Origin of the sequence: Pontiella sulfatireligans (assembly GCF_900890705.1) — a bacterium.
In the GTDB taxonomy this organism is placed as follows: domain Bacteria; phylum Verrucomicrobiota; class Kiritimatiellia; order Kiritimatiellales; family Pontiellaceae; genus Pontiella; species Pontiella sulfatireligans.
In genome coordinates this window covers 1,095,757-1,153,427 of sequence record NZ_CAAHFH010000001.1, presented here as the reverse complement: position 1 = coordinate 1,153,427, position 57,671 = coordinate 1,095,757, and the positions used below count along the sequence as shown (strand labels likewise).

General features: G+C 53.7%; 36 protein-coding genes and 2 pseudogenes (2 of these 38 only partly in view). 31 read left to right on the top strand and 7 right to left on the bottom strand.

Going from position 1 to position 57,671, the window contains the following annotated elements:
* A protein-coding gene (locus SCARR_RS03970; protein WP_136060220.1) for a right-handed parallel beta-helix repeat-containing protein crosses the window boundary here: on the bottom strand, positions 1-4,228 show its 5' portion. The gene continues 1,682 nt to the left of window position 1, outside the view; only the first 4,228 of its 5,910 coding nucleotides appear in the window; the start codon lies at positions 4,226-4,228; its stop codon lies off the left edge, out of view.
* Positions 4,229-4,405: 177 nt separating this feature from the next.
* Between SCARR_RS03970 and SCARR_RS03965 the strand changes: the two genes are divergently transcribed.
* Positions 4,406-5,113: an SDR family oxidoreductase gene (locus SCARR_RS03965; RefSeq protein ID WP_136060219.1), complete on the top strand. Its 708-nt coding sequence runs from the start codon at positions 4,406-4,408 to the stop codon at positions 5,111-5,113.
* Between the two features lie 54 nt (positions 5,114-5,167).
* Positions 5,168-5,521: a dihydroneopterin aldolase gene (gene folB / locus SCARR_RS03960; protein WP_136060218.1), complete on the top strand. Its 354-nt coding sequence runs from the start codon at positions 5,168-5,170 to the stop codon at positions 5,519-5,521.
* A 78-nt stretch (positions 5,522-5,599) separates the two neighbouring features.
* Here folB and SCARR_RS03955 read toward each other — a convergent pair whose 3' ends face one another.
* Entirely contained in the window at positions 5,600-6,568 is a 969-nt protein-coding gene (locus SCARR_RS03955; protein ID WP_136060217.1) for an acetyl-CoA carboxylase carboxyltransferase subunit alpha, read from the bottom strand.
* A 25-nt stretch (positions 6,569-6,593) separates the two neighbouring features.
* Positions 6,594-7,541 (bottom strand): L,D-transpeptidase family protein, encoded by a 948-nt coding sequence (locus SCARR_RS03950; RefSeq protein ID WP_136060216.1) that lies wholly within the window; start codon positions 7,539-7,541, stop codon positions 6,594-6,596.
* Between the two features lie 127 nt (positions 7,542-7,668).
* Between SCARR_RS03950 and SCARR_RS03945 the strand changes: the two genes are divergently transcribed.
* From SCARR_RS03945 to recN, 3 genes are all read left to right on the top strand, one after another.
* Positions 7,669-9,438 (top strand): B12-binding domain-containing radical SAM protein, encoded by a 1,770-nt coding sequence (locus SCARR_RS03945; protein WP_136060215.1) that lies wholly within the window; start codon positions 7,669-7,671, stop codon positions 9,436-9,438.
* Between the two features lie 108 nt (positions 9,439-9,546).
* A complete protein-coding gene (locus tag SCARR_RS03940) occupies positions 9,547-9,948 on the top strand; it encodes a hypothetical protein (RefSeq protein ID WP_136060214.1) in 402 nt (133 codons plus the stop codon).
* A gap of 63 nt (positions 9,949-10,011) precedes the next feature.
* Positions 10,012-11,670, top strand: coding sequence for a DNA repair protein RecN (gene recN / locus SCARR_RS03935; protein ID WP_136060213.1), 1,659 nt, complete (start codon positions 10,012-10,014; stop codon positions 11,668-11,670).
* Between the two features lie 84 nt (positions 11,671-11,754).
* On the opposite strand, the pseudogene SCARR_RS29230 reads toward recN, so the two are convergent.
* A pseudogene (locus SCARR_RS29230) lies at positions 11,755-11,922 on the bottom strand (toxin-antitoxin system HicB family antitoxin); the annotation flags it as partial.
* A 583-nt stretch (positions 11,923-12,505) separates the two neighbouring features.
* Positions 12,506-13,987, bottom strand: a complete 1,482-nt coding sequence (tnpC, locus tag SCARR_RS03920) for an IS66 family transposase (protein WP_136060210.1) — start codon at positions 13,985-13,987, stop codon at positions 12,506-12,508.
* A gap of 266 nt (positions 13,988-14,253) precedes the next feature.
* Between tnpC and SCARR_RS03915 the strand changes: the two genes are divergently transcribed.
* The 6 genes and pseudogenes from SCARR_RS03915 to SCARR_RS03890 all read left to right on the top strand — a co-directional run bounded on the left by SCARR_RS03915 (position 14,254) and on the right by SCARR_RS03890 (position 22,123).
* Complete coding sequence (locus SCARR_RS03915; protein WP_136060209.1) at positions 14,254-14,631, top strand: pyridoxamine 5'-phosphate oxidase family protein; 378 nt, start codon at positions 14,254-14,256, stop codon at positions 14,629-14,631.
* Positions 14,632-14,721: 90 nt separating this feature from the next.
* The gene (locus SCARR_RS03910) at positions 14,722-14,973 is read left to right on the top strand and encodes a hypothetical protein (RefSeq protein ID WP_136060208.1); all 252 of its coding nucleotides are present in this window, start codon (positions 14,722-14,724) and stop codon (positions 14,971-14,973) included.
* A 282-nt stretch (positions 14,974-15,255) separates the two neighbouring features.
* Positions 15,256-16,608: pseudogene (locus SCARR_RS03905) on the top strand (transposase); the annotation flags it as partial.
* A gap of 908 nt (positions 16,609-17,516) precedes the next feature.
* Positions 17,517-18,992, top strand: coding sequence for a sulfatase family protein (locus SCARR_RS03900; protein WP_136060207.1), 1,476 nt, complete (start codon positions 17,517-17,519; stop codon positions 18,990-18,992).
* Between the two features lie 16 nt (positions 18,993-19,008).
* Positions 19,009-20,619 carry a glycoside hydrolase family 27 protein gene (locus SCARR_RS03895; protein ID WP_168432981.1) on the top strand — a complete coding sequence of 537 codons (1,611 nt, stop codon included), beginning with the start codon at positions 19,009-19,011 and terminating at the stop codon, positions 20,617-20,619.
* A gap of 28 nt (positions 20,620-20,647) precedes the next feature.
* The gene (locus tag SCARR_RS03890; protein WP_136060205.1) at positions 20,648-22,123 is read left to right on the top strand and encodes a sulfatase family protein; all 1,476 of its coding nucleotides are present in this window, start codon (positions 20,648-20,650) and stop codon (positions 22,121-22,123) included.
* A gap of 529 nt (positions 22,124-22,652) precedes the next feature.
* Here the strand turns inward: SCARR_RS03890 and SCARR_RS03885 are convergent.
* Entirely contained in the window at positions 22,653-23,240 is a 588-nt protein-coding gene (locus SCARR_RS03885) for a nucleotidyl transferase AbiEii/AbiGii toxin family protein (protein ID WP_136060204.1), read from the bottom strand.
* A 19-nt stretch (positions 23,241-23,259) separates the two neighbouring features.
* On the bottom strand, positions 23,260-23,853 hold the full coding sequence (locus SCARR_RS03880) for a type IV toxin-antitoxin system AbiEi family antitoxin domain-containing protein (protein WP_136060203.1): 594 nt from the start codon (positions 23,851-23,853) through the stop codon (positions 23,260-23,262).
* 346 nt (positions 23,854-24,199) lie between these two features.
* Between SCARR_RS03880 and SCARR_RS03875 the strand changes: the two genes are divergently transcribed.
* The 20 genes from SCARR_RS03875 to SCARR_RS03780 form a co-directional block, all read left to right on the top strand.
* A complete protein-coding gene (locus tag SCARR_RS03875; protein WP_168432980.1) occupies positions 24,200-26,332 on the top strand; it encodes a beta-L-arabinofuranosidase domain-containing protein in 2,133 nt (710 codons plus the stop codon).
* Positions 26,333-26,389: 57 nt separating this feature from the next.
* Complete coding sequence (locus tag SCARR_RS03870; protein WP_136060201.1) at positions 26,390-29,095, top strand: GH116 family glycosyl-hydrolase; 2,706 nt, start codon at positions 26,390-26,392, stop codon at positions 29,093-29,095.
* A 5-nt stretch (positions 29,096-29,100) separates the two neighbouring features.
* Complete coding sequence (locus tag SCARR_RS03865; protein WP_136060200.1) at positions 29,101-29,640, top strand: hypothetical protein; 540 nt, start codon at positions 29,101-29,103, stop codon at positions 29,638-29,640.
* A 2-nt stretch (positions 29,641-29,642) separates the two neighbouring features.
* The gene (locus SCARR_RS03860; protein WP_136060199.1) at positions 29,643-32,000 is read left to right on the top strand and encodes an HzsA-related protein; all 2,358 of its coding nucleotides are present in this window, start codon (positions 29,643-29,645) and stop codon (positions 31,998-32,000) included.
* Between the two features lie 14 nt (positions 32,001-32,014).
* On the top strand, positions 32,015-33,451 hold the full coding sequence (locus SCARR_RS03855) for a sulfatase (protein ID WP_168432979.1): 1,437 nt from the start codon (positions 32,015-32,017) through the stop codon (positions 33,449-33,451).
* 268 nt (positions 33,452-33,719) lie between these two features.
* Complete coding sequence (locus SCARR_RS03850) at positions 33,720-34,598, top strand: beta-propeller domain-containing protein (protein WP_136060197.1); 879 nt, start codon at positions 33,720-33,722, stop codon at positions 34,596-34,598.
* Entirely contained in the window at positions 34,595-36,073 is a 1,479-nt protein-coding gene (locus tag SCARR_RS03845; protein WP_136060196.1) for a sulfatase, read from the top strand. Before SCARR_RS03850 ends, SCARR_RS03845 begins: the two co-directional genes overlap by 4 nt.
* Positions 36,074-36,186: 113 nt before the next feature.
* Positions 36,187-37,560 (top strand): sulfatase, encoded by a 1,374-nt coding sequence (locus SCARR_RS03840; RefSeq protein ID WP_168432978.1) that lies wholly within the window; start codon positions 36,187-36,189, stop codon positions 37,558-37,560.
* Entirely contained in the window at positions 37,560-37,868 is a 309-nt protein-coding gene (locus tag SCARR_RS03835) for a sulfatase-like hydrolase/transferase (RefSeq protein WP_136060194.1), read from the top strand. Before SCARR_RS03840 ends, SCARR_RS03835 begins: the two co-directional genes overlap by 1 nt.
* Positions 37,869-38,076: 208 nt before the next feature.
* Positions 38,077-39,549, top strand: a complete 1,473-nt coding sequence (locus tag SCARR_RS03830; protein ID WP_136060193.1) for a sulfatase family protein — start codon at positions 38,077-38,079, stop codon at positions 39,547-39,549.
* Between the two features lie 29 nt (positions 39,550-39,578).
* Positions 39,579-42,110, top strand: coding sequence for a GH116 family glycosyl-hydrolase (locus tag SCARR_RS03825; RefSeq protein ID WP_136060192.1), 2,532 nt, complete (start codon positions 39,579-39,581; stop codon positions 42,108-42,110).
* A gap of 49 nt (positions 42,111-42,159) precedes the next feature.
* Positions 42,160-43,176 (top strand): family 43 glycosylhydrolase, encoded by a 1,017-nt coding sequence (locus SCARR_RS03820; RefSeq protein WP_136060191.1) that lies wholly within the window; start codon positions 42,160-42,162, stop codon positions 43,174-43,176.
* 35 nt (positions 43,177-43,211) lie between these two features.
* The gene (locus SCARR_RS03815; protein WP_136060190.1) at positions 43,212-44,663 is read left to right on the top strand and encodes a sulfatase family protein; all 1,452 of its coding nucleotides are present in this window, start codon (positions 43,212-43,214) and stop codon (positions 44,661-44,663) included.
* Entirely contained in the window at positions 44,660-46,261 is a 1,602-nt protein-coding gene (locus tag SCARR_RS03810; RefSeq protein WP_136060189.1) for an alpha-L-fucosidase, read from the top strand. The genes SCARR_RS03815 and SCARR_RS03810 overlap by 4 nt, the downstream gene beginning before the upstream one ends.
* Before the next feature lie 21 nt (positions 46,262-46,282).
* Entirely contained in the window at positions 46,283-49,345 is a 3,063-nt protein-coding gene (locus SCARR_RS03805; protein WP_136060188.1) for a glycoside hydrolase family 2 TIM barrel-domain containing protein, read from the top strand.
* A 144-nt stretch (positions 49,346-49,489) separates the two neighbouring features.
* Positions 49,490-51,292 carry an alpha-1,3-galactosidase-related protein gene (locus tag SCARR_RS03800; protein ID WP_136060187.1) on the top strand — a complete coding sequence of 601 codons (1,803 nt, stop codon included), beginning with the start codon at positions 49,490-49,492 and terminating at the stop codon, positions 51,290-51,292.
* Complete coding sequence (locus SCARR_RS03795) at positions 51,289-52,746, top strand: sulfatase (RefSeq protein ID WP_136060186.1); 1,458 nt, start codon at positions 51,289-51,291, stop codon at positions 52,744-52,746. The genes SCARR_RS03800 and SCARR_RS03795 overlap by 4 nt, the downstream gene beginning before the upstream one ends.
* 2 nt (positions 52,747-52,748) lie before the next feature.
* Entirely contained in the window at positions 52,749-55,082 is a 2,334-nt protein-coding gene (locus SCARR_RS03790; RefSeq protein WP_136060185.1) for a glycoside hydrolase family 95 protein, read from the top strand.
* Positions 55,083-55,085: 3 nt separating this feature from the next.
* Complete coding sequence (locus tag SCARR_RS03785) at positions 55,086-57,467, top strand: glycoside hydrolase family 95 protein (RefSeq protein ID WP_136060184.1); 2,382 nt, start codon at positions 55,086-55,088, stop codon at positions 57,465-57,467.
* Positions 57,464-57,671: the 5' end (the start) of an arylsulfatase gene (locus tag SCARR_RS03780; protein ID WP_136060183.1), read on the top strand. 1,211 nt of this gene lie beyond the right edge of the window; 208 of the gene's 1,419 nt are visible here — the first part of the coding sequence; it begins with the start codon at positions 57,464-57,466; the stop codon falls past the right edge of the window. Before SCARR_RS03785 ends, SCARR_RS03780 begins: the two co-directional genes overlap by 4 nt.

The following is a 57,671-nucleotide window of genomic DNA, read 5'->3' as shown; positions in this document are numbered from 1 at the left end:
CGCCGACTGCGTTTGTTATGCGGGTGCCGTCGCCAAAGTCGACGATGGTCCTGGAGACCTGTCCGTTAAACAGGGCGGCATAGTTTCCTTCGACATAGACAGCAATCGGCGAGGGGCCGAAGAGCGCCATTTCGATCGGGCCGGAGAGGGTCTCGCCGATTTCATCGCAGCCCATGGCGGGTGGCGTGTTCCAGACTTCGCCGTCGAGGTCGGTTCCTGTTGCGTCGGCCGCATCGCCTTTGCCGATGCAGGGGGAGTTTGCCGCAATATGCGAGCTGGAGATCAGCAAAGGATTGTTGGTGATGCACCCATCCGTTCCGTGCGGGGCATCGGGCGAGCAGGTGTTGACGATATAGTTGAGGTAGATGTTTTCGTCGTTGATATCGTTCTTTCCGGTGATGGCCGTGTTGCCCCAGACAATGCAGTTTTTGGTCTGCCCGAGCACGCCTCCGGTTTCGCTGGCGGAGTTGCCGGTTACGGTGCAGTTATAGAGTTTGGTGGAATGGGTGCCGCCACCGATATCGTCGGCGATATTGCCGTTGATCGCGCAGGCATAGGCGGTGCCACCATGCATGCCACCCCCGAGAGTAGCGCGGTTTCCGCTGATGGTGCAGCGGGTGGCGGTTCCATTATGAATGGCCCCACCGGAGGTTGCCGCTGAATTTTCGAAGAAAGAACACCGATTGGCCACGCTGTTGCGCATGCCGCCGCCATGGACGGCTACGTTCTCGATGAACAGGCAATCGTTGGCGGTGCCTTCATTTATGCCGCCTCCGTAGCCGTCGGAATCGTTTCGGGTGAAGGTGCAGTTGTTGGCGATGCCGTGGCTCATGCCGGCGCCATTGCCGTATGAAATGGTGTTGTAGGTGCGGTTTTCGACGAAGGTGCAGCGGTCGGCCGTTCCGGCATACATGCCGCCGCCGCTGCCGCTGGCGGTGTTTGCAATAAACTCGCATCGGGTGGCGTGGCCTAAATAGAGTCCTGCACCCGTTGTAGCGGTGTTGTTGGAGAAGGTGCAGTCGATGACAGTGCCATAACACATGCCGCCTGCGGTGCCTGCATGGTTGTCTGCAATAATACAATTGGAAAGGATAGGGGAGAACGTGTAGTCGCAAAAGACCGCTCCGCCCGTCCATATGAAGTTTGCATTGCGGAGGGTGAATCCGTCGACCGTGCTATGGTTGTCGCCGATTTCCATGATGCGGGAGTGCTGATAATTGAGACTGTATAGATCAACGCCATCAATGATGGTTGATTCTGCGCCGTTCGCACTGAGCAGTTGAATCTCTTTATCGATGCTGATGGTTTCTGTCAGCGTGTAGACGCCGTTGCTGACCACGACGCGTCCACCGTGCAGCTCCTGTTCATCGATGGCGGCCTGGATGGTCTGCTTGGCGTCGGACCAGCTGAGGCCACTCTTGCTGTCGTCTCCAGAGGGGCTGACATGAATCGTCTTGTAGTCCGCAACATAAACGGTGATCTGATTCGTGACGGAATAGGTATCCTGATAGTTGTTGTTCCAGACGGTGGAAATCATGTTGTACGTGCCCGGCGTATCCCACGTATGGCCGAAAGGAATAATGCCGGAACCGGTGGCGGTATAGCCGTCGCCAAAGTCGATTTGATCCTGCTCGAAGGCCCCTTGAAAATCGATGGTATAAAATGCGTTGAAACCGGCGGGGATTTGGGCCGGGCCGACGATGCTGATTGCAACGTCTCCGGTTGGCGGATCAGCGGGTTCGTCGCACCCGATGGCAGGTACCGAGCGCCAGTGTTCGCCGTCGATGTCTAGCGTCGTCAGCCAACGGCTTCCCGAACCCGCGCAGGGCGAGCTCAACTTAATGTGTGAAGCTGAAACGAGCTGGGGCATGTTAGTAATATTGCCGTCTGTGCCGTGTTCCAGATCGGGGGAGCAGGAGCTGCTGATTATTCCGTAGGCTGTGTTGTCGAATGCTTCAAGCGCTTCGTTGAACCAGACAATGCTGTGGTCGAGCGTGGTGTTGTAGGTGCCGCCGCCGGTGCTCGCCCGGTTGGCGGTGAAGGTGCAATGTGTGGCGCTCCCGCTCGACATCCCGCCGCCTAGCCTGTTGGCTTTGTTCCCGTTAAAAACGCAGTTTTCGGCATCGGTGTTGTATGCGCCACCCCCGCTGTTGTCGGAGCTGTTTTCGATAAACTGGCAGTCGTAGGCCTGGCCTCCATACATGGCGCCGCCCGCATTGACATTGGTGTTGTTTTTGAAGATGCAGCGCGTTGCCGCGCCGCCGCCCATGGCACCGCCGCCGGCACCGCCGCCAGTGCCTTTATTATTTTCAAATCGGCAGTCGATCGCAATACCGTCCTGCATGGCGCCGGGGCCGTTTCCACTGGTATCATTAAAGGAGAAGACGCAGTTCGTTGCCGTGCCGCGCCACATGGCGCCTCCGCCATCGGAGGTGTTGCTCGTAATCAGGCAATCCTCGACGACCGGATCGTTTGAGGTGCAGTAGATGGTTCCTCCCTGGGTGCCGCCGGAGGGATCAGAGCTTCGGCCATTGCGAATGGTGAATCCGTTAACCCGACAGTGCTGATTCCCCAGATGGAAAATTCGATTCTGCGCATTGCCTTCAATGGTTGTCTGCTCGGAACCATACAGGCTTTCGAGGCGGATATCTTTATCAATGACGATCTGGTCGCTGACCGAATAGGTGCCGTTGGAAACCAGCACGAGCCCGCCGGCAAAGTCCTGCGCATCGATACCGGACTGGATGGTCTTCTTGGCGGTTGCCCAGCTGTCGCCATCGTTCGTGTCGAGGCCGTCGGCAGTGGATACATAAATCGTTGAGGTTGAGTCCCGGCGGACATTAATGGTGTTGGTAATGGATCGGCCGTCGGGATAGCTGTCGTTATAGCCTGTCAGGGTTACGTGATAATTACTGCCGAAGGCCCAGCTGTGAGAATGAACGGCGTCCGTTGAATTAGTAATGGCTGTGCCGTCTCCAAAATCGAGAATGGTCTGCGTGACAGGACCGTCAACATAGGCTGTAAATAAAATCTCCTGCTCTCCGGAAACAAGCAGGTAAAGATCATTGTAGGGTTGAATCCATCCAACGGTGCTTCCTGTCTCAACTTCGTCGCAGCCGATGGCGGGCAGTGTTTGCCATGCGTCGCCGTCGATATCGGTTGCCGTGGCGTAGGCGGGGTCTCCTGCACCCATACAGGGCGACGTGGAGGTGAGGTGTGAGAAAGAGATCAGCTGAGGGTTGTTGGTGATGCTGCCGTTGTCCGTATTGTCCGGCAGGCAACAGGAGTAGATGTCTGTGTCGTCAATCGATGCGCTGTGATCAGTAACGGAATTGTTCCAGAGGATCGAATTATAGGCTTGGCCATCGCCCATCCCTCCGCCGATACGGGCCGTGTTTTCGGTGATGGTGCAGTGGGTTGCAGTGGACTGATAAAGACCCCCACCGTGGCTGAATGCGCTGTTGCCGCTGATTGCACAGCCAACCGCCGTCGACGCACGCAACCCGCCGCCACTTCCGCCGGTGGAGTTGCCTACAAACAGGCTGTTGGTGGCCGTGCCGTCGTATAGTCCGCCGCCGTCCGTGCTGGCGGCATTATTTTGGAAGGAGCATCCCGTCGCCGTCACCCCGTAACCGCCACCTCCCTTTGTGGCCTGATTGTTTATAAAACTGCAGTCGATGGCGATGGTGCCGTATGCGCCGCCGCCATTGCTTGCGCCTGTGTTGTTCCTGAAAATCGTGCGCTCAGCCTGCCCCAGGACCATGCCGGTGCCTGCCGTGTCTTCAATAATGCAATCCGAAATCAAGGGGGAGGAACCCGTGCATCGAATGCCCGCCGTTTTTGCGTTGCGGATCGTGAAGCCGGTAAGAACGGTGTCGGTATCGCCCAGGTTAAAGCAGGTGTAGAGACCCTCTCCGTCGAAAATAACAAGTTCGGGTTCCGAGCCATTTTCGTTGCGAATATCAAGATTTTTAGTAATCACGGTCGTCGATGTCTGCGGATAGGTGGCGGGTCTCACGATAATGGTGTCGCCGTCCTGCGCGTAGGGCAATACCACTTCAATGACGCGGGCGGCCCCGCTCACGGAGTTGGTGTAGGGGCGGAGCGGAGACATATTGTTCCAGTCTACATAATACGTTACGGCTCGCACCTGACTGACCGCGCCAAATATGGCTCCCAATGCGATAAGTGTTCCAACGGCTAGGGCCATCAATCTTCTTTTTTTCATGCGCGGTTCCTCTTTTCTGGCATTAGTGCAACTTGGCGGAAAAAGAATTTCAAAATCATAAACAGAGAATCAAAAAGGATGTATGCAGGCAAATGAAATGCGTGCAAAAACTGTACGTGATTGAAGGGTGGGTAGAATAAGGGTATCGAAAACTTCCAATGTCTGGAAAATGTGCGTATGTATAGCGCCATGATTTTGGAAGGAAAACGGGCATTGGTGACGGGCGGTGCAGTGCGCATTGGCAAAGCAATAACCGAGGCGCTGCAGGCTGCGGGCGCCGAAGTGGTGGTGCACTACTGCGCTTCGGCCGATGAGGCGCGGGCGCTTTCGCCGCATACGGTTCAGGCCAATCTCCAATCATTGGAAGAGTGCTCGGAGTTGATTGATCGGGCCGGGCCGCTGGATATTCTCATCAACAATGCATCGCTTTTCACGAAGGACCGTCTGGCAGGCAGCACCCCCGAGCGGGTGCAGCGCGAGTTCAGCGTGAACCTGTTTGCTCCTATGGAGCTGACCCGCCAGTTTGCCGCGCAGGCGGAGCAGGGGGCCGTTATCAATCTGCTCGACCGGCGCATCCGCGCCAACGACGCAAGCTGTCTTCCGTATTCCATTTCGAAGAAGGGGCTCGAAGAGCTGACCAAGCTGTCGGCGCTGGAGCTGGCGCCCAAGATCCGCGTAAATGCGGTTGCGCCGGGGCCGATTCTCCCGCCGCCAGGAAACTCCGGCGAAGACTTTCGCGAACTGGCCGGAAACATACCGCTCGACCGTCTCCCAACCCCAGCAAATATTGCGGAGGCCGTCCTGTTCCTTTTGCAGGCCGATTCCATCACTGGACAAATCATCTATGTCGATGGCGGGCAGCATCTTTTAGGAAATGGTGTGTAGAAACAATTTGGAGTGCGGTGGGAAGCGAAGCACCTCACCGCTTTGGGAGGAACCATGGACAAGATTTTTATTCGCGAGTTGGCCCTGCGCTGCATCATCGGCATCTATCCCGAAGAGCGGCGCGAGAAGCAGGACATTGTCATCAATGTCGAAATGCATGTCGACCTCCGCAAGGCCGGGCGCTCGGACGATCTCAACGACACGGTCGATTACAAATCGATCAAGAAGGCGATCCTGAAATTGGTTGAAAACAGCGGGTTTCAGCTGATCGAATCGCTGGCGGAAAAGATTGCCGACATTGCGCTGGCGAATGAAAAGGTGCAACAGGTGGTTGTAACCATCGACAAGCCCGGCGCGCTGCGCTTTGCCAAAGCCTCTGCAGTGGAAATCACGCGAAAGCGTTCGTGAGAAAGTATGTAGTTCCGCCTTTAGGCGGTTCTGTGGAACAGCCGCCTAAAGGCGGAACTACGTACCTTTTCTCTCTTTCTACTCAACCGATCCGGAGAACTCGCCCATGGCGCGGAATTTATCGTAGCGGTCTTGCATGATTTCTTCGGCGGACATCGCCGAGAGTTCGGCCAGATGTTTAAGCACCGCTTCTTTGAGGTTGGCTGAGGCGGCGGCGTGATTGACATGCGCGCCGCCCTTCGGCTCGGGAATGACTTCGTCGGCGAGATTAAGTTTGATCAGATCAGAGCCGGTAATCTTGAGCGCCTCGGCGGCTTTGTCGGAAAAGGCGCGGTCCTTCCAAAGAATGGCCGCGCAGCCTTCCGGAGAGATAACGGAATAGTAGGCGTGCTCGAGAATCAGGATGCGGTTCCCGATGCCAATGCCGAGTGCACCGCCGCTGCCGCCTTCGCCAATGATGACGCAGATGATCGGCACCTTGATGTTGAAGCTTTCGCGCAGGTTGACGGCAATGGCTTCGGCAATGTGGCGTTCCTCGGACTCGAGGCCGGCATAGGCGCCCTTGGTGTCGATGAGCGTAATGATCGGCACGCCGAACTTATCGGCCAGCTTCATGAGGCGAAGCGCCTTGCGGTAGCCTTCGGGATGCGCGCAACCGAAGTTGCACTCGACGTTGGATTTGGTGTCGCGCCCTTTCTGGGAGCCAATGATCATGACTTTCTGCCCGTCGATCTTGGCGAAGCCGCCCACGATGGCGCGGTCGTCGCGATGGATGCGGTCGCCGTGGATTTCGACGAAGTCGGTCGTCATGGCATTGATGTAGTCCATGGTGTAGGGGCGGTCGGGATGGCGGGCCACCTGCACTTTTTGCCATGCGGTAAGGTTGGTGTAGATATGGATGCGGGTCTCTTCAATTTTTTCCTGCATCCGTTTGATCTCGTGGGAGACGTCGATGTCCTGCTCTTGGCTGAACGCCTCAAGTTCTTTGAGTTTGGTTTCAAGTTCAGCAACAGGTTCTTCAAAGGGGAGTGTGATTTGTGCGCTCATAGGGTTGCTCCTTTGTCCGTAAAAATTATTCGGTGATTATAACGGTTGTTTTGCGGGGAACCAGATCAAACAGCTCCTCCACATCTTCGTTCAGCATGCGGATGCAACCCGCGCTGGACTGCTGGCCAATGCTGTCGCGCTGCCAGGTTCCGTGGATGCCGAAGCCGGTTATTTCAGGATGGTCCGTCGATACGATTTTCATCCAGCGCGTTCCGAGTACGTTTTCCGGGTCGCCGTATTCAACCTGCTTGTTGTCGGATGGGCGGGTCCACGGGGGCTCGATGATCTTATCCACGATGTTGAATTCCACAGCAGGCGTCTTTCCAAACTTTCCGGTGCCGACCGAGTAGCGTTTGAACAGTTTCCCGCCCGATATGAGGTCGAGTTCGTTGCGGGTCTTGGACACCCGAATTGTGATGTCGCCATTAAACGCCAGCAGGCGGGCGCCCGCTTGAATGGTATCTGTCTTTAGGCCGTTCATTTCCTTCAGCAGGGAGACGGTGGTACGGTATTTTTTGGCGATCTTCTGAAGGTAGTCCCCTGGCTGGATCACGTAGTATTCTTTTCCCGGGATCATGATCGGCGACTTCAGCAGCTGCATGTTGATGTCGCCAAGCAGTTCGATTGCTTCGGGGGTTGGATTAGCGGCCGCCGCCCGGTCGAGCATGTTTTTTGCGTCAACGAGCTGTCCGGCATCCATGGCGGAGCGTGCGTCGGAAATCAGCGCCCGGGTTTCGGGGGACGGCATTGGACGGGCGGGGGCCAGCGGAGCCAATCCCGCCGGAGCGGCCGGAGCAGGAGCGCCGGGTTGCGTCGCATCGGTTGCTTCGGTGTTTTTTTGCTTATCCGCGTTGGAGAAAAAGAGGTAAACGCCCAAACCAGCGAGGTGCAAGAGGACGATAAATATAAAAACGGCCTTCCAACGCCCGCGTCCGCGGTTTTGGTAGGTCCCAGCATAAATTGGTTTAGACATAGTTCGTGAAGCCTTTGTTTGTAACAGGAGCGCTATTTATGACGAATCGGCCTCGGAGGTGCAATAATAATACGTTTGCAGATGGGAAACCGGCTTTTTTGCGTATAGATTCCTGTGCATTGAACCTATGAAGATACTATTGATTACACCGCCGTTGCTGCAGCCGAACACGCCTTACGCCGCCACGCCGCTGCTGGCGGGATGGCTTAAGCAGGCAGGGCATGATGCCGTGCAGGCCGATCTGTCGCTAGGGCTGTTGCTGCGGCTCTTCTCCCAAGAGGGAATGGCCGATCTCGCGTACGAGCTTGAAATTCCGGACGACGGCATTGCTCCTTACATGGAGACGGTCGGCGATGTCATCGCTTTTCTGCAAGGCCGGCGGCCTGACCTTGCAGAACCGATGGCGCAGCGGGGCTGGCTGCCCGAGGGACCGAACCTGGAGCGGGCCTATGAACAGGAGGAGTTGCTGGGCTGGAACTTCCGGGGCCTTGACCTGCCGGACCGAGCCAAGCATTTAGCAAGCCTCTACCTCGACGACATCGCTGAGGCGGCCTCTCAACTTGACCCGCATTTTGGGTTTTCCCGCTACGCTGAAAAGCTGGCGTCGAGCCTGCCGGCGTTTGAACCGCTGCGCGCCGAACTGGAGAGCTCCGATTCAATCTTTTTCGAATGGTTGGAAGAACTGACAGACGCCCAAATGGAAAAACACCAGCCGGAGATGGTGGTTCTTACCGTTCCGTTTCCTGGTTGCCTGCTCGGCGCGCTGGCCATTGCCCGGCAGATCCGTCACACCTGCGCAGGTGTGACGATCGCCTTGGGCGGCGGCTATGTGAACACCGAACTGCGCGAGCTCAAGGAGCCAGGCATCTTCGACTATGTCGATAGTATCTCGCTGGATAGCGGTTTTCTGCCGCTGCAACGGCTCGCAGAGGGGGGAGGGCTGGTGCGCACGTTTGTCCGCGAAGACGGCGCCGTTCGGTTCTACGACGCCGATGCCGTAGAAATTCCGCACAACGAGCTGCCGCCTCCGGATTTTTCCGGTTTGGCACTCGATTGCTATCTCGACATGTTCGAGCAACTCAACCCCGTTACGCGCCTCTGGTCGGACGGTCGCTGGAACAAGCTGGTCTTGGCGCACGGGTGCTGCTGGAGCCGGTGCGCCTTTTGCGACACCTCCATCGACTATATTTGCCGCTATGATCCTGCAACGCCGGAAACGATCTGTAATTGGATTGAAAGCGTAATGGCGCAAACCGGCTTCAACGGCTTTCATTTTGTAGATGAAGCGCTTCCTCCAGACCTGCTCGACGGCCTGTGCGATGAAATCGTACGGCGAGACCTGCAAATCGAATGGTGGGGGAACATCCGATTCGAAAAGCGCTTTTCGACCAGTCTAATCCGAAAAATGGCGCAAGCGGGCTGCATCGCGGTGACGGGCGGGCTGGAAACGGGCGTAGACCGCACGCTTAAACTGATGCGCAAGGGCATCACCGTTGAACACGCCGCACGGGTGCTTGCCGATCTCGCCGATGCGGAAATCATGACCCACGCCTATTTAATGTATGGCTTCCCAACCCAGACGCTGGATGAAACCTTCCAGGCACTGGAAACGGTTCGCGATCTTTTCGATGCCGGCGCACTGCATTCGGCCTACTGGCACCGCTTTGCCCTCACGGCCCATAGCCCCATTTCCTTAAACCCGGCCACCTATGGAATTGAACTTGTTGCACATCCTCAGCCGGCCTTTGCTCTCAATGAAATCCCGTTCACTGGACATTTTGACTACGACTTGGAAGTGGTTGGGCAAGCGCTCAAAACCGCGACCTATAACTACCAGCATGGAGTCGGACTTGATTTGCTGGCGATCCAATGGCTGAAAACGGAAAAACCGAAATAAATGATGTTTTTTACAGTTCTCATTTGAGCGTGTTTTGTTAGGATGCTTTTTAAGGGAGATTTGAGATTCGGGTTTTGTGTTGTGAGTGCCCGAAATTACTATTTAATTATGAAAAGGCTTATATTTGCTTTTCTTTTTTTGTTTTCAGCGATTGCGGGGTATGCACAGGACGCCGCTATCAAGCCGATGCTGGACGTCGAGGAGGTCGAGCCGCCGGTCAGCAAAGAAACCCGCGTGACGGCGGTCTACGGCATTTCGGCCGACGACTATCTGCCGATGAAGAACATTGAACGTGCGCGTCAGCATCTACGGCCTAAAGTCCGCGGACGCGCTTCAAGGCCGGCATTCAACTTGCCGGATGCCTTCTACTTTATCGGCGGCCCAATCTTTCTTTTGCTCTTCCTGCGGGTGCTGGTGATTTTCCTCAACGGATTCGAGGAAAAGCGTCGCGAAGAACAGCGCGCCGCCGCCAGCGAAAAGACCGTTGAGGAACTGCCCCTCGCTGAATAATGCGCATTGTCTGCATTTGCAGGCTTGCCCAACTCCCGCGTTCTTTGGATACTCCACGCCCATATGCTCAGAACGTTAAAAATCAAGAATCTTGCGCTGGTCGACGATGTCCAAGTCGGCTTTAACGAAGGCCTCAATGTCATCACCGGCGAAACCGGCGCTGGAAAATCCCTTCTAATTGGGGCCCTTCGCCTGCTGCTTGGCGAGCGGGCCGACAAGTCGATGATCCGCACCGGCGAAGCATTGTGCTCGGTCTACGCCGAATTTGGTCTTTCCAATGCGGCGCAGGTGGACGCAGTCTTGACCGATGTCGGCATGGAGCCTTGCGACGGCGGCCTTTTGATCATCCGGCGCATAATCACCGAATCCTCCAACAAAACGTTGGTGAACGACGAACCGGTCACGCTCAATGTTTTGAAAAGGCTGGGGGAAGTGCTGGTCGACATGCACGGCCCATACGACCATCAATCGCTGCTCGACCAAGCCGTACAACTCGAAATCCTCGATGCATTCGGCCAGCTTGACGCCGCCAAGAAAGCCTATGCGTGCGAATACTCAAACTACCGCAAAATCCAAAAATGCATCGATGCGCTCAACTCCGACAACGAGGAAGATCTAGAACGGCAAATCGAGTTTCTTGATTACCGCGTCAACGAAATTGAAGTCGCCAAACTCACCGTTGAGGAAGAGGCCGAAGTCGAAGAGGAGCACAGCGTTATTGCCAATTCCCAGCAGTTGATTGAGCTGTCAAACGGGGCGGTAAACGCGCTCACTGAAGGCGAAGGCTGCGCATTCGATGGGCTGGCCTCAGCTCAACAGGTTTTAAATCAGCTCATCAAACTCGTTCCGGAAGCTCAGGAATGGCACGACGAAATCGAAAGCGCCGTCACCTCCGTACAGGAAGTGGTCCGTTCAATCGAAAATTCAGCGGCCGGCATCGACTCCAGCCCCGAACGGATGCAGTGGCTCGACGACCGGCTGACGACCTATCAAACCTTGAAGCGCAAATATGGGTCGACCGTCGAGGAAGTGCAGCAAAACGGCAAAACGTGGGAGCAGCAGCTCTCCGACCTCCGCGGACGGGATAAAAAACGCCTTGAGCTGCAAGGTGAATTGGATCTGGTTTTCCAAACCTTGGAAAAAGCCGGCCTAAAACTTCGCCAGATGCGGGAAAACGTGGCCGACAACCTTTCCGAATGCATCACGAAGGAGCTGATCGACATCGGTTTCGAGCACGGATTTTTTGACGTGCAGATCAATGCCTGCGCTCCCGGACCGTCCGGCATGGACGAAATTGAGTTCGGTTTTGCACCGAACGCCGGCGAGGATATGCGCCCGTTGCGCATGATTGCCTCCAGCGGAGAAATTTCGCGCGTCATGCTGGCCACCAAGGCCGTTCTCGCCAGGCAGGATCAGATTCCTGTTTTGGTCTTCGATGAAATCGATGCCAATGTCGGCGGCGAAATAGGCGGGGCCGTTGGGCGCAAGCTGGCCCAGGTGGCCGAATGCCACCAGCTCATCTGCATCACGCATCTCCCGCAGGTCGCCGCCTGCGGAACCACGCATTTGGCGGTTTCGAAAAAAGTCGAAGACGGTCGCACCTACACCGAAGTCGAGCTGCTTGATCCTGAATCGCGCCCCGACGAAATCGCCCGCATGCTCGGCGGCAAAGACAGCACGACCTCCACCCTCCAGCACGCCCGCGAAATGCTTGGAATGTAGAAAAATCTTGGAGTACGGGTAAATGATTGCTGGCGGGCAAGGGCTTTCGCTTAGCCTTAACTCGACAAGATGCCTCGTCTACGTTCAGGCATGGGCAGGTTTGGCGTTTACCAGCCGGTTTAGGCTGATACGCTTTTCGGCGGCTTCCGTCGCGAGATGGCGGTGTACTTCTGGCGGGACGCGAGCCATGAACTTTCCGCTGAATTTACGGGATGCCAGCGGTTCAGGAACCGCCTCTCCAGTTTCCAGCATAGGCGTTGACTAGTTTGCCGATCAAGGCGAATTGCTAATTGATGAATCACAGGACATCGTGGACTCGTCTTGTTGTTTTCGAAAACCCGGACTCTCGCCTAAGCCTGAGCGACATCGGCACGGGGATCGGGATGAGCCGGCTATGGTTGATTTCCCTCCATCAGACATCCTTCACAGCCGCCGATCGTTGCCTGGGCCGACTATCCGGAACGATTGTGTGGCTCTTTTGTGTGACAAGAATTGCCTCTTGCCAAATTCCGTACACCGAGTAAGTTATTTGACGTAAAGCAATGTGTAGATGGTGCATGTCGTTAAGGGCGAGGAATCCAACGAAGCGATAAGCAAGTTCTGGCCGAAGTTCCATCCGCTTCAGCCATAAGGTAAGGACGCATACAGATAAGAATATGAAATTTCCTTCATGCAGCAATTGTGTCTTTCGAACTCGATATGACAAGAACCCGAAATCCTTCATAGGGAAAGCATGGCGATGGCATATTGGTTTTTGCCCCGGTTGGAGTCTTTATTTCAAGAACCTTCCTGACGACAAGAAAAGTGAACTATCTCATCGATACAACTTGGGTAACTACTCAGGTGCTGCCGACATAGCCGGGTGAGCTTGGAATAAGCCGGAAAGCGCCTCGAAAGCACCGGTCGTATTCTTGCGCGCCGTGCAGATGTAGCTGCGGATCCGGCAGAAGTCTTCGGAATGTCCTGTGTCGCGGAAGCAACCGGAGATCTTTTGCTTCACCTTGTTCATGCGCAGGTCGCGTTCGGCGAGGTTGTTGTCGAAAGGGATATCGAAGTCATGCATGAAGGCGAGGACTTCGCGCCGGCGGTGGTCGAAGCGTTCGACGAGGTTGCGGGCCTTTCCTTTCGCGGGAGGCCCTCGCTTTTTCTTCTTGGGCGGAGGCGGGTCGGGGTTGGCGGCGTAGCCCTGGTCGAGGACTTGCTGCCAGCGTTGTTCGAAATCTCGGAGCGTGTCGGGCGCAAGGGCGGCGGATCCCGCCGCCTTGGCCGCCTCGACGCCTTCCTTGATCGACAGCAGGGTTCCGATGGCTTCTTCCGCCCATGGCTGTTCCATTTGCTCGTGGATGTAGGTTAGATCACGCAGGTGGTGGGCGTTGCAAAGCGCGTGGGAACATTTGTAGTGGTAGTAGGATTTCCAGTAGTCGTGAACGGCGGTGCCCGCGAATCCGGGCAGGACGCCGGCGGCGTCCATCGCCTCCATTCCCCGTCTGTTGTGGAGCGTGAAGAGGCTCATCGTCGGCGTGCTTGCGCAGTGCATCCAGTTGGTTTTCCCGTTCCGCCGCATGCCGGTTTCGTCGAAATGAACCACCGCCGCCGCACCGAGGGCATCGCGGATCCCGTCGACGCTGCCCTGCGCGAGCCGCCCGGCCTGGCGAACCATGTTCGCGAGCGTTCCCTCGGAGAGGGGGGTGTTGAAAAGGTCGCGCAGGGTCTCGCACAGACGGGCGTACGGGAGGAGCTGGTATCCGTTGAGGTAGATGGCCGTTGCCTTGATGCGCGGGCCGTATTGCACCGGTGCGACAACCCCCTCAGGAAAAGCGGCCGTGGTGGTGTGGCCGCAGGCGCATTGCTTCACCTCGGCCTGGTGCTCGGTGACGAGGAGTTCGACGGGCGGGATATCAAACACCTGCCGTTGTTCCATTCCTTGCGCCTTTTCGTTGCGCAGATCGCAACCGCACTTTTCGCAGCGGTTTACGCGGTGGGCTTCCACCACGTCCGGATTCTTGCGGCGTTCAAGCGTGCCGCCCGGGTGCCCCTGCTGCCCGCCCGGCTTGCGCCCGGATTTCTTCCGGAGGCTCTTGGGCGCGGGCTTCGCGAGGCCGTCGGAAGAAGGCGGCTTCGAACTGTTGCGCGAGTTCTTCGCCATCATGCCCTCAAGCTTGGCAATGCGCGCGTCCTGCGCGCGGATCCGCTCATCCATCCCGAGAAGCACGTCGGCGACGGCATCCGGGCCGAGCCGGAAAACCGCCAGCGCGTCTTCGCGCGTCATGGCGGGGGGCTCCGGCTGGCTGGCTGTTGCGTGCGCAGGCTTCTTCATGCCGCATTCATAGAGTATTCGGGGCTTCTAGGCTGCCCTAAAATGCATTTTTCTGGAGGAGGCTGGAAATGAAGACTCAAACTACCTGAGTAGTTACCAACTTGGACTAATTAGTTCAAGGATCGAGCAGATGAAAAATAAAAAATGCCCAATCCCCACCAAGCTCCGCTAGGTAAAGGGGAGTAACCTAACCAAGCAATAAAACAAGTAGGCCGAAGCGCTACCCGTTTCGGCGTAAGGTCTATGCCATAAAGAAGGAGAAAGATATGTCAGTATTACCAGAAGACGTCAGCAAAGCATGGGATAATCGGAAAGATCCTGCCATATTCAGCACTGTGGATAAGAACGGGGTTCCCAACACCATCTATGTTACTTGTGTGAGTAAATTCGGTGAAGACACAATAGTGGTTGCGGATAACTATTTCGATAAAACACGAAACAATATTCTCGCAGGGAGCAAAGGCTCCATTCTGTTTATGACTAACGAGGACAAGGCGTTCCAGGTTAAGGGGAGCATTGAATGCTACAAGGAAGGTGATGTCTTCGAAAATATGAAAAAATGGAATCCAGAACAGCATCCGGGTCATGCAGCAGTAGCATTGAAAATAGAAGAGGTCTATTCGGGTGCCGAGAAACTTTTATAGGAGTAACAACTGGGTGCTCAGTACCCGAAGGGGCGATTCGCTTCCCTCCGGTCCTGAGACCTCAACGTTGGGATCAGAAGAATAAGAAAAATGGAAACTGGAGAAATAGCCCACGTTATATATGAAACATCAGTTGGTGTTTTTGCGATCGCCCTATCGTTTTTAAGAAAGAATGATAGAAGTAATGGCAGTAGCTTTATCCGAAAATACAACAAGCAGTTGCTCCTCCTTTTCGGCATAGCCATGCTCATTCACGGAACCCATGCGTTCATCAAATACAACAAAACAACCGAAAAAAATCCCAACCAGCCATCTGAGGTTGTCCGTCAAGTAAGAAACTGACTTTCGATAGGCCCGTTCAGCCTAATGGGTAGAGCCTACTTGGACAACGCCCGTCGAGTAAGGCAACGTACAAGGCACAGACACGGCTTACCCATTACAACAGATTTTTTGCATTTTTCAGATGGCTTTACGCAAGCCGTTTTAGGGCAGTGCAAGTACAGCACTTCAGAACATGAACTAGATGGAGCAACCTCTAGCAGTCTGTCGGACTTAGCTTGCGAATAATATTTCAATATTTATGAGACTGTGCCAGTCTATGCCTGTCTTAACCAAAAGGAAGTGATGGCCACACGACTCAAGAACCTCGACCGCGACACCCCGATGCTGCTTCCGCCAGACCTGCGCGACTGGATTCCTCAGAAGCACATTGTGCATTTCCTGATCGATGCGGTGGACCGGCTTCCCGCTGGAGACTTCCGCTTCAACCTTCGGGGAACCGGCGACGAGCAGTATCCGCCGCGCATGATGCTGACTCTGCTGATCTATTGCTACGCCACGGGCCGCTTCTCCTCGCGCGGGATCGAGGATGCGACCTGGTCGGACGTCATCGTTCGCTACATCTGCGGCGGCAGCCTGCATCCCGATCATGACACGATCTGTGCCTTTCGCCGCACGAACCGCGAGCTGTTCGAAAAGGCTTTTGTACGGGTGCTGCTCATGGCGCAGGAAACCGCCGGTCTCAAAAAGGTCGGCACCGTGAGCGTCGATGGCACCAAGATCAAAGCCAGTGCCAGCAAGCATTCCGCTGTCAGCTACAAGCATGCCGGCGAGCAGGTCGAACTGCTGCGCAAGGAAGTCGAACAACTCGCCGCCAAAGCCGAGCAGGTCGATAACGTCCCGCTTGATGACGGGCTGAGCATCCCGGACGAAATCGTCCGGCGCGAAGACCGCATCAAGAGCCTGGAGCACGCCCGGGCAGTGATCAAGGCGCGCTACGAAGAGGAGCGCAAGCAAAAGCAGGCCGAGTACGAAGAGAAGAAAACGGCCTTCGAGGAAAAGCGTAAAAACAAGAAACCGCGGGGAAAAGAACCTAAACCTCCATCCGCAGAGCCGCCGGATAAGAAGCAATACAATTTTACCGACCCCGAAAGCCGCATCATGAAGGCCGGCAACGGCAGCCACTTCGAACAGGCCTACAACGCGCAGGCCGCCGTAGACACCGAAACCTATCTCATCGTTGGTCAGCTCGTCACCGATGCGCCCAATGACAAAGAGCAGCTCAATCCTGTTCTCGCAAGCATTCCTGAGGAAGCGGCCACTCCGGAAAGCGTATTGACCGATACCGGCTACTACAGTGAGAAGGCCGTCAAAGACGCCGAAACCGGTGGCGGGCCGACGGTGTACAGCGCCATGGCCAAAGGCTCGCACCACGTCAGCGTTGCCGACCTCGAGAAGCAACCGCTGCCGACCCCTCCGCCACCTGGCGCACCCATCAAGGAACAGATGGCCTACCGTCTCAAGACCCCCGAAGGGAAGGCGCTCTACAAGCAGCGCAAGCAAACCGTCGAACCCGTTTTCGGGGTTATCAAGGAAGTGCTCGGCTTCCGCCGCTTCTCGATGAGGGGGAAGGAGAAAGCCGAAACCGAATGGAGCCTCGTCTGCCTCAGCTACAATCTAAAGAAAATATTCAAGCTCATGGTGGCGCGTGCCCCGAAACACCCGGCGGCAACCGCAAAACAGCACGCCAATGCACTGTCGGCACATTTTCGGGCGTATTTTCAGACATTTTCTTGCTTCGCCCGGCCTTTGCCTCTTTTACTTGATAAGTTCATGCCGGGATGTCGCCAGTGCGGGGTTCTAACTCCGACAGACTGCTAGCTCTTGGAATGACGCTGGAGTCGAGAAGCGGGAGGCCTAGCTTGAAGCGACCCATGGAAGTCGTGAGCCTATGAATCTCATCACCGTAAAATAACCAAAATACAACTGAACAATGACTGCCCGCTCTGGCTTCGGCTGGGGAGGGCTTTTTTTGTGTCTATTGCGTCAATGAGTTGGGCTTGGGGAAGGTCTTGGAGTTCATCGGCGTGGAGTAGCACAGGAAGGGAGACTGCACGGGGGCTTGATGAAGTTTTCGTGAAGTGAGGCGGGAGGAGGACTCTGGGCTCTCCTCCTTGTTATGTCCTCAAATAAACCTCGGAATTGAAGGCAAGTATCGTCAAGCACCCCGATTTTGTGCGTTAAACGACCTAAGCTTCAGCCAGTCACGATATTCCGGGGTTATCAGCCGTTCATCATTCATCCTAAGGTTCCTCCACCTGAATCGCAGTTAGGTAAACGCTTCTGTCTCAGAATTTATCATAGGCCAACAAAAAGCCAAGGGCTTTGGCTTGGCGTTCATTTAAACCGTGTTTCTGTAGCTGTTTTTGCAGAAGGTCTGCCAATACCAGGTCGCCGCGTGATCCTATGGGGCGATCACACGATGTGTTATTTTTTACTATTTAGACGGGCAATTTTGCAGGGAAGATGGAGTAACTCATTGAACCCGTAATTTACAGTTCTTGCAGGATAGTAAGAATGGCCGTTTTAAGCTGAAAGGGAATGAAATGAATCTTAGGTTGATCTTTACCGCCTGTGTGGTTGTGCAAACCGTGATGACAACGGCTTTCGCTGCGGTGGAAGCGAGACCCAATATTCTGTTTTGCATTGCGGACGATGCCTCGATGGTCTCCTTTGGAGCCTACGGCGGAACCGTTGTCGAAACACCGGCGTTTGACCGGTTGGCGGAAGAGGGCGCGCTTTTCCGCAATGCCTACAACTGCAATCCGAAATGTTCTCCGGCGCGGGCCTGTCTGGTAACGGGGCGTTACACCTGGCAGCTGGAAGAGGCCTGTAATCATAATTCGGCCTTTCCTGACAAGTTTAAATGGTATCCGCACTTGCTGAAGGATGCCGGTTTTTATGTGGGGTTTACCGGTAAGGGCTGGGCGCCCGGCGAATACAGCGGTGAAGATAACCCGGCCGGAAAAGCTTATAACGACAACCTGTTGACGCCGCCGCATAAAGGCATTAGCGATAAAGACTATGCGGCCAATTTTGAAGTCTTCCTCGATCAGAAGCCGGCCGATACCCCGTTCTGTTTCTGGCTGGGCACGCATGAACCGCATCGCGGGTACGCCAAGGGCACCCTGTGGAAGAAAGAAGGGATGAAGCTTGAGGATGCCATCGTGCCGCCGTTTTTCCCAGACAACGAAATGATCCGCAGCGATTTGCTGGATTACGCCGCCGAAGTCAAATGGTTCGACCGTCATCTCGGGCTGGCGATCCAGGCGCTGGAGGAGCGCGGGCTGCTGGAGAATACGCTGATCATTGCGACATCGGATCACGGGATGCCGTTCCCGCGCGTTAAGAGTCAGATGTATGAAGAGGCGTTCCACATTCCGATGGTGGCGTACTGGAAGGGCGTTATTCAGCCGGGCCGGGTGATTAATGATTTTGTCGGCTTCCCGGATGTGGCCCCGACCTTCATGACCGTTGCCGGCATGGAGCCGCATGAGCAGATGACGGGGAAAAGTTTTCTGGACCTGTTGCGCTCAACGCAGTCCGGCTGGATCGATCCGACCCGCGATCATGTCCTGCTCGGACGGGAGCGGACGGATAAGACCCGACCGAATGATGTGGGCTATCCCGTCCGGGCCATCCGCACCAAAGAATTCCTTTACGTTCACAATATCAAACCCGAACGCTGGCCGTGCGGAAACCCGGAGATGGGGCTGAAAGACACCGATAATTCTCCAACGAAAAGCTATCTGACCGACCTGATGCCGGGCGATGAGGAATATCCCTATTATGAATTAAGCTTTGGCCTGCGCCGAGAGGAAGAGCTGTATCAAATTCAGGACGACCCGCACTGCATGTCCAATTTGGCGGCCAACCCGGAATATGCCGCATTGAAAGCCAAACTGCGCAAACAGATGGAAGCGGAACTGACGGCACAGAAAGACCCACGCATGTTCGGGCAGGGCGATGTGTTCGACAACTATCCGCGTGGAAAAAACCGGTCAAAACAGAAGAAGAAATGATAATTTGGAGCTGAAGATGATGAAAATGAAAACAGGTAGTACACGATGGATATCGCTGCTGATATTGGGCGGCTCAATGTTGGTTGCCAATGCGCAGGTATATGATGCGACAACGGGAGAAAAAGAGATCCTGACTCCCGATCCAGAAGCCGTGCCGGCGATTAATGGCCCTAAAGTTTATGGTGTGCGACCGGGTAAGAAGTTTGTGTATCGTATTCCCTGCCAAGGCGAGCGTCCGATTTCTTTTAAGGTTAAGGGATTGCCCAAGGGACTTGCGCTGGATGCCGAGCAGGGGATTATTACCGGTGTGGCACCCGCAGCGAAGGGTGACTACAAGATGATGTTCATCGCAAAGAATGCACACGGGAAAGCTTCGCGTGCCTACAAGCTGGTTGTTGGCGATAAAATCGCCCTCACGCCGCCTACCGGATGGAACACGTGGGGTGGGCACATGCTCGTGGTGAGTGATCAGTTGATGCGCAACGCAGCGGATATTTTTGTGGAACGTGGTTTGGCCGATGTCGGCTATCAATATCTAGGCATCGATGATTGTTGGATGCGCATTGCTCCTGAAAAGTTTAAAAACCGCCCCGAGAAGAAGCTCATCAAGCACGAGGGCTTTGACTTTCGTCCAGTGGTCGGTGAGGTGAGGGATGCGAATGGCGAGGTGTTGGCGAACCGTTCGTTTCCGGACATGAAAGCGATGACCGACTATATTCACAGCAAGGGCCTGAAAGCGGGTCTTTATAGCGGCCCCGGGCCGACCACCTGCCAGGGCTTTGTTGGATCCTATGGTCATGAAGCACAGGATGCGGCAACCTACGCCAAATGGGGATTTGATTTCCTGAAATATGACATGTGCTCCGGTGTAGGTCTCTGGAAAGATAAGTTGGCAGAAGACCCCAATTATCAGCAGGTCGAATTCTGGCGACCGATGTCGGAGGCACTCATTGCGCAGGATCGGGACATTGTCTATAATGTCCATGCGCGAAATGACCCTTGGAAATGGGGGCCGGCCATTGGGATGACGACTTGGAGAACCAGCAGGGATCTGAATGCCACGTTAAAGACCTATTTTGATCGGGCCCTGATGCATGCGACGTCCCTTCGCGAGTATAGCAAGCCCGGTCAATGGAATGATCCGGACTACCTGTATATCCATAAGATCAGGGATCATGATAAGATGTTGGATCCGACGCATGAGATCATTCTGAATACCAACCAACGCTATCAATACGTCACGCTCTGGTCGATGATTTGTGCGCCGATGGTCTTTTCCTGTAATATTGGGCAAATCGACGATTTCACGGTGAGCTTACTCGCGAATGCGGAAGTCCTGAATATTAATCAGGACGAACTGGGGCACGTGGCGGAAGTTGTCCGCAACAAGAACGAAGAAGTGATCCTGGTAAAGAAGCTGGTGGATGGATCTAAAGCGGTTGCTGTCTTTAACACCAATCCGGACGCCGAAGCCGTCATTGCCGTCGAATTTCATGAACTCGGTCTGTGCTGTACTCAGGATGTTCATGATGTATGGCGTGGCATAGACGTGGGAGCGTATGGCGACAACTTTTCGGTTAAGGTCAGTCCGAACGGTGTCGGCCTGTTTATCGTGAGCGCAGATTAATTCTTATCTCTGAAAGGATGGCTGAAAAATGAAAGAAAAACGTGCGTGTAGATATGGGTTGCTCATCCTGCTGCTGGGCGCATCGGTCTCCTTTGCAAAGAAACCAAATATCCTGCTGATCTATACCGATGATGTCGGCTTCGGGGATTTGAGCTGTTACGGCGCAACCAAGGTCAGTACACCGAACTGTGACAAGCTGGCGGCTGAAGGCGTTCGCTTTACGGATGCTCATACCGTGGCCGCAACGTGTACGCCGTCCCGCTATTCGCTGCTCACCGGCCGCTATGCGTTCAGAGACCGCGGCACCGGCATTGCCAGTCCAGTGGACGGATTGATTATTGATCCGAACAAAACAACCTTGCCCGGCATGCTGCGAGATGCCGGGTATGCGACGGGAATCGTGGGTAAATGGCATCTCGGATTGGGAACCAAACCGACCAACTATAATGAGCCGATCACGCGCGGCCCGAAAGAGGTGGGGTTTGACTATTCATGGATCATTCCTGCCACCGGAGACCGCGTGCCGTGTGTATGGATGGAGGACGGGCACATCGTAAATTATGATCCCAACGACCCGATCACCATCGATCCAACGGTGAACCGCCGGTCAAAGGAATCGCTCATTAAAGGGATCCCGCGTATTGGCAGCATGAAGGGCGGGGTGGCCGCGTTGTGGACCGATGATGAAATCTCCTTCGTGATTGCCGATAAAAGCTGCGGTTTTATCGAAAAGAACAAAGACGTTCCCTGGTTCCTGTATATGTCCACCCACAGCATTCACGTGCCACGCGTCCCGAATGAAATATTTGTTGGCAAAAGCGATTGCGGCGTGCGTGGCGATGCCCTTGTCGAGATGGACTGGCAGGTCGGCCGGATTCTGGCACAGCTGGACAAGCTCGGCCTGGCGGAGAATACGCTGGTTATCTTTTCGAGCGATAACGGCGGAACACTCGACAGCAACGGCCCGGACCTCGTTCACGGATGCGGCGATCCGGATGCCACCAACGGGCATGTGCCGAATGGTGTTTTGAATGGCAAAAAAGGCAACGTGTTTGAAGGCGGAACGCGTGTGCCGACGATTGCTCGCTGGCCCGGTCATGTTGCGCCGGGCGAATCGGCTGCCCTGATGAGTCAGGTGGATTTGCTGGCTAGTTTGGCCGCATTGGTGGGAGCCCCGTTGCCGGCAGAAGAGGCCTTCGACAGCCAGGACCAGCTTGTGGCATGGCTGGGAAAAGATCTGCAGGGACGTGAGTTCATCCTTGAACAAAGTAATAGCGGCACTCCATTTGGTCTACGTTACCGAGAGTGGAAATATCTGCCATATGGCGGCGATAAAACGGACAGTAGTGAAATGTTGTTTAACCTCGGTCAGGACATCGGCGAGCAAAACAACGTGGCAGCCGCGCACCCCGAGAAAGTTGAACAGATGCGCAAAAAGCTGATCGAGATACTGGGTGAGACGCAACTTCGCGCCCCGAAAGTGAAAAACAAAAAGAAGAAGTAGATTGTCGTGGTGGAAAGAGCCTGACAGGAGGGTTTTTAGACCAGCCGTCGCCAGAGGCTATGGCCTGACACGCGGGATTAACTGGATCATCAGGATTTTATCCGGTCGACGGGCAGGGCAACGAACTGAAACGCGTCATGCCCTGAGGGATCCTGTGGAGGGTCCGGTATCCTTATCTTAGGTTGTAGTGAATTTAGGGGTGACTGTAGAGCTGGAATGGTTTTCAGGCAGTCCATCCGTGTTCTGGAGTCCAATGTCCATGAACGGAGTTGTCCGATTCAATTTCTTTGGCCAGTGGCAGCAAGAACTCGAATAGCTCATTCAACAAATCGGAAAAGCTTTCCGGACAGGTGCGGAGCTTCGATTTCTTACAAAAGGCGCTCCACTGGGTCTGTTTTGCGATGCTTTCCCTCATCTGTGCTCCGAATAATGGATTGTCCGGCGAGCATGACGTTTTACGTTGTCTGAAGGTTGCTCTGCAGGCATTAAGCAGTGCAGGCATTTCAAATGATTGCCTGCGGGACAGAAGTCAAATGTCATAGAAATCCTTCATGCGGCTGTTGAGCAGTTCAAGTTTTACCATGGCTTCGAATTTTTCGGCGATTACGGTTTCTACCGGATAGCATTGAAGTCGTGGCACCGGCAGGTCAAGCAATGCGGGAAAGTCGCGCTTGCAGGCTTTTTGCCCGATAGAGTCGCCAAAGCCGATATCTATTTGCATGGTGACCTGAGCTGTGTCGAGTTGTGCCCGGAAGAGTACTCGAACCCCTTCGTAATCTGCATCTTCTTTGATCCGCTGAGAGCGAAGGGTGTCTTCATCAAAGTGAAGGCCGTCGTCAATTACGCTGAGGGTACATATTTCGCTGAAGGTTTTTCTAATTAGTTCCAGTGAGTTATCGAGAAACCCAAGAAGGGCAATATCCATGGTGGTTCGTCGTCCCGCCAGGTTCCATACCCAAAACAGCAATGCTCCTTTCAGGTAGAAGGAGTCTGCGTGTCTCGATTCCGACAGACGGTAAAGGAAACGCTCCATGGCGTATTGCTGGAGCACTTGATTGAAAGCGAGACCTTCGGTTTTTGATTTGTTCAGCAAGCGACTTTTAATCGATGCTGCCATGTTTTTATTTCACGATTGCTCACAGCACCGCTTCCATATAGGGCATCATTACGTTTTGCATTCGCCGAACCTGAGCTTGTTTGAGCAGCTCCTGTACGTTGTTTTTTTTTCGTTCTTTGTAAAGGCGCAGTGCTTCAACAACCACTTCGGTTCCCAGCTTGTGCTGAAACTTGAAACAGTCAGCCAGGGTTTTTTCAGGGCTGTAGATCTGCACGTCCACGCCATCCATGCGGTGAGTCTCAATTCCCGAACTGTAGGCTTGTCCTGAAAACCAATGGGCATTCAGTGGTGGGTATTCCAGTTTGGGCAGTGTTGTGTTGCGCGGCACGGCCACGGATACTTCATACGGGATCTGCGTGGTTATCTCATGAAAGGAGAGCGCGGAGATCAGGCAGACTACAGCTTTGGGATAACGAAGGCTGACTGTCACCAGATCCGGATTGCTTAGCGATGGCAGATCTGCGAGCCGATAGGTCCCACGCGAAACCAGTTCGATTTCTCCTTTGTCCCGCAGGGCATACAGTTGCGTTCGGCTGATTCCCTCCGAAAGGGCTTCGTGCATGCGCAGTTGCCCGCCATAAGACTCAAATATTTGCCTGCTGGTTGTTTTCATAAGAGTACATAATCTCCGCACAAGATTGTTTCGTGCTGAATATATGTACTTTATTGACTGCTGATGCAAGAAGCATTTTGAGCGGCTCGGCAGCATTCTTGATGCTGCCACCGGAGCTGATAAGATTTATCATCCCGGCCCGATCAAACTGAAATAAGACAAAATTTATTCAGACGGCTATGAAAGACGAGGTTGCGCCTTGAGCCCGGGTGTGATCACGCGATGTGTCATTTCCAACTATTTAGACGGGCAATTTTACAGGGTAGATGGAGTAACCAAGTAAGTGTGCATTTTTTGCTTTAGCTGAATGATAAGAACAAGCTGTTTTGAAGAGAAGGGGAACAAAATGAATCTGGGGTTGCTCTGTACGGCATGTGTGGTTGTGCAAGCCGTGGTGACGACGGTTTTTGCTACGGAATCACATGGAATTGGTGTATTGGAGCCGCTTCCGGCCGGGGCGATTCAGCCGCGCGGGTGGCTGGAGACGATGGCGCAGGCGGCGTCAGACGGCCATACCGGGCACATGGAGGAGATCAATGAGCAGGGAAAATACAGCCTGCCGGTTGCTAGCTGGAAAAATATTAATAAAAAAGCGCGTGGCTGGGCCAATTATGAGCAGGAAGGCTACTACCTGGATGGGTTGGTTCGACTGGCCTACCAGCTGAACGATCCCGAGTTGATCGCAAAGGCCAAGGGCGAAATCGATCCGGTGATTGATGCGCAGAAGGAGAACGGCAGTTTTGTCGGAAAGAAGCTGGAGCCTATCTGTTCGTTGGGGCCGATTGACCAGAAGCTGATGAGTCCGGAGGAACGCCTGACCTATAAAGATGACGGGGAGGCCCCGGAGGAGATCGCGGAAAAAGGATCGCGCAAACAGCCGAAACTGATGCCGAATTCGACCTCTCGCTATTTGTGGTCGGTCTCCGTATTCAACCGTGCGGTGCTGGCACTGTATGATGCCTCCGGCGAACAGAAGTATCTGGATTTCCTAGTGAAGTATTATCGGAACTTTCCGGACTATCACCGCGAAGTCCCGGATCAAGTGCCGGTCGGTGGCGCAGAGCTGCACTTCTGCCGTCATCTGGTGAACTGCGAAGTGATGTTTGAGGTGGCGCAGCGCAGCGGCGACACGCTGATTCGCGATAAAGCGCTCAAGATTCTGAAGAGCTATGAGAGCGGGATGGTGGAAACCTGGCTGCGCGGTGATTTTGCGACGTCCCGGATTACGCATGGCGTGACGTTTAACGAATTATTCAAGCTGTATGCAACGGCGCCGGCAGGAACGGACCCGAGATATGTTGCAGTCGCGGAAACCGCCTTCCGGTTTTTGCAGGACGAACACATTCAGCCGTTTGGCGTGAATTCCGCGAACGAATACCTGCGCGGCATCGGCGGCTTCAAAGGAACCGAGCTGTGCAATATTGTGGATATGGCCTGGTCGGTGACCTGGCTGGCGCGTCAAACCGGCAAGGCGTCCTATGGCGATGTATTGGAAAATGCGTTCTTCAATGCATTCCCGGCTTCGATCGACCACTATCAGCAGCATTCCTATTTGATCAGCCCGAATCGTCTGCCGGGCGTTCTGTGTTCGCAGAACCGTTCAACGAAGCATGACTTCCTGCCGGTTTGGAAACCGGAGTGCTGTACCGGAAACCTGAATCGCGCCCTGCCAAACTATGTGATGTACATGGCGATGAAAACGCAGGACAGCGGCCTGGCGATGCTGACCTATGGACCGAATCATATTTCGACAACTGTGAAGGGGACGGCTGTAGAAATTTCCTCCCAAACCGATTATCCGTTTAAAGACCAGCTGAGCTGGACGGTTGCTCCGGCTTCGGACGTGAGTTTCCCGCTGTATCTTCGTATCCCGGCGTGGTGCGAAAATCCGGTGGTGAAGGTGAACGGCAAGCCGGTCAACGCGTCGTCTGCAGATGGCTTCGTGAAGATTGATCGCAACTGGAAAAACGGCGACCAGGTCAGCCTTCAGCTTCCTATGAACGCAGTGGTCCACATGGGCACTGAGCTTGAACTGATGGATAAGAAGACCGGCAAACGCAGCTATACCTCTCCGGGATCCGCTCGTGTTGACACGGTTGGCTATTTGGTTGAGGGCGCTCCGTTTGCCTATGTCACCCGCGGGCCGCTGCTCTATACGCTGGGCGTTGCGGCGAAGGATGCCAATACCGCCGCAGATGCGGGCATGGTCTACAATTTTGCCATGAAGCCGGGGGAAATTACCGGTGCGGACGTGGTGGAACATGACGTCAAAGGCTGGGTGTGGGAATACGGCAATGCACCGGTTCAGCTGGAGATTCCGGCTCAAAAAATTGATTGGAAAATCGACACGAAAGTGGGCGCGCTTCCGATGCAGACCTTTAAGGCGAACAGTAGTAAAGAAGAGATGATCACGCTGGTTCCGTTCGGCTGCGCCAAGTTCCGTCTGACCGCGTTTCCGGTTGTCGAAGCCGCTGAATAGTTCGGGTCTATTCCGGAAGGATTCATATGAATACGTTGTTTCTAAGGAAAACATAAGATGAACACTAAGAATTGCTTAAACGCCATCCTGTCATTGGCCTGTTGCCTCAGTGTCGTGGCGAATGTGTCTCTGGCGTCGGGGCTCGACCGTGATGAAATCATGAAACAGCTTCAGCTGGATTCGGAGGGGAAGAGTGCGGTACAGAAAAACTTTCCCTCCAGCTTCCCGGAGGCGTTGACCGCGCGCGGGGAACCGATTGTTTATACCCGCGAAAATTCGGAAAACTTTGAATATATCGGGATGCCGATCGGGGGCATCGGAGCAGGGCAACTGTATCTGGGCGGCGATGGTCAGCTCTGGTTCTGGGATATCTACGGGCTGAATTACAGGAAGGGGCAACTCAAAGGATCGGAGGCCTATGAAAAACCCTATAAGCGCAGCGAAATTGGTATAAAAGGAAACTATATGCCGGAACAAGGCTTCTCCATCAGCACGAAATCCAACGGAAAATGCGAGACTAAAAAGCTGAATCGCGACGGCATGCAGGACATTGAGTTTCTAGGCCAGTATCCAATCGGCGAGGTTTCCTATCGCGATCCGGACATGCCGGTTGAGGTTAAGTTGGAGGCCTTTTCTCCGTTCATCCCTCTGGATCTCGATAATTCGGTGTTACCGGCAACGGTCATGAGTTTTACGGTTCGTAACATCTCGGACCAACAGGTTGAGGCAATGGTGAGCGGCTGGCTCCAGAACACCATTCTGGCCAGCGCGAAGAAGGCCAAAAAGTTTAAAGGCCAGGGCAAACGCAAGAACACTGTCGTGTCCCTGCCGGAGGGAGGTCTTCGTATCGATTACAGCGCCGAACTGAGCGGGGGCGAAGAGGCCGTCAAAGAATTGACGAACTATGGCACGATGTCCCTCGCTCTGTTGGGCGACGGAGTCACTGCGGAAAAGACCGAGGCCGAACTCAATTTAACCGATAAAACGCCGTTGATGGGCCAGCTGGATAAGGCGATCACGTTGGCGCCGGGTGAGTCCAAAACGGCGACTTTTATTCTGACCTGGCATTTTCCCGTTAGTCGCGCGCTGTACACAGAAGGACGACGCATGGTCAGCGGCGAAGACTATTTGCAGTGGAGTACCCGATACTACGCGAAGCTGTTTCCCGATGCGTTTGCGGTATCGGATTATCTAATTGAACATTTCGACAGATTGGCTTCCGCGACCCGTTTGTGGCGCGATACCTGGTATGATTCAACATTGCCCTACTGGTTCCTCGATCGGACCTTTCTCAACACCTCCATTCTCGCCAGCAGCACCTCGCATGTGCTCAACGATAAAATGTTTTACGGCACGGAAGGCGGAAATCAGGGGCCCGGCACAGTGCATCACGTCTGGGGCTATGTGCAGGCGATGGGACGGCTCTTCCCGGATCTGGAAAAAAGTCTGCGTGAACAGGTCGATTTTTTGCCGATTGAAGAGGGCGGTGCCTATAAGCAGTCCGGCGTGGTGTGTTATCGCTGGTTCTGCGATAAAACCGAGCGCGAGCTGGCCGTGGATGGGCAGTCCGGCCTGATCTTGCGCACCTATCTGGCCCATCAGATGTCGAAAGACGACGCCTGGCTGAAAAAGGTCTATCCCGGCATGAAGAAAGTGATGGAAGGTCTGACCCGGCTGCGCGATGCCGATCATGACGGTATTCTGACCGGCGAGCAGCCGAATACACTGGATGGCATCTGGTTCGGGAAGGTGACCTGGCTGAGCCTGCATTACACCACAGCCCTGCGTGCCGCCGCGGAGATGGCGGACGAGGTGGGCGATCATGAATATGCTGCGTTCTGTCGTGCCACGGCCGACAAAGGTCGCCTGTACATTGAAGAAAATTTGTTTAACGGCGAGTACTTCATTCATGAGGGCAATCCCGATGAGCCAAAGTCTCCGGGAACCTACACGGGGCTGGAATACAGTCAGCTGTTTGGACAGAGCTGGGCCTATCAGGTGGGCCTGGGCGAAGTGATCGATCCGGCCAAAGCCAAAACGGCGCTGGAGTCGATGTGGCGTTATAACTTTTCCACGGATGTCGGCCCGTACCGCGAAACCCATACGGGAGGCCGTTGGTTTGCGATGCCGGGCGAAGGCGGATTGATTGCCTGCACCTGGCCTCGTGGTGGTTCGGAAGTGCTGAAACGCGGTAAAAAGCATTTTGCGGATTATAACAACGAATGCCAGAACGGCTACGAATATGCCGCGACTTCGCTGATGATGTGGCACGACATGCCCTACCACTCGCTGGCGCATATTTGGTATATGCACAACGATCGCTATCATGGTTCCAAGCGCAATCCGTGGTGCGAAGTGGAGTGGGGCATCCATTATGCCCGTTCTATGGCCAGCTACGGACACTTCACCGCGGTCGGTGGTTTCGAATATCACGGCCCGAAAGGTCATCTGGGTTTCGCGCCTAAAATCACCCCGGAACACTTTAAGTCGGCCTTCACGGCGGCAGAAGGGTGGGGCTCGTTTGAGCAGACGCGAACGGGCGATGCGCAGACCGAAATCATCCAGATGGTTTTCGGAACTCTTCAGCTGAGGACCTTGAGTTTTGAAATGGCTGAAGGGCATGAGGCGAAAAAGGTCTCGATGAAACTGGCAGGAAAATCCGTTGAGGGTAGACTTTCACAGGTCGGCCAGCGCGTTGCCATTGAGTTGAAGACGCCGATCACGATTGAAGCGGGCACATCACTGAACATCGAACTGAGGTAATGAGGATGAAAACAACAACGTGGCTGGGATTATTGGGATGTGCGGCTCTTTTGACGGGCTGCACCGCGGCATCGAACTGGGAAGCAACCATGGCGGAGCGCATGCCGGAGTATGGACACCGCAACTGGCTTGTTGTGGCGGACTCGGCTTACCCCAAACAGAGCGCGCCGGGCATTGAAACGATCTACACGGATGCCGGACAGGTGGAAGTGCTCGAAAAGGTGCTGAGTGCCGTCGATGAAGCGGCGCATGTACAGCCGGTGATTATGCTGGATGCTGAACTCGACTCCGTGACCGAAGCTGCTGCACCGGGCGTGACGGCCTACCGCAAGGATCTGAAGAAGCTGTTCGGGAATCGCCCGATCAAAGTGATGCCGCACGACGAGATCATCGCCAAGCTGGACAAAGGCTCCAAGCTGTTCAACGTCCTGTTGCTGAAGAGCGACATGGTGATTCCCTATACATCGGTCTTTATTGAACTGGATTGTGGATATTGGAATGCCGAAAAAGAGGCGGCGCTTCGCAGCGCATTCGGGAGAGAGTAGAAATGAAAAAAACCAGGCTGATTTCCATGGTCTCGATCTGCTTTATCCTGCCGGGATTTGCAGGAAAAAAGAAAGCAGCGAAGCCTGCGCCGCCCTCGCCACCTTTGGTGGATTATTTCAATCCGGAGGCCGCAAAGCAGCTGTTGGATAAGGGCATCAACGAACTCGTATTCATTAAACGCTATACGCTGAATGCGTCGGATTATTATGCGGAATATATGACCAGCACTTGGCTGCCGGGCGGCAATCTGTGTGTACTGGATCTGCAAACCGGAAACGTGCGGGATCTTGTTCCTGAGCTGAATGGCGGCGTCTTCAACCGCTTTGATATCTCATTCGACGCCAAAAAAATCGCATTCGACTATAAAGCGAGCGCGGGTACGGGCTATCGGATTTATGAGATCAATATCGATGGAACCGGATTGCGCCAGCTGACGTTCACGCCGGAGAATGAGGCGGAGCTGGTCGCGCTGTATGGAACCAAAGCGTACCACCATGGCACGGATGACATGCATCCGTGCTATTTACCGGACGGCGGGTTTGCGTTTGTGTCAACACGAGTCCATCAGGGCGTTTTATGTCGGAAGCTGGATAACTATACGACCAAGACGCTCTATCGCATGGAAGCAGATGGTAGTCAGCTCAGGAAATTGAGTAGCAATGCCCTCAGCGAAGCGGCCCCGGTGATGATGGCCGATGGACGAATTCTGTATCACCGCTGGGAATATAACGATAAAGCCTCTTCGAATTTAAAATGCTTGTGGGCGATGTATCCCAATGGCACCGGTTCGGTGGAAGTGTTCGGCAACACACTGACCGCGCCCGATACAATCATTTACGGGCGTCCGATCCCGAATAAACCAAGCCTGTATGTAGCGTTGGTGACGAGCAATAAAAATCCGAATAATGCGCTGGGATCCGTGGTGCTGATTGATGCCGAAAAAAACACGCGCACCCGGAAACCGTTGACCTATATCACCAAAGACATTGATGCCCCGGTGCACACCGGATTCACCTTTCTTGTTGATGGAAAATGGATCCATGACACGACAGGGCGGCCGGGGCGATTGTTTAAAGATCCCTATCCCGTTTCCGAGGATCTGTTCATTGCGCCGTATAAACCCAAGGGGTTTGCGTGGGACGACCCGAACGCATATGATTTGGCCTTGCTGGATTTGAACGGCGAAACCACGCCGCTTTATCAGACGAAGGACATCTCCTGCTGGCATCCAATGGCGCTTCTCCCGCGCGCAAACCCGAGCTTGGCCTCTCCAGCTCTCGACCCGAATCTCGCCTCAGAAAACAGGGCTGAATGCGTGGTCACCGATATCTATGTCGGGATGCCCGGCGTTGAGCGCGGCACGATTAAATATATCCGGGTGATGGAACAGGTGGGGCGTCCATGGACAGCCCGAACCCGTTGGAAGGGAGACGTGGAAAATCCGGGGCATACGGCGGTGGGTATCGGGCATCTCGGGATTAAAGTGCAATGGGGCGTGGTGCCGGTTGAGGAAGACGGCTCCGCCTATTTTAAAGTGCCGGCGGATCGCAATATCTATTTCCAGGCGTTGGACGAAAACTACATGATGGTGCAAACCGAACGCACTATCGTCAATTATATGCCGGGCGAGCGGCGCAGTTGCATCGGCTGCCATGAGCAGCCCAAGAGCACCCCTTCGAACCCTTCGCGAAGCGGGTTGCTGGCACTAAAACGAAGCGCATCGATACCCGGACCGCAACGCGGTGAGGCGGAAGCAAAAAAGGTGTTTGATTACACCCGCCAGATCCAACCCATTTGGAACAAGCATTGCGTCTCCTGCCATAGCGGGGACACCCCAGAAGGCGATTTGGATTTAAGCGATGAGTTCACGATCTTGTATCTGCGCTCGTATGAAAACCTGATGCAACCGGAAACCGAAGGCGTCGATTCGTTAATCGGTGAGTATGCGAGCACGCGGGAAGTCTCCTGGTATGATCTCTCCTATCGTGAAGCTTATTACTCAGGTTCTCATACCGCGCCACTGACGGTTGTGCTCAGTAATGGAAAAATTCCTGTCCATCATCCTGACCGCGACGCAATCATGGCTCGTCTGGTTCCAGCGCATAAGGATGTAAAGGTGAGTCCGGCTGAATTCCTGAAGGTCGTGAATTGGATCGACAGTTTCGGCCAGTTCTACCCCTCTTATTGGTGCCTCAAGAACAAGGCCTACAAAGATCAGGATTTTTTCCGTCCAGAGGTTGCTTTTGACGAGGTCATCAGCACTGAAATTCCCGCCCGGTTCCGGCCACTTTATGACAATCCTCCGAAAGGCATTAAAGTGAAAGCACAGCCAAAGAGAAAAAGGACGACGAAGAAATGATGGAAAAATTCTGTATGAACGCATGGATCATTGCGGCCCTGATCGGAAGCCTTTTCGCGGCGAATGCAGACCCAATGCCCAATGTGCTCTTTATTGCCATTGATGACCTGAACGCCTGTGCGGATGGCATGAACGGCGAAACCAGCGTTCACACGCCCAACATCAGCCGATTAGCCGACAAGGGCGTCTTCTTTCTGAATGCCCATTGTGCAGCACCCGCCTGCAACCCGTCCCGCACGAGTGTAATGACCGGGCTGGCACCCGCCAGTTCCGGCATCTATTTGAACGAGCAGGATTGGCGCAAGAGCAAAACGCTGGCTGGTCACATCACGTTGCCCGAACATTTTCAGCAGAATGGCTATAAAACCATGGGCGGCGGAAAGCTGTATCATGCGCACACCGGTCGAACCAGCATGTACGCGGGGTTCATGGATCCAAAACCGTGGGACGCCTATTTTCCATCAAAAGAAACGCAGATGCCCATCGAAGTGCGCCCGGGGCAGGTGCCCATGCACAACGTGAACCGTTTTTCTGCCGGTCGCTTTGACTGGGCGGAGCTGGACATTGACGTCGCTGAAATGGCGGATGCCCAAGTGGTTGAGTGGGCAGGGGAACAATTGTCTCAGACTCATGAGAAACCCCTGTTTCTGGCCGTGGGAATCTTCCGCCCCCACATTCCATGGTATACCCCGAAAACGTATTTTGACCTGCATCCGCTGGACCAGGTGGTGCTGCCGGAAACCCGTAAAGACGATTTGGACGATCTTCCCGCGCCCGCTAAAGCAGCGTTAAACGTGAAGTGGCAAAAATGGCTGGAAGAGACTGGGAAATGGGAACAGGCCGTACAGGCATACAACGCATCCGTCAGCTTTGCCGACGACATGATCGGCCAGCTCTTAACCTCGCTGGAAAACGGCCCGATGGCCGACAACACCATCGTCGTGCTTTGGTCCGATCACGGATACCACCTAGGCCAAAAACAGCATTGGGAAAAATTCAAGCTGTGGGAACAAACCACCCGCGTCCCCTTCATCGTGGCCGCGCCCGGTCTCGTCCGCGCGGGGGAAACCTGCCGCGAACCGGTCAGCCTGCTGGATATCTATCCGACCCTCAGTGCCCTGTGCGGCACCATGCCCGCTAAGGAGCTGGACGGAGACAGTCTGGTTCCGCTCTTGCAGAATCCCCGTCTGGAAACCGGCCGCTCGGTGGTCATTACACAAGGCTATAAAAACCACGCCGTCCGCTCCGACAAATGGCGCTATATCCGTTACGAGCAAGGCGAGGAAGAGCTGTACGACCAGATCAACGACCCGAAAAACTTCACCAACCTCGCCTCAAATCCCGAATATAAAACCGTCATAGCAGAACTGAGCACCTGGTTGCCCAAAGACAACGCACCGTCGCCCCCAAGCAAAAAGAAGTCAAAGAGGCGGAAATCTAACCATAAATAATGGATCAATAACCGATCCAGTAAAACGGTTTGTCAGGGCGGTAGCGTTTAACAGGCTGTCAAGGTAGGGACGCACCGCCGGGGCGTCCGCACACACGAGCGGTTTTGCGACAGGACGGCGAGCCAGCGGCCACTCCAAGCCAACAATGCGACAAACTAACAGGAAAATGGTTTAAAATGGCCTTTATCTGTTTCGTTCACAGATTTCAATTTGTATGCAGAATTAAGGAGAAAGCAAATCAGGCTAAATTCAAAAAAAGGGGATAGGCATGAAGGTTTTATTGTTTTTGGCGGTTCTTTCGACCGCATGCGGTTGGTGTGAAGCAACGAATACCTATCTGATTTCATTTCATCGGCCTGATGCTGTGGTGATTGTGGATGAAGCGGGTTCCGTTTTATGGAAGGCTGAAGAGCCGCTTGTCCATCCGCAGGACTGCGCGGTGACGGCGACTGGCGATATTCTCTGCAGCGAAAAAACCGGTGTGGTCGCGTTGGGACTGGACCAGTCCGTTAAATGGCGATACACCGTTCCAGAAGGTGCCGAAAACCCGATCGCCTATCCGCTTGGTCCGGATCGTTTCTTGATAGCTGTTGAAGGTCCGACGCAGCTGTTGGAAATTAACAGCAAAGGCGATATTTTAAAGACGATCCAGCTCAGCACCTCCGCCACCGAGCAGGCGCATGGCCAGATCCGCGGTGCCCGGAAAACAAAGGACGGCACCTACCTGGTGGCATTTTACCGAGAAGGTGCGATCCGGGAATACAACGAAAAGGGCGAGGTGGTTCGCGACTTTGGATCGGGACTTAAAGGAGCCATCGGAATTGCCCGATTGGGCAATGGCAATACTTTGCTGGCTAAAGTCGATATGATTTGGGAAGTGGATTCCGATGACCACGTGGTGTGGGACTTTGTGGTCAGCCGCGATACGACTTTTGGAAAAGCAAAGCTCGGAGGAGTCGCCAAGCTGAAGAACGGCAACGTGATGACCAAATTTTATACCTCCAGTAAAAAGGTTCCGACGCTGATCGAGATTGCACCGGACAAAAGCATCGTCCGTGAAATATCCGTACCGGGGTACGTGAAAGCCGGCCATTTCCAGATCCTGACCGAAGATTTCAAACCCTCGCCGGATGTGGTGGTTCGATGAAGAAGCGTTATCTTTTATGTGTTTTATTGGCGCTGGGTACGATTTCCATATCGGCGGAAAAGAAGCCCAACGTTCTCTTCATTCTGATCGATGACTTCGGTTGGAAGGATGTGGGGTATAACGGCAACACATTCTATGAGACGCCTGTAATGGATAAGCTGTCCGAAGAGTGGATGCGGTTTGATTCCTGCTACACGCCGAGCCCGATGTGCTCTCCCACCCGCGTGAGCATTTTGACCGGACAAAACCCGGCGCGGCATGGTATCACGCAATGGCTACCCGGACGCGACCGGCCCTATTTGAGAGAAGGTGAAAAGGCCCGTGTTTACTGCCCGAAGCCGCAATCACCCGGCATCAAAGAGAGTGAGGTTACGTTGGGTGAAGCCTTTCAGCAGGCAGGCTATGAAACCGCTTTCTACGGCAAGTGGCACATGGGGGCTCTCAAAACTACGGGCGGCCCAAAGAAGCACGGCTATGCCTCAGAGAAGGCGGTCATCGAAAGCAACCGTTGCGAAATGTTCTTTCCCTTCCGGAATCCAGATTACTTTCCTGGCGCGAAAAAAGGGGATAATTTTACCGACAAGCTGACGGATGTCGCGATCGACTTTGTGACGGCTGAGCGGGATAAGCCGTTCTACCTGCATCTGTGTCACTTTGCCATGCACTATCCTATTGCTTCAAAACCGGAGCTGCGGGGAAAATTCACCGCCAAGGCGGCTGCGCTTGGAATCAAAAGCGAAACGGCACTGGATGACTATTCGCACCAACCGCACAAGATCCGGCAGGACAGTCCGGAGTACGCTGGAGAACTGGCGACTCTGGATGGGAATATCGGCCGTCTGATCGACGCATTGAAAGCGTCGGGCCAGCATGAAAACACCATAATTATTTTGACGGGTGACAACGGGGGGCGCGCTACGGTTAACCTGCCGAATGCAACCGCTGTCCAGCCGCTTCGGGGCGGGAAAACCTTCGTATTCGAAGGGGGGTTGCGAACACCGCTGCTGATCTACTGGCCAAACCATTCGAAGGCAGGCATGCGCACGGATGTTCCGGTAATGAGCACGGACTTTTATCCGACGCTGCTGGAGATGGCCGGTCTGTCGCTGATGCCGGAACAGCATAGGGATGGGGTCAGTCTGGTGCCATTATTCAATGGGGGCAAGCTGGAGCGCGACACGCTCTATTGGCACTTCCCGCATTACCAGGGGGAGGGTAGCTATCCGGCCAGCGCCATTCGCGTTGGAAACTACAAGCTGATTCATAACTATCATCACGACGATGTGTTGCTGTACGACATTGTCAACGATCCCGGCGAAACCAAAAACCTTGCACTGTTCATGCCGGAGAAGGCGGCGATGCTGAATGCGCAGCTGATGAAGTATCTCGAAGAAACCGGAGCTTATATCCCTGTGCCGGATGCCCGAATAAAATCGGGTGGCAGAAAGAAATCGAAGAAAAAAGGGAAAGAGTAATGGGGATCTTGAAGAAAAGGTATGTAGTCCCGCCTTTAGGCGGTCAGCTGCAATGCCGGTCCAGAGGCCGCCTAAAGGCGGGACTACATACCTTTGCACTCGTGCTCGTAGGCGTGGCTATACAAACAGGCGCACAGGAACACCCCAATGTGCTGTTTATTGCCTTCGACGACCTGAACGACTGGGTTGGTTGTCTGGGGGGGCATCCCAATGCCAAAACGCCGAATATTGATGCATTGGCAAAACGCGGGATGCTGTTCACGAATGCGGCCTGTCCGGCACCGATCTGCAATCCGTCGCGCGCCTCGATCATGAGCGGCATGCTGCCGTCGACTTCCGGCGTGTATGACAACAGTCCGTTTTTCCGGGGAAGTCCGGTGCTGAAGGATGTGGCGACGATGCCACAGTATTTTCAGCAGCACGGTTATGCGGCACTGCGCACCGGTAAAATTTTCCATAACCAGACCGAAACCGATCCGCAGTCGTGGGACGCTGCCTTCCCGTCGCTCGACGTGCATAAGCCAGACGCCTCCGTCCCAGAAAAATATAAAGGGATGAAACAGGCCCAATACAAATGGGAGACGGGGGCGCTTCCTCTTTCGGACGCGGAGATGGATGACGGCATGGTGGCCGATTGGGCCATCGGGCAGCTGGAGCAAAAGCACGACAAACCGTTCTTCCTCGCGGTCGGGATGTATCACCCGCATCTGCCGTGGTTTGCACCGAAGAAATATTTCGACATGCATCCAATCGATACGGTTCAGCTCCCGATTATTAACCTGAATGACCGCGATGATATTCCGGCGATTGCCCAGAAATTTAATACCAATGCCGGCCATAAGCGCTACAAGGAGTTCACCGCCACGAAGGAGTTGTGGCGGGAAAAGGTGCAGGCCTATCTCGCTGCAACCAGCTTTGCTGACGCTCAAGTCGGGCGCGTTCTCCAGGCATTGGAAAACAGTGAGTATGCAGACAATACCGTCATTGTACTTTGGTCGGACCACGGCTGGCATCTCGGCGAAAAGCTGCACTGGACCAAATATTCTCTATGGGAAGAAGCCGCGCGTGTGCCCCTGATTTTTGCGGGCACGAAAGTTCCAAAGGTTGGAAAATGTGATGTGCCTGTGAGCCTGGTGAATCTCTATCCAACCTTGGCGAACTTGTGTGGCTTGCCGGCCAACCCTGCGAACGACGGCATGGATATGACGCCCCTGCTTGAAAACCCTGCGCTGGACTGGGAGCGCCCGGCGCTGACGACGCATGGCGTGAACAATCATTCCGTACGCACCAAGCGGTGGCGTTACACCCGTTGGAGCGACGGATCGGAGGAGTTGTACGATCATGATGCCGACCCGTTGGAGTGGAAAAACCTGGCGGACAATCCCGAGCATGCCGCATTGAAAATAGAGCTTTCCAAGTGGTTTCCCACAGTCAATGCGCCCGACGCAAAGCCGCCTAAAAAGAATAGAAAGAGGAAGAAACAGTGATGAGAATTTGGCTCATATTAACCGCGCTGTTGCTGGTGCGGTTTTCGGCGCAGGCCGCTGAGTCGCGGCCTCCCAACATTATCTTTATCCTCGCGGATGATTTGGGCTATGCCGACCTCGGCTGTTTCGGTGCGAAGAAGATTAAAACGCCCGTGCTCGATCAGATGGCGTCCGAAGGAATGAAGTTTACCTCGTTCTACACCCACTCGATTTGCGGCCCGACCCGTACTTCGCTTTTGACGGGATGCTATGCGGCGCGCGTGGCTGAATATGGTGAAAAGAAGGGGCACCCGTCAAAAATAATATGACCCGAAAGGTGATCATGAAATTCAATCCCGTCGAGGCAACCGCTATACGCTTGAAACTAAAAGAAACCTGGGGACATGAAACCATCAAGCTGTTCGAAGTTCGCTACTACGGATCTGCGTAAAGAGTTCTTATAAAAAATGAAACTGGCCCAAACAGAAGTGACCTATTGTAAAGTTTAACAAATATTAAAAAAGCAGAGATCAAACAATGAAAATTAAACGTATCAAACGAAGCGGTTTCCTAAGCAGTGCTTTAGTTGCCTTGAGCTTTTTATTTACAACTCAGCTTGCTGCCCAAGACAGCCGTCCGAACTTTGTGTACATCATTGGCGATGATATTTCACAGGAGGATTTTGGCTGTTATGGACATCCGACGATCCGTACGCCGAACGTCGATCTTTTGGCCGCAACGGGCATGCGCTTTGATAATGCCTATCTATCGACGAGCCAGTGCAGCCCTTCACGGTGCAGCATCATTACAGGACGTTATCCGCACAATGCAGGGTCGCCGGAGCTGTACCAATATTTCGGCCCGGAGCAGGTGGTCTTTCCAGAGTTGTTGAAGAACGCGGGATACTATACGGCGCAATCGGGCAAATGGCATCTGGGCAAAGAACCCAAACGCGGCTTTACGTTCACGAAGGAAAAGAAAACAGGTGCGGGGGGCGAGGATTTCTGGGTTCAGGTGTTGCAGGAGCGTCCCAAAGACAAGCCGTTCTTTATGTGGTTTGCCGCGCACGATGCGCACCGTGGCTGGAATCCGGATAAAGATGGAAAGCCGCATACGCGTGAAGAGGTGGTGGTGCCGCCTTACTTGTATGATTGTCCGGAAATGCGTGATGACCTGGCGAAGTATTATGATGAGATTCAGCGGTTTGACCGGTATATCGGTTTGGTCGTCGATGAACTGAAAAAGCAGGGCGTTTATGAAAACACCTGCATCATTGTGATGGCCGATAACGCCCGTGCTTTCCCGCGTTGTAAGGTCCGTCTGTATGACAGCGGTTTGAAAACACCGTTTGTCGTGAACTGGCCGGCCAAAGTCAAAGGCGGTCAGGTTTGTGAATCGTTGGTCAGCTCCATTGACGTTGCGCCCTCCCTGATTGAAGCGGCTGGACTGAAGTCCCCGGTTAATTTCCAGGGGGTGAGCTTTGAACCGCTTCTGAAAGATCCGACAACCCGGACTCGGGAGTTTGTATTTGGAGAGCATAACTGGCACGGGCATATCGGACACGAGCGCATGGTGCGAAAAGGCGACTATGTGTACATCCGCAATGCCCACCCCGAACTGATCCAATTTCATAGCAGCGGTCGCGATGATCCGGGCATTCCCTATTTTGAATTGGCCAACGCCGGAAAATTAAAACCTGAGCAGATGGATTCCATACTTCAGCCGCGTCCTTCCGAGGAGTTGTTTAAACTGAGCAATGATCCGAATCAGTTTGCCAATCTGGCCGGCAACCCGGAGTACAGTCAGGTGCTCAAAGAGATGCAGGCGGCAATGGACGAATGGCAGCAGCGTACCGGCGACACGGTTCCGGTATTGAAAGATGCCACCCCGGATAAAAGCGATCGGATTACCAATGCAGTACTGATTAAAGGTGCGCGCCCTAAAGGGGACTTCGACTATCCCGGCAAAAGCACTCAAGCGAACCTGATTAATGATCCCGGCCCCCGCTGAGATAGAAAAAGGGAATTAGAGGGAAAAGAATGAATCGAATAACGTATATTCTAATAATCGCTTTCGCACTTTGTAGCCACCTGACGTCTATCGCATCCGTTAAAAGCCAACCGGTTTCATGGAATGATTTTTCGAAGCAGTTGAGGTTCGGGAATTCCGGAACGGTTTCCAGCGATATGGAAATCAAGTATGCGACCGTTAAGCCCATTTTTTATGTGGAGACCGACGACAAGTGGTTTGCGAAGAAAGAGTTTGAGTATCTCCATCTGCTCGAAGAGGGTAAAGCTGTCAATCCTCCGTCCGGAATCCGGTCATCCGTTCCGCTGGGAGGCATAGGTGCCGGGACGGTGGAGCTGCGCGCCGATGGCCGTTTGCGGGATTGGAATATCTTTAACAACATGCCGTTCAATGCCGGAAAAAAGAAGAAGGGCAAGGATAAGCTGGATAGCTTTGAAGGCCTTGAAGAGGTATTCACTCCCGGGAAGAAGACGCATGTCGATGATGCATTTATGGGGCTTCGAGTCAAAGGGGCTGCAGGGTCTCCGGTGGCCGTCGCACTCAGGACGGCACCGTTAAAAGATCAACTTCCTTCTGTGCAGCGCATCAACTATTCTGGAGCCTATCCGGTGTCTCGATTGGCTTTCAGTGATGACTGCCTGTCGCTGGAAGCAACGCTCTACGCCTATTCAGAATTTCGGATACGGGATGCCGCGCGGTCTGCAACGCCCTGTGTTTTGTTCAGCCTGGAATTGCGCAATCCAACTCGCGAACCGATGGATGCCTCCTTCTTGTTCAACATGCCCAATTCGATTGGCGGCACGTACTCAGCAGGGGAAGGATTGACGTTAACCCGTTCGAAGCCGGGGCTGACTCACGGGAGTATGACCTTTGCCGCGACAGGTGCGGATAAGGTTACGTATGGCACCGGAGGTTCCGTTTCCGACGTATGGGCAGATTTTGAAGAGGACGGCCAATTCACGTCGGTGGTATCAAAAGCAAACTATGGCGTCATCAGCGCATCGGCTCGCATCGAGCCGGGGCAGACGCGTGTCATTACCATTGCCATGGCCTGGTATTTCCCGGATCGCCTTTCGTCTAGGGAGAATTTTCCAATTAAAGGAAACTATTACAGCAATCTGTTCGAGAGCAGCAGTGATGTGGCCAAGACGGTTTTAGGCCGATTGCCGGAAACCTGGTCAGACCTGCTCGAATGGCAGCGTGCCTGTTTTGATAACTCGCTGCCAAAATGGTTTCAGGATGCATTAGTGAACGGTGCGTCCAATATTGCAAAAATCGGTCTTTGGGGTAAGGATGGAAAATATTACCAATGGGAATCGTTTTCCTGCCCGAACATCGAGCCGATTCATGTGACGCTGGCGCGCGCGCTGCCGTTTATGTTTTTCTTCCCGGAGCTGGAAAAACAGATTATTCGGGATTTTGGACCGATTCAACAGGAAGACGGCTATGTGACGGAAAAGATCTGGTCGCGGATGACGGGCAGGAGCCGTATTCTTGGCGACTGCAGTCCGGTGTTTATTTTCGCTGTTCAGATGATTTATCAATGGACGGGGGACGAGGTGTTTTTCAATGAAATGTGGCCGCACGTCAAACGGGCTGTTGAATGGCAGATTGAACGCTCGCAACAGTTCGGACTACCTAATCATATGAAGTGCACCTACGACCTCTCCGGGTTCGATAAATACAGTGTGCTTGGCTATAATGGCGTCATGCATATCGCAGGCTTGAAGTCCGCCATTTCCATGGGGACAATGAAGGGCGATCACGCCTTTGTCGACCAGTGCGAAGAGAATCTGAGGCTGGCACGAAAAACCCTTTCTGAAAAGCTGTGGAACGGCTCTTTTTATCCGTGTTATTGGGATGAGAAAAAAGGCCGGTCCGATATGATCCATACGGATGTTCTGTATGGTCAGCTGTGGGCCTACATTCTGGGGCTCGGGGAGGTTGTGCCTGCCGATACGCTGAAGTCGCATCTGGCAATGGAGGAAGAATACGCGAATACGCCATATGGCCTGCGTATGTTGGTGGATACCCAAAACGGGGCAGACCCGAACGGCCGCACGAAGGATGACACCATTTGGCAGATTGCCAACGTCACGTGGTCGGGGCTGAATTTTTTCCTTGGCAACGAGGATATGAAACATAGCCTGAGTCAAACGGAAAACATGGTCAAAAACTGGAGTCGGAACTGGAACGATCAGTGGAACTATACCGGCATGTACACCGCATGGGATGGCGGCCCATATTGCAACTCGCATTACGACCGCCACCTCATGTTCTGGTCCTTCCCGCTGGCCATGACGGGGCAGAATTATTCTGCCGTTGATAAACGGTTGTCGTTTGATCCAAAGCAATTGGCTCCGTACCGCCTGCCGTTCTACACGCCGACCGCAAACGGAGTGCTGGAGACCATGGCAGATGGTTCCATGCAATTGCAGCTGTTTTCCGGAGAGCTGAATTTGACCGAACTGGTGATCGGCGAAAAAACCGTTGGACGCGATCTCTCCTTGAAGGCTGGGGATAAGGTACAAGTGAATAGATAGCTGATCTGTTTCACAACGGATGAGGCTGTTTTTATAAAGGGAAAATGCGATGAATAAATTTATTTTGATAACGACTGTTCTGCTCCTTTCTATTCCCGTAATCGGGCAGCAAAAATTTGATGGTAAATATTGGAGTTCGCTTGAGCCTGTCGACACAAAGGTGCCTTCTGAAAAAACTCTTGAGATCGTACTGAAAGAACCTCTCATGCCGGAGAAAGGATTTCTTCGACGGGATTCAAGCGACATTATTCGCGTCAATGGAAAATATTATATCTGGTACACAAAAGTTTATAAGGATCAGTCTTCATTCCCTGAAGGGGCGGCGGGTTCTGTTTGGTACGCAACCAGCCCGGACGGGCACCAATGGGAAGAGCGTGGAGAATGTCTTCCGCGTGGAGATGCCGGATGCTGGGATGATGCCGGCGTATATACACCCAATATATTGGTTTATAAGGGAAAGTACTATCTGGGCTATACGGCATCAAAGCTGCCATTTCCTGATCATGATAAGTATACCAGCGCAATCGGCATGGCGGTTTCGGATTCGCCGGATGGGCCATGGAAAAAGCTGGGGAATAATCCGGTTATTAAACCGAGTCTGACTCCGGGAACACCGGACGGCATAATCGTCGATGACACCATCTTTATCGTCAAAGAAGGCAAAATATGGATGTACTATAAAGGAAATCCGAATTCAGGGACGGTAGAAAATCCGCGTCGTACGTTTGGCAATACCTTTCTTTTAGCTGCGACTGCTGAACGCCCCGAAGGTCCTTACACCAAATTAAACAAAGTCCTTCATCGAGGGCATGAAGGGGTTGTTTGGAAAACAGAAGATGGTGGGATCGGATCGTTGGCCACATCCCGTGGGCCGCTACGCTATATGCATTCTACAAACGGAGTAGATTTTAAAGCGGTGTACAAGTTAACCACTCCGAAGGCACCCAGCATTTATCGTCCCGATTTCGAAGAAGGAAACAAAGGGTTCAGACCGACCTGGGGCGTTTCCCAGAAAAGTAAGCGCGTCGGGCTGCATCGAATGGAATTTGTCTGGCCCGAGGAGTAAGCTGGATCACTGATTTATTTACGAAGGAACACCCTATGAAAAAACTACTGATCATGACCGTCATTCTGCTCGTGCAGGTTTCGTCTTTCGCAAAGGCCCCTGAGAAACCCAATATGATTTTTATTCTGATGGATGATATGGGATACGGCGATTTGGGTTGCTTTGGATCGGAGAAAAACCGAACGCCTGTAATGGATAAAATGGCCGAAGAGGGAACGCGGTTTACTTCGTTCTATACACATCCGGTTTGCGGGCCGTCGCGCACGGCGATCATGACTGGCACCTATACCATGCGCGTGGCGGAAGCCAAAAATAAGAAGGGGCATCACCCCGCTGTTCATTCGCAGGAAGTGATGATTCCTCGGGTGTTGAAACCGGCGGGCTATGTCTCCGCCTGCATCGGGAAATGGGATCTGAACGGAAATAACAGAAGGGGGTTTACGAAGGGACTGACGCCCGACATCTTTGGATTCGACTATTACTACGGCCGTCCCGGCGGCTGTAAAGGCGAGCTTTTTGAGAACGGCAAAAAAATCCAGCAGATTCCGCTGGCAGAGTTGACGCAACGTTATACGGATCATGCGCTGCAGTTCATCGAAGAGAACAAAGACAAACCTTTCTTCCTATATCTCGCCCATGCCATGCCGCACGAGCCGCTCGATGCAACCGCGCAGTTTAAAGGCAAAAGTGCCAACGGTATCTATGGGGACGTGATTGAAGAGCTCGACTGGAATATCGGCCGCGTTTTCGACAAGGTGAAAGAGCTCGGGCTCGACGAAAAAACCATCGTCATCATTGCCAGCGACAATGGCCCGTGGCCGCTGTGGACCGGCCCGGAAGAGTCGGGTGAAGCAGGGCCGCTGCGCGGTTATAAATGCGAGACCTGGGAAGGCGGCGTCCGCACGCCGTTCATCGCCCGTGCCCCCGGAACCGTTCCTACCGGAAAGGTGGTCGACGGAATGATCCGCGAACTGGACATGCTGCCGACCTTTGCCGCCTTTGCTGGTGCTCAGGTTCCGACAGACCGCACCATCGACGGGAAAAACCTCAAGCCGCTGATGACGGGCGAGGTGAGCGAGACCCCGGTAAAAGAACGTTACTTCTATTATGATACGCACTTACAGGCCGTTCGTTCAGGCAAATGGAAACTGATCCTTCAACGATCCAAAGACGCTCCCTGGCTGCAGGACAAAGGCCTCGCGAAAAACTATCGCGGACGCGATTTGGATGCGATTCCTTCACCGCAGCTCTACGATTTGGAAGAAGACATCGGCGAAACCACGGATGTGGCGGAGCAACATCCTGAAGTGGTTGACCGTTTGCTGAAGGTTGCTCAGAAAGCGCGCGCCGATATCGGCGACTACAACCAGATCGGCAACAATGCCCGCTTTTTCGACGAAGGCCCCAAGCGCCCAGATATGAATCAGACGCAAAACATGCCATCCAAGGGTAAAAGAAAGAGAACGCGAAAAAAGGATGAGCAATGAAAATAATACCGAGGATGGTGGTGCTGGCGAGTTGCTTGCTAATGGCGGGGTGCGCCACGACTACATACGAAGCGAACTGGGATTCGCTTCGTCAGCACGAAAACCCGGATTGGGCCCTGGATGCCAAGTTTGGAATCTACGCCCACTGGGGACCTTATTCGGAAGCCGGGGCATGGAAAGACAATCCATATGCCAACTGGGGGAATTACTATGCAACCTGCTACCAGGGCATATACCACCCCGATCCAACGGAAGCGCGACGGAAATCTTTTGAAAAACGCTATGGTTCCATTACCACGGGGGCTGGATACCGGGATCTGTGTAAAGATTTTACGGCATCCAAATTTGATCCGGAATCATGGGCGGATCTGGTAAAGCGATCGGGCGCAAAATATGCGGGCATCTGCGCCATTCACCATGACGGCTATGCCATGTGGGACTCTGCCATCACGCCGCATTCAGCAGGAACGACAGGGCCCAAACGTGATCTTCTAGGCGAAATACTGAAAGCTTTTGAGGAACGTGATCTCAAGACCATCGCCACGTTTCACCATGCACGGACCTACCAGCAATTCCAAGGGAAGAGGAAAAGGCTAACTGCTGCTGGCGTGACGGGAGTGGATCTTCTCGATCCTGCGAGCGAGGATTATTACTGGTTCCTAGGGCCGAAGGAACGCTTCATAAAAAACCGCAAGGCACTGACCTATGAAGTCATCGATAAGTACAAGCCGGACATGCTTTGGTTCGATGGTGGAGGGGGCGGCTTCGGAACGGAAGAGATACTCGCGTATTATTTCAATATGGGCCTGTCAGAAAACAAGGAAGTGGCGGTTCACAACAAAGGCAATTTCGGCACCAATTTCGGAATCTATTCCTATGAAAACGGGGCCCATCGTCCCGGTTTCGTGGATTGGCCATGGGAAGATGACACGCCCTCGGGCATAGGCTGGTGCGACTGGCCGTGGTGGTATGGCATCGAATATAAGAAACCGCGCGATGTGGTGGTGCGTTTGGCTGATCTAGTGGCTCGGAATGGCGGCCTGCTGCTATCCATGAATCCGCGTTCGGACGGCTCGTTTGACCAGGGACAGATTGATTTGCTGGAAGGCATTGGAATGTGGTTAGGCCAGAACGGCGAAGCGATCTACAGCACCCGTCCATGGATTGTTTATGCAGAAGGCCATATCGACCCGGTTTTCTCGCAGGAAGAGGATTGTACAATTCCTTTTCATTATGCCTATGGCAAAGAAGCCCGACCGACTCAGCCGGACACCTCAAAGTTTGATGCAACGGATATCCGGTTCACCGCAAAGGGCAACACCCTGTATGCCATCCAGCTCGACCTTCCAACGGGGGGTAAGACGGTGATCCATTCGTTGGGCGATAAGACGAAGGTTTCCTCAAAAAACAAAATCACTGGCATTGAACTTATCGGTCATGGGGAGGTTCCCTTTACCCGGACGGCGGATCTGCTGGAAATTGAGTTGCCGAAAAATCTGCCCAACGACTGGGCGCTGGCGTTCAGGATATCGGTCGGGGGGAAACTGGAGCACCGAGTGTTGGCGGGAAAGAACACCATCGTGCCGATGCAACTTTGAAGAATAAGGAGCTGATTTAAAATGAAATATACAAGATTGAAGTTTGCAGTCCTTTTTGCACTGCTTTCTGTGGTCGCACATTGGTGCGTTGGCGAGCGCTTAAACTTTAACGATGCCTGGAAGTTTCAGTTGAATGATCAGCCCGGCGCAGAGGCGGTGGATTTTAATGACGCGGGTTGGCGAACGCTTTATCTGCCGCACGACTGGAGCATTGAGGGGGAGTTTGACAAAGATAACCCGATGACTGACCGATGCGGTTATCTGCCGGCCGGTATCGGTTGGTATCGAAAAACCGTTCCCGTTTCCAATGATTGGAAGGGGAAGGATGTTGAGCTCTCTTTTGATGGGGTGTTCATGAACAGCACGGTCTGGGTGAACGGTCGAAAACTGGGTTTTAGACCTTACGGATGGGTTTCGTTCGGCTATGATATTTCCGATGAAGTGAATTCGTCGGCCACCATCACGATTGCCGTTCGGGTGGACAACGATAAACAACCCTCTGCACGTTGGTATACTGGAAGCGGTATCTATGCAAATACCTGGCTCAATATCCGCGAAAAGGTTCATGTTCCAACCTCTGTAATTTTTGTCCGTACAGAAAACAACGAGGACGTATTGGTAGATACCGAGGTCGTTAATAAAGGTCGGGCTACATTGGCGGGTGAGCTGGTGTCAACGGTCATGAGTCCCTCTGGTGCCGTACTGGCCAGCCAAAGCGAGTCATTTAAACTAAAGTCGGGACGTCAGGAAAAGTTCCAGCAAAAGATCCGTCTGCAGGATCCGGCTTTGTGGTCACTTGAGGAACCGAACCTGCACACGCTGGTGACCCAGCTGAAGGTCGGCCGCGAAATTATGGATATGGTGGAAACCCGTTTTGGTGTGCGCAATGTTCAGTGGAAGCCGGAGACCGGCATGTGGCTTAACGGCAAGAATGTTAAATTGCAGGGTGTCTGTAATCATCAGGATGCAGGGGCGTTGGGTGCCGCAGTGCCCGACAAGATTCTGCGTTACAGAATTCAGCAACTCAAGGATATGGGATGCAATGCCATTCGTACGGCGCACAATGCGCAAACGCCTCAGTTTTATGATATGTGCGACGAAATCGGCATACTGGTAATGGATGAGTTTTTTGACGGCTGGTTGAAAAAGGCCGATGAGGACTATGGCGCGCATGCTTTCGATACATGGTGGAAGCGCGACCTGTCCGACCTGATCCGGCGCGACCGCAATCATCCGTCGGTTGTGATCTACAGCGTTGGAAACGAGACACATGGAGAGGTTGGCAAAGAAATGGTCGAGCTCTGCCATCAGTTGGATGACACCCGCCCGGTAACGTCTGGAAATTGCGAGCCGCAGGAAATGGATGTCTATGGCGTGAATGGCGGTAGTGAGGCCAAAAACTTTTTTGATGACCTGGATACGGGCGGGAAGGTTTTCATAGGAACCGAGAATCCGCACACTTGGCACAACCGTGGATTTTACCGCACTCAAATGTGGTACAGGGATACCTATGAGGGAAAGAAAGGACGGCGAACCGCCCACTACTATCCCAATCTGACCATGAGTGAAATCTTTACCTATGATTGGACGGATGGATCGGAGCGAACCCATGCACGACAGACCCTGCGATCGGACTACGACAACTCGTCGATCAGCGTGACCGTACGGCACAACATTCAGAAGCTTCGCGACATTCCTGAGTTTGCGGGATCCTTCCGCTGGACGGGCTCCGATTATCTCGGCGAAGCACGTTATCATGGGGGTTGGCCGTTCAAGTCCTTCTCCGGCGGCGCCATCGACATGGCTAATTTTGAGAAGGATCTGTATTACCTCTACCAGAGCCAATGGGCGATTGAACCGATGATCCATATCCTTCCTCATTGGTCGCATCCGACGCTGATACCGGGCATTGAGGTTCCGGTCTGGGTTTATTCGAACTGCGACGAAGTGGAGCTGTTTTTGAACGGAAGGTCTCTTGGAAAGCAGGAACCGGGGAAGCGCCATACGGACATGCAGTGTGAGTGGATGGTCGGTTGGAAGCCGGGAGAGTTGAGTGCAGTCGGTTATGTAGACGGAGCTGCGGTCCAGGAAGACATTATGCGCACTGCGAAAGCGCCGGCTCAGATTCAGTTGTCGGTCGATGGCGAACCTTTGGCCGATGCCGCGCGGGATATTGTGCAGGTGCGGGTGGCTTCTGTGGACGATACGGGTACGTTCTATCCGTATGGAGAAAACCGCACCTATTTCCATGTGATTGGTTCCGGCAAGGTTCGGGCTTTGGATAACGGCAGTCCGTTGGATGTGGAGAAATATTTCGAAGCCGAAAGCCGAATTGGGTTCTTTGGGCTGACACGCGCCTATATTGAATCAACAGATGCGGAAGGCGATGTTGCACTGCTCGCCAGCAGCATTCTCGGCGAAAAAAGACAGGTGACTTCCAGCAAAGTCACTATCGACACCAAGCTGCTCGTCCTGCGTGGCGGACTGCCGCAGTCTGATGTTCAGGTATTTTACACGACGGATGGCAGTGAGCCGGGAAAGGAATCCTCTCTATATGATGAGCCGTTCGAGGTCTCTCTGGGCACAACCGTCAAGGCACTGTTTGTCCTTAATGGAAAGCCAATACATCTGATGGAAGAACGGTTTGGCCAGAATGAAGGGTTTTCCTTTCATGCTGTCGAAGGGGTGGCTGTGGCTGCTGGGGAACAGGCTGAGGATGCAAGGTTCGAGAATGCAAAAATCAGCAAAGAGGGCTCGGGCTTTAACGGAAAGGGATTCGTTGAGTTCAATGAAGCATCTGCGGGCTCGGGCTTCATCGAATGGTATTTTGAAAATGACCGTGCGGAAGGCGAGTTTGACCTAGTCATTCGTTACAGTGCCGCCGGAACGCCGAATAAAGAGCAACGAGCAACGCTGACCGTTAATGGGCGGGAAGAGCAACTCGTTCTTTCAACAACGGGGAAATATCGTAAAAAATGGGCTGTTGTTAAAATAAAGACCGTTCTCCAAGCAGGGGCGAATTATATCCGCATTTCACCGGTTGAAGATACGGAGCTTAGCGTTGATGAGCTTACGGTGAAGTAGCAGATTGATGAGGTCATAGCGCTTTGGGGAAAATGATAGCCTCTGAAAAGGTGGCCCATCTGTTTCGTTGCCGGGTTTTACCTTGTATATTTGTATATGAGTCGCGACATCATGAAACAAGGTGTTCCTACAAAAGGGAGTAAGATGAAACGGTCGTTGTTTATACTATCTGTATTTTGGTTTGTTGCGGGATTTGCTGGTGCGGAAGTCATCAACGTGGCCGATCATGGAATTGTTCCGGGCAAGGATGTCTCGCTAGAGGCCAACCGGTTAATTGAGTCACTGATAGGAAAAAAGGACGTCACGCTCTATTTCCCGAAAGGCCGCTACGAGTTTCGGCCGGAGAACGCGCTGGAAAAATACCGGGCGGTCACCAACCACGACAACAGCCTCAAGCGCATGGCCTTTCCCATCTTTGGAATGGAAGGGCTGACCTTGGACGGCGGCGGATCGACTTTCGTATTTCACGGCCGGCTCTGCCCGATTACACTGGAGGGGTCCACCGGGGTGACGTTGAAAAACTTTACCATCGATTGGGATACCCCATTCCACCACGAGCTCAAAGTCGTGGAGCGGGATGAAAGCAATAATTCATTTGTTGCTGAAATCAGCCCCATGAAATACGGCTTCGATATCAAAGGGAGCGAACTTTGGCTAGGGCACTATAGTTGGCAGGATCAACTCGGGCAGAATATTGCCTATGATCCAGATACCGGTGCACCGTACTGGCAGACAAAAAGGTATGCGTTAAAGCGGAAATCGCATAAGGCTAAAAAGGTTGGTGAAAACCGGGTTGAGCTGAAGGATGCAACCAAGGTGGCGCCTCCGGTCGGGGCTGTGCTCTGTACCTATGGAAATGGACCGACGAACCGTCTGGCGCAGGCCATACATATCGACCGTTCTAAAGACACCTATATTGAGAATGTGACGGTTCATACCGGCGGTGGCATGGCGCTTATCGCTGAACGCGCCGAGAATGTTCATCTCAACGGCTTTATTGTAACTGCGGCCGAAGGGCGCATCTTGGCTACCCGTGCCGATGCCACTCATTTTCTGGGGTGCAAAGGATTGATCAAGCTGGAAAACTGCCGGCTTGAGCATATGGCCGACGACGGCATCAATGTCCACGGCGCTTATATTAAGATTAATGAATACAAGGGCAGCAACACGTTTCTCTGTGCAATCAGCCACCGCCAGCAAATGGGGCTGGTCTTCGCGGAACCGGGCGACCGGGTAATGATTACTTCCCGTGAAACTGTACTCCCTATTTATGAAACAACGGTCACCGATGTTAAGGTTCTTGATGAAGAGCAGTTGCTGATCACGGTTGCCGAAGTTCCAGAGTCCCTGCCGAAAGGCCTGCTATCGATGGAAAACCTCACGTGGTATCCTGACGTGGTGATGAAAAATAATATTATCCGCAACAACCGCGCCCGCAGTGCGCTGATTTCGACCAAAGGCAAGGTGTTGATTGAAGGCAATGTTTTTTCCTCGCAAATGCATGGCATTCTGATCGAAGGCGATAACAAGAGCTGGTATGAATCCGGCGGCGTGCGCGATGTGACCATCAACAACAACACCTTTGAAAACATCGGCTACGGCACGGGAGAAGGATATCCGCTCTACGCCTCGCCAATGCTCTCCGACGAGCAGCGCCTTGGCGACGACCAGTACCACAGGAACATCCGCTTTACGAATAACAGGCTCAAGAGCTATAACGGCCTGCTGGCCCACGCAAAATCCGTGAAGGGCCTCGTATTGACGGGTAATATTATCGAGCTGAATAAAACCTATCCGACCGGCTCCGAGCAGCCCGCTATCGACCTCGACTACTGCAAAGACGTGACGATCGAAGACAACCTGTTCAACGGATTCATTTGGCCCATCCGAGTAGAGCAGAAGGACTCCTCCAACGTGAAGATGAAAAATAACAAGGGAATCGAATGAAGAAGATTTTACTCATGGGGGTGCTAGCCACCGTTTCAAGTTTTGCCGCTTCTCGTCCCAACGTGCTGTTTATCGCGATTGACGACTTGAACACGTCGCCGCACATCATGGACAACCGGGAAACGACGGTGCACACGCCGAATCTGGAACGGTTCGCAAAAATGGGCGTACTGTTTCAAAATGCGCATTGCGCCGCACCCGCCTGCAATCCGTCGCGCGCTTCGGTCATCAGCGGCCTCGCTCCTTCGGTATCTGGCGTTTATCTGAATGCTCAGGACTGGCGGGAAAACACGAGAATGAAGGATTGGGTGACGATCCCCGATTATTTTCGAGCCAACGGTTACAAGACGATGGGGGGCGGAAAGATCTACCATGCAGCGTCGCTCAGTGAAGGCGGTTATACCGGATACATGGATCCAGAACCGTGGGACGAATATTTTCCGAGCAAGGAAAAGCAGATGCCCTACGAAGTTCTGCCGCCCGAAAAACGCGCGGTGCACAGCAGTACCAGTTTCTATGGTGGCCGCTTCGACTGGGCGGAACTGGATTGTGAGCCCGACGACATGGCGGACGCCCAGGTTGTGGCTTGGGCAAGTGAACAGCTTTCCAAAAATCACGACAAGCCGCTCTTCCTTGCCTGCGGTATCTACCGCCCGCACATTCCGTGGTATACGCCAAAAAAATATTTCGACATGCATCCGCTCAATGAGATCGAGTTGCCTGAAATCCGCGCGGACGATCTCGACGACATTCCGGATGCCGGAAAAAACAAGCTGAAGACGAAATGGCACCAGTGGCTTTTGGAACACGATCAATGGGAAAGCTTTGTGCGCGGCTACAACGCCTCCGTCAGCTTTACCGACGACATGGTCGGCCGCCTGCTCGACGCGCTGGAGAAAAGCCCGATGGCCGACAACACCGTTGTCGTACTTTGGGCGGATCATGGCTATCACCTCGGGCAGAAACAGCATTGGGAGAAATTTGCGCTGTGGGAGCAGACCACCCGCGTACCGTTCATCATAGTCGCGCCCGGCGTGGCCCAGATTGGTAAGTCCTGCGCTCAGCCCGTCAGCCTGCTCGACATCTATCCGACGCTGAACGAGCTGTGCGGTTTCGAGCCGATTGAAAAGCTGTCCGGCGAAAGCCTTGTGCCGTTGCTGAAGAATCCGCAACAGGAAACCGGTCGCGCCGTCATCATCACGCACGGCTACAAAAATCACGCCGTACGCACCGACAAGTGGCGTTACATCTGTTATGAAAAAGGCGATGAGGAGCTCTACGACCAGCTCAATGATCCGAAAAACTTCACCAACCTTGCGAGTCATCCGGAGTACGAAGCGGTGAAGAAGGAGCTTGCCGCTCAGCTGCCCATTACGGACGCCGAAAAGGATCCCGTCAGCAACAGCCAGAGCAAATGGCGGAATAAAAAGCCGGAAAAGAAAATGGGTAAATAGGCATGGCCAACTTAAGGATAGCTTTTGCCATTCTTACATCCGCCCTGGGGCTCTCGGCCAGCGGCGGAGACCTGAAGCTTTGGTACGACGCACCCGCCGAAGAGTGGACTGGCGGGCTGCCTCTGGGAAATGGGCGCCTGATGGCTGTTGTTCAGGGTGGCATTGCCAAAGAGACCATCCAACTCAATGACGATACCATGTGGACGGGTCAGCCCGTTCAACGCGACAAACCGGGCGCATACAAACATCTGGGCGAGGTTCGCCGTCTCTTTTTCGAAGGTCGCAACGTTGAAGGCGAGAAGCTGATGCAGGAGCGGATGCAGGGCCTGGTGCTCTCCATGGGCATGAGCACCTACCAAACCTCCGGCGACCTCAAACTGAACTTCCGCCACGACGGCAAAGCCACCGGCTACCGCCGCGAACTCGATCTCAGAACCGCCATTGCCTCCGTCAGCTATAATGTGGACGGAACGAACTTCACGCGCGAAGTTTTCGTTAGCCCGGTCGATCAAGCATTGGTCGTTCGACTGAGCAGCGACAAAGCCGGCGCTCTTTCCTTCGATGCCGAGCTGGCCCGTCCACGCGGTGACATCAAGCGGCTGGCGCCCGATCAGCTTTCCATAACCGGTGTTGCCAAGCCGAAAACCAACCCCGGTTGGATCGGTGTGGACTATGAAACACGTCTTCAGGTTTCTGCCGAAAACGGAACGCTGAACGAAAGTAAAAACGGTATCCGTGTTGAAGGCGCCGACGCTGTTACTTTGCGATTGGTTACTTCGACCAACTATCGCGGCGAAGATCCTGCCGCCGTCTGCGAGAAGCAACTCTCCGCCGCCGTTGCCAAAAGCTATACCGAGCTGCGCAATGATCACGTTTCCGAACATCAGCGGCTGTTCAATCGCGTTGATCTTAATTTAGGAGCACCTCCGGGGCTGCCGACGGACAAACGCCTGGAGGCCTTCAGGGGAGGAGCGAAGGATCCCTCTCTGGTTTCGCTTTATTTCCAGTTTGGGCGGTACCTTCTCATCAGCGCATCCCGGCCCGACTCCATGTGCATCAACCTGTGGGGCAAATGGGTCAATGGCCTTGAACCCGCTTACGATGCGGATTACCACATCAACATTAATATTCAGATGAACTATTGGCTGGCTGAAATGTGCAACCTGTCCGAATGCCATGAACCGTTTTTCGACTTGCTCGACAACCTCCGTCCGCGTGGCCGCATCACCGCCAAAGAAATGTACAACTGCGGCGGTTTCACCGCGAACTATGCGACCGACGCGTGGCTCTTCACCAGCTCCATTGGGAACGCTCCATACGGCATTTGGCCGATGGCCCCAGCTTGGATGTGCAACCACCTTTGGGAGCACTACCTGTTTGGCGGCGACAAGGAATACCTCCGAAACCGCAGCTATCCAATCATGAAAGAGGCCTGCGAGTTTATGGCCGATTATCTGGTTGAGCATCCAAAGACCGGCTACATGGTTTCCGGTCCCTCTACCTCCCCGGAAAACCGCTACAAAGATCCGAAGACTGGGAAGTCGGTTTCCATCTCCATGGCACCGGCCATGGATACGCAGCTCATCACTGATTTATTTGACAACACGATTGTCGCAAGCAAGCTGCTGGGCAAAGACCGCTTTTTCCGCAAGAAACTCGTTAAACTGCGTGCGCGCCTGATGCCGATGCAGATTGGCGAGGACGGCCGTTTGCTGGAGTGGGCCGAGCCCTATGAAGAGGGCAATAAGGGGCATCGCCACATTTCTCATCTGTGGGCCGTCTGTCCGGGAAACCAGATTACCGAAAACACACCGGAGCTGTTCGAGGCTGCACGTAAATCGCTTGAAGTCCGCGTTGAACACGGAGCGGCCGATTCGCCGGAGTATCAGGGCATTGCCGCCTGGGTGATGTGTGCCTACACGCGCTTGCTCGACGGTGAAAAATCCTACGGGCTGCTTAAGCACATTCTGTCGAACAGCTCGTGGGATAATCTCTTTGCTGTGGGTGAACGGGGCCGCACCCGCGAAATGTTTGAGACCGACGTCAACTTTGGAGCAACCTCCGCCATTGCGGAAATGATGCTTCAAAGCCACGACGGCACCATCAATCTGCTGCCGGCGCTGCCTTTGGCCTTGCCGGACGGCAGTGTGAGTGGGCTGGTGGCCCGAGGCGGTTTTGAGGTTTCCATAGATTGGAAAAACGGGAAGCTGAAGCGTGCTGTTATCATCTCGCTAAGAGGAAATCATTGCAGGTTGAAGCTCGGGAACCAACAGATCGATTTTGAAACGGAAGCAGGACAGGAATATGTATTCAGTGAGACTTTGGAGCAGAATTAAAATATGAAGAACATCTGCATTATTGTGTTAGCAGTGATCTGCGCAGCTTTGTCGCATGCAGGTACATCTACTGATCTTAAACTGTGGTACCAACATCCCGCCCAGGAGTGGGTGGAAAGCCTTCCGATTGGGAACGGCCGGTTGCTGGCCACGAACCAGGGCGGCGTTCGGCGCGAGATCATACAGCTGAATGAAGACACCGTCTGGAGCGGACATCCGGAGGATAAGGATAATCCAGGCGGGGCGGAGGCGCTCCCCGAAGTGCGGAAACTTCTTTTTGAGGGCAAATATAAAAAGGCGCAGGAGCTGGTGCATGAAAAAATGATGACCCCGCATCATGCTCATGGGGTGCAAACCTATCAGACGCTGGGCGGCCTGAATCTGATTTTTGACTATGGCGACCGAGCACTCGAGGCCACGGAATATCGCCGCGAATTGGATCTCGATCGGGCTGTCAGCAACGTTTCCTTCAAAATGGGTGATGCCACCTATACTCGCGAACTTTTTTCCAGCCCAGTCGATCAGGCCATTATCGTGCGTTTGACGTGCGACAAACCCGGCCGTCTAAATTTTGATGCGGCGTATAAGCGGGAACAGGCAACGATTGAAGCAGTCTCCAACAACCGATTGGTGATCTCAGGACAGGCAACCGACAAAGGAAATGACCTGTCCGGCGGGGTGATCTACGAAGCGCAGATTCAGTTCATGGCAACGGGCGGCCGTCTGTCGAAGCGGCCCGATGGCATTCGTGTCGAGCATGCGGACAGCGTTGAGCTGAGAATTGTTGCAGGGACGGATTACCATGGTGAGGATCCGCATGCCGTTTGCGAAAAGCAACTGGCCGCGATTAAGGATAAAGCCTATGCCGCGCTTTTGAAGGACCATGTGGCGGAACACCAGCGGTTATTCCGAAGGGTGGAACTGAATCTGGTTTATAAGAAGCAGGTGCGGGGTCTTAAAATGGCTAGGATCGGGGAGATGCCAACAGATCAGCAGCTGGAGGCCTACCGGCAAGGAACCGATGTTCCCGGACTGGTTGAACTCTACTTTCATTTTGGCCGCTATATTCTGATCAGCTGCTCCCGTCCGGGAACGCAGGCGATTAATCTCTGGGGAAAGTGGGTGCATCAAATTGACCCGTCGTACAATGCGGATTACCACACCAACATTAACATTCCGATGAACTATTGGCCCGCGCAGGTTTGCAATCTCGGCGAATGCAATGAACCATTTTTCGATCTGATTGACGAGTTGCGCCCGAAAGGCCGAATCTCGGCAAAAGTTACTTATGACTGCGACGGTTTTGTTGCGCACCACGCAACAGATGCGTGGCGTTTTTCTGCTGCAGTCGGCAGGGCAACCCATGGCATGTGGGTGCTGACCCCGGCCTGGGGGGCGCACCAAATGTGGCAGTATTATCTCTTTGGCGGGGATCGAGAATATCTGGCCCAGAAGAGCTATCCGATCATGAAAGAAGCCGCTGATTTTTTTGTCGACTATCTCGTGGAAAGTCCGAAGAGCGGTTATCTGGTATCAGGCCCTGCCTGTTCTCCGGAAAACACCTTTATTGCTGAGAATGGCCAGGCCGCTTCCATATCGATGGGCCCGACCATGGATATGCAAATGATCGCGGACCTGTTCAGTAACTGCATCGAAGCGAGCAACGTTTTGGGTGTTGATGAACCGTTCCGCAAAAAACTGGAAGAGTTGCAGGTTCAGTTGCAACCCATGCAAATCGGCCGCGACGGCCGTCTGATGGAATGGGCTGAACCGTTTACGGAGCAGCAACCGGGGCATAAACATTGTTCCCATCTCTGGGGAGCATGCGAGGCCGATCTGATTACACCTTCGGAAACTCCGGAGCTGGCGGCGGCCGCCCTTAAGTCGCTTGATTTCCGCGTTGAAAACGGAAGCGCCATTACCCCGGTATTTCGTGGCAACACGGCGTGGATTGTTCAGAGTTATGTTCGTTTGCTGGAAGGCGACAAAGCCTACGACATCCTTCGATATATGATCGGCAGCAGTTCCTATCCAAACCTGTTCTCCACCAGCGTGCAGGGGCTGCGGCGGGAAATGTGGGAAACCGACGCGAATCTGGGCAATACCTTGTCCATCGCCGAAATGTTCATGCAGAGCCATGCGGGAGCCATTCACTTGCTTCCCGCTCTGCCGACCTCTTTAGCGGATGGGAACGTGAAAGGCCTGCGCGCTCGCGGAGGTTTTGAAGTGGGTCTCGACTGGGCGAATGGAACGTTGAAATCCGCCACGATCAAGTCTCTTCAGGGCGAAGCCTGTAAACTAAAATACGGCGAACAGCTGCTCGAATTTAAAACCGAAGCGGGTAGGCAATATCGTTTCGATGGATCACTACGGGAACAATCATGAAAAAAATACCGAGTTGTTTGCTCATTGCTGCGATGGCCGCCTCTCTAAGTGCTCTGGCTGCTGAACCGGCGGAGCAGAAACCCAATATTATTTTCATCCTTTCTGACGATCAGGGCTACGGCGATCTGGGACGGCATGGCCATCCAACATTGAAGACGCCGAATCTGGATCGAATGTACGATCAAAGTGTTCGTTTCACCAATT

Coding starts and splice junctions, on each gene's coding strand:
- folB (WP_136060218.1), top strand. CDS start 5,168: ATGGACAAGATTTTTATTCGCGAGTTGGCCCTGCGCTGCATCATCGGC.
- SCARR_RS03790 (WP_136060185.1), top strand. CDS start 52,749: ATGGCCAACTTAAGGATAGCTTTTGCCATTCTTACATCCGCCCTGGGG.
- SCARR_RS03860 (WP_136060199.1), top strand. CDS start 29,643: ATGAAAAAAACCAGGCTGATTTCCATGGTCTCGATCTGCTTTATCCTG.
- SCARR_RS03855 (WP_168432979.1), top strand. CDS start 32,015: ATGAACGCATGGATCATTGCGGCCCTGATCGGAAGCCTTTTCGCGGCG.
- SCARR_RS03890 (WP_136060205.1), top strand. CDS start 20,648: ATGAAAGAAAAACGTGCGTGTAGATATGGGTTGCTCATCCTGCTGCTG.
- SCARR_RS03945 (WP_136060215.1), top strand. CDS start 7,669: ATGAAGATACTATTGATTACACCGCCGTTGCTGCAGCCGAACACGCCT.
- SCARR_RS03910 (WP_136060208.1), top strand. CDS start 14,722: ATGGAAACTGGAGAAATAGCCCACGTTATATATGAAACATCAGTTGGT.
- SCARR_RS03870 (WP_136060201.1), top strand. CDS start 26,390: ATGAACACTAAGAATTGCTTAAACGCCATCCTGTCATTGGCCTGTTGC.
- SCARR_RS03875 (WP_168432980.1), top strand. CDS start 24,200: ATGAATCTGGGGTTGCTCTGTACGGCATGTGTGGTTGTGCAAGCCGTG.
- SCARR_RS03885 (WP_136060204.1), bottom strand. CDS start 23,240: ATGGCAGCATCGATTAAAAGTCGCTTGCTGAACAAATCAAAAACCGAA.
- SCARR_RS03950 (WP_136060216.1), bottom strand. CDS start 7,541: ATGTCTAAACCAATTTATGCTGGGACCTACCAAAACCGCGGACGCGGG.
- SCARR_RS03795 (WP_136060186.1), top strand. CDS start 51,289: ATGAAGAAGATTTTACTCATGGGGGTGCTAGCCACCGTTTCAAGTTTT.
- SCARR_RS03850 (WP_136060197.1), top strand. CDS start 33,720: ATGAAGGTTTTATTGTTTTTGGCGGTTCTTTCGACCGCATGCGGTTGG.
- SCARR_RS03810 (WP_136060189.1), top strand. CDS start 44,660: ATGAAAATAATACCGAGGATGGTGGTGCTGGCGAGTTGCTTGCTAATG.
- SCARR_RS03825 (WP_136060192.1), top strand. CDS start 39,579: ATGAATCGAATAACGTATATTCTAATAATCGCTTTCGCACTTTGTAGC.
- recN (WP_136060213.1), top strand. CDS start 10,012: ATGCTCAGAACGTTAAAAATCAAGAATCTTGCGCTGGTCGACGATGTC.
- SCARR_RS03835 (WP_136060194.1), top strand. CDS start 37,560: ATGAGAATTTGGCTCATATTAACCGCGCTGTTGCTGGTGCGGTTTTCG.
- SCARR_RS03785 (WP_136060184.1), top strand. CDS start 55,086: ATGAAGAACATCTGCATTATTGTGTTAGCAGTGATCTGCGCAGCTTTG.
- SCARR_RS03805 (WP_136060188.1), top strand. CDS start 46,283: ATGAAATATACAAGATTGAAGTTTGCAGTCCTTTTTGCACTGCTTTCT.
- SCARR_RS03915 (WP_136060209.1), top strand. CDS start 14,254: ATGTCAGTATTACCAGAAGACGTCAGCAAAGCATGGGATAATCGGAAA.
- SCARR_RS03830 (WP_136060193.1), top strand. CDS start 38,077: ATGAAAATTAAACGTATCAAACGAAGCGGTTTCCTAAGCAGTGCTTTA.
- SCARR_RS03880 (WP_136060203.1), bottom strand. CDS start 23,853: ATGAAAACAACCAGCAGGCAAATATTTGAGTCTTATGGCGGGCAACTG.
- SCARR_RS03865 (WP_136060200.1), top strand. CDS start 29,101: ATGAAAACAACAACGTGGCTGGGATTATTGGGATGTGCGGCTCTTTTG.
- SCARR_RS03845 (WP_136060196.1), top strand. CDS start 34,595: ATGAAGAAGCGTTATCTTTTATGTGTTTTATTGGCGCTGGGTACGATT.
- SCARR_RS03900 (WP_136060207.1), top strand. CDS start 17,517: ATGAATCTTAGGTTGATCTTTACCGCCTGTGTGGTTGTGCAAACCGTG.
- SCARR_RS03895 (WP_168432981.1), top strand. CDS start 19,009: ATGATGAAAATGAAAACAGGTAGTACACGATGGATATCGCTGCTGATA.
- SCARR_RS03940 (WP_136060214.1), top strand. CDS start 9,547: ATGAAAAGGCTTATATTTGCTTTTCTTTTTTTGTTTTCAGCGATTGCG.
- SCARR_RS03965 (WP_136060219.1), top strand. CDS start 4,406: ATGTATAGCGCCATGATTTTGGAAGGAAAACGGGCATTGGTGACGGGC.
- SCARR_RS03955 (WP_136060217.1), bottom strand. CDS start 6,568: ATGAGCGCACAAATCACACTCCCCTTTGAAGAACCTGTTGCTGAACTT.
- SCARR_RS03815 (WP_136060190.1), top strand. CDS start 43,212: ATGAAAAAACTACTGATCATGACCGTCATTCTGCTCGTGCAGGTTTCG.
- tnpC (WP_136060210.1), bottom strand. CDS start 13,987: ATGAAGAAGCCTGCGCACGCAACAGCCAGCCAGCCGGAGCCCCCCGCC.
- SCARR_RS03820 (WP_136060191.1), top strand. CDS start 42,160: ATGAATAAATTTATTTTGATAACGACTGTTCTGCTCCTTTCTATTCCC.
- SCARR_RS03800 (WP_136060187.1), top strand. CDS start 49,490: ATGAAACGGTCGTTGTTTATACTATCTGTATTTTGGTTTGTTGCGGGA.